The organism is Pseudomonas syringae group sp. J254-4 (assembly GCF_032586855.1).
In the GTDB taxonomy this organism is placed as follows: Bacteria; Pseudomonadota; Gammaproteobacteria; order Pseudomonadales; family Pseudomonadaceae; genus Aquipseudomonas; species Aquipseudomonas amygdali.
The window spans coordinates 134-57,804 of sequence record NZ_JAWHOO010000008.1; the positions used below are offsets into that span (position 1 = coordinate 134).

The 57,671-nt window shown below is 58.9% G+C and carries 48 protein-coding genes, 1 tRNA gene and 2 pseudogenes (1 of these 51 cut by a window edge); 18 read left to right on the plus strand and 33 right to left on the minus strand.

Annotated elements, in window-relative coordinates; translation table 11 throughout:
- Positions 1 to 285: 285 nt before the first annotated feature.
- From RYB09_RS11905 to RYB09_RS11945, 9 genes are all read right to left on the minus strand, one after another.
- Positions 286 to 1,686, minus strand: coding sequence for an LLM class flavin-dependent oxidoreductase (locus RYB09_RS11905; protein WP_004665253.1), 1,401 nt, complete (start codon positions 1,684 to 1,686; stop codon positions 286 to 288).
- Positions 1,687 to 1,690: 4 nt separating this feature from the next.
- Complete coding sequence (locus tag RYB09_RS11910; RefSeq protein WP_057452982.1) at positions 1,691 to 2,131, minus strand: acyl-CoA dehydrogenase family protein; 441 nt, start codon at positions 2,129 to 2,131, stop codon at positions 1,691 to 1,693.
- Between the two features lie 15 nt (positions 2,132 to 2,146).
- Positions 2,147 to 3,361, minus strand: a complete 1,215-nt coding sequence (locus RYB09_RS11915; RefSeq protein WP_193601284.1) for an SfnB family sulfur acquisition oxidoreductase — start codon at positions 3,359 to 3,361, stop codon at positions 2,147 to 2,149.
- A gap of 184 nt (positions 3,362 to 3,545) precedes the next feature.
- Positions 3,546 to 4,325, minus strand: coding sequence for an ABC transporter ATP-binding protein (locus tag RYB09_RS11920; protein WP_122280767.1), 780 nt, complete (start codon positions 4,323 to 4,325; stop codon positions 3,546 to 3,548).
- Between the two features lie 5 nt (positions 4,326 to 4,330).
- Positions 4,331 to 5,662: an ABC transporter substrate-binding protein gene (locus tag RYB09_RS11925; RefSeq protein WP_002553384.1), complete on the minus strand. Its 1,332-nt coding sequence runs from the start codon at positions 5,660 to 5,662 to the stop codon at positions 4,331 to 4,333.
- Positions 5,663 to 5,709: 47 nt separating this feature from the next.
- Complete coding sequence (locus RYB09_RS11930) at positions 5,710 to 6,777, minus strand: branched-chain amino acid ABC transporter permease (RefSeq protein ID WP_316888576.1); 1,068 nt, start codon at positions 6,775 to 6,777, stop codon at positions 5,710 to 5,712.
- 21 nt (positions 6,778 to 6,798) lie between these two features.
- Entirely contained in the window at positions 6,799 to 7,680 is an 882-nt protein-coding gene (locus RYB09_RS11935; protein ID WP_005733105.1) for a branched-chain amino acid ABC transporter permease, read from the minus strand.
- A 3-nt stretch (positions 7,681 to 7,683) separates the two neighbouring features.
- Positions 7,684 to 8,487: an ABC transporter ATP-binding protein gene (locus RYB09_RS11940; RefSeq protein WP_404944487.1), complete on the minus strand. Its 804-nt coding sequence runs from the start codon at positions 8,485 to 8,487 to the stop codon at positions 7,684 to 7,686.
- A complete protein-coding gene (locus tag RYB09_RS11945; protein WP_058408096.1) occupies positions 8,484 to 9,584 on the minus strand; it encodes an AMP-binding protein in 1,101 nt (366 codons plus the stop codon). Before RYB09_RS11945 ends, RYB09_RS11940 begins: the two co-directional genes overlap by 4 nt.
- Before the next feature lie 280 nt (positions 9,585 to 9,864).
- Here RYB09_RS11945 and RYB09_RS11950 point away from each other — a divergent pair, with 280 nt between their 5' ends.
- Entirely contained in the window at positions 9,865 to 11,103 is a 1,239-nt protein-coding gene (locus tag RYB09_RS11950; protein ID WP_058408097.1) for an acyl-CoA dehydrogenase family protein, read from the plus strand.
- A 9-nt stretch (positions 11,104 to 11,112) separates the two neighbouring features.
- Here the strand turns inward: RYB09_RS11950 and RYB09_RS11955 are convergent, their stop codons facing one another.
- The 5 genes and pseudogenes from RYB09_RS11955 to RYB09_RS11975 all read right to left on the minus strand — a co-directional run bounded on the left by RYB09_RS11955 (position 11,113) and on the right by RYB09_RS11975 (position 17,527).
- Positions 11,113 to 12,099: an ABC transporter permease gene (locus RYB09_RS11955; RefSeq protein ID WP_004665242.1), complete on the minus strand. Its 987-nt coding sequence runs from the start codon at positions 12,097 to 12,099 to the stop codon at positions 11,113 to 11,115.
- Positions 12,096 to 13,100, minus strand: coding sequence for an ABC transporter permease (locus RYB09_RS11960; protein WP_219169112.1), 1,005 nt, complete (start codon positions 13,098 to 13,100; stop codon positions 12,096 to 12,098). Before RYB09_RS11960 ends, RYB09_RS11955 begins: the two co-directional genes overlap by 4 nt.
- Positions 13,087 to 14,658, minus strand: a complete 1,572-nt coding sequence (locus RYB09_RS11965) for a sugar ABC transporter ATP-binding protein (RefSeq protein ID WP_316888582.1) — start codon at positions 14,656 to 14,658, stop codon at positions 13,087 to 13,089. The genes RYB09_RS11960 and RYB09_RS11965 overlap by 14 nt, the downstream gene beginning before the upstream one ends.
- 15 nt (positions 14,659 to 14,673) lie before the next feature.
- Positions 14,674 to 15,678: a sugar ABC transporter substrate-binding protein gene (locus tag RYB09_RS11970; protein WP_316888584.1), complete on the minus strand. Its 1,005-nt coding sequence runs from the start codon at positions 15,676 to 15,678 to the stop codon at positions 14,674 to 14,676.
- Between the two features lie 216 nt (positions 15,679 to 15,894).
- Positions 15,895 to 17,527: pseudogene (locus RYB09_RS11975) on the minus strand (methyl-accepting chemotaxis protein).
- Positions 17,528 to 17,735: 208 nt separating this feature from the next.
- Here RYB09_RS11975 and RYB09_RS11980 point away from each other — a divergent pair.
- Positions 17,736 to 18,164, plus strand: a complete 429-nt coding sequence (locus RYB09_RS11980; protein ID WP_058402348.1) for a VirK family protein — start codon at positions 17,736 to 17,738, stop codon at positions 18,162 to 18,164.
- A gap of 324 nt (positions 18,165 to 18,488) precedes the next feature.
- On the opposite strand, the gene RYB09_RS11985 is transcribed toward RYB09_RS11980, so the two are convergent.
- The gene (locus RYB09_RS11985) at positions 18,489 to 18,941 is read right to left on the minus strand and encodes a DUF3237 family protein (protein ID WP_316888586.1); all 453 of its coding nucleotides are present in this window, start codon (positions 18,939 to 18,941) and stop codon (positions 18,489 to 18,491) included.
- Between the two features lie 402 nt (positions 18,942 to 19,343).
- On the opposite strand from RYB09_RS11985, the gene RYB09_RS11990 reads away from it, so the two are divergent.
- Entirely contained in the window at positions 19,344 to 20,111 is a 768-nt protein-coding gene (locus RYB09_RS11990; protein WP_005746440.1) for a C1 family peptidase, read from the plus strand.
- Positions 20,112 to 20,116: 5 nt separating this feature from the next.
- Here the strand turns inward: RYB09_RS11990 and RYB09_RS11995 are convergent, their stop codons facing one another.
- The gene (locus tag RYB09_RS11995; RefSeq protein WP_316888587.1) at positions 20,117 to 21,316 is read right to left on the minus strand and encodes a XylR family transcriptional regulator; all 1,200 of its coding nucleotides are present in this window, start codon (positions 21,314 to 21,316) and stop codon (positions 20,117 to 20,119) included.
- A 182-nt stretch (positions 21,317 to 21,498) separates the two neighbouring features.
- Here RYB09_RS11995 and xylA point away from each other — a divergent pair, with 182 nt between their 5' ends.
- From xylA to RYB09_RS12015, 4 genes are all read left to right on the plus strand, one after another.
- Positions 21,499 to 22,815 (plus strand): xylose isomerase, encoded by a 1,317-nt coding sequence (xylA, locus tag RYB09_RS12000; protein WP_316888589.1) that lies wholly within the window; start codon positions 21,499 to 21,501, stop codon positions 22,813 to 22,815.
- A gap of 139 nt (positions 22,816 to 22,954) precedes the next feature.
- The gene (gene xylF / locus RYB09_RS12005) at positions 22,955 to 23,956 is read left to right on the plus strand and encodes a D-xylose ABC transporter substrate-binding protein (protein ID WP_054077933.1); all 1,002 of its coding nucleotides are present in this window, start codon (positions 22,955 to 22,957) and stop codon (positions 23,954 to 23,956) included.
- Between the two features lie 93 nt (positions 23,957 to 24,049).
- A complete protein-coding gene (gene xylG / locus RYB09_RS12010) occupies positions 24,050 to 25,606 on the plus strand; it encodes a D-xylose ABC transporter ATP-binding protein (protein ID WP_219169125.1) in 1,557 nt (518 codons plus the stop codon).
- Positions 25,607 to 26,743, plus strand: a complete 1,137-nt coding sequence (locus RYB09_RS12015) for a sugar ABC transporter permease (RefSeq protein WP_058408103.1) — start codon at positions 25,607 to 25,609, stop codon at positions 26,741 to 26,743.
- Between the two features lie 22 nt (positions 26,744 to 26,765).
- On the opposite strand, the gene RYB09_RS12020 is transcribed toward RYB09_RS12015, so the two are convergent.
- From RYB09_RS12020 to RYB09_RS12070, 11 genes are all read right to left on the minus strand, one after another.
- On the minus strand, positions 26,766 to 27,200 hold the full coding sequence (locus RYB09_RS12020; RefSeq protein ID WP_316888591.1) for a RidA family protein: 435 nt from the start codon (positions 27,198 to 27,200) through the stop codon (positions 26,766 to 26,768).
- 40 nt (positions 27,201 to 27,240) lie between these two features.
- On the minus strand, positions 27,241 to 28,824 hold the full coding sequence (locus tag RYB09_RS12025) for a flavin monoamine oxidase family protein (RefSeq protein ID WP_316888593.1): 1,584 nt from the start codon (positions 28,822 to 28,824) through the stop codon (positions 27,241 to 27,243).
- Between the two features lie 22 nt (positions 28,825 to 28,846).
- A complete protein-coding gene (locus RYB09_RS12030) occupies positions 28,847 to 29,776 on the minus strand; it encodes an ABC transporter substrate-binding protein (protein WP_005733125.1) in 930 nt (309 codons plus the stop codon).
- A gap of 28 nt (positions 29,777 to 29,804) precedes the next feature.
- Positions 29,805 to 30,590, minus strand: a complete 786-nt coding sequence (locus tag RYB09_RS12035) for an amino acid ABC transporter ATP-binding protein (protein ID WP_057401204.1) — start codon at positions 30,588 to 30,590, stop codon at positions 29,805 to 29,807.
- Complete coding sequence (locus RYB09_RS12040) at positions 30,583 to 31,557, minus strand: amino acid ABC transporter permease (RefSeq protein ID WP_316888596.1); 975 nt, start codon at positions 31,555 to 31,557, stop codon at positions 30,583 to 30,585. Before RYB09_RS12040 ends, RYB09_RS12035 begins: the two co-directional genes overlap by 8 nt.
- A gap of 41 nt (positions 31,558 to 31,598) precedes the next feature.
- Positions 31,599 to 34,049, minus strand: coding sequence for a TonB-dependent receptor (locus RYB09_RS12045; RefSeq protein WP_316888598.1), 2,451 nt, complete (start codon positions 34,047 to 34,049; stop codon positions 31,599 to 31,601).
- Between the two features lie 533 nt (positions 34,050 to 34,582).
- Positions 34,583 to 35,251, minus strand: coding sequence for a DUF3313 domain-containing protein (locus RYB09_RS12050; protein ID WP_316888600.1), 669 nt, complete (start codon positions 35,249 to 35,251; stop codon positions 34,583 to 34,585).
- Between the two features lie 431 nt (positions 35,252 to 35,682).
- Entirely contained in the window at positions 35,683 to 36,519 is an 837-nt protein-coding gene (locus RYB09_RS12055) for a sugar phosphate isomerase/epimerase (protein ID WP_316888602.1), read from the minus strand.
- A 1-nt stretch (position 36,520) separates the two neighbouring features.
- Complete coding sequence (locus tag RYB09_RS12060) at positions 36,521 to 37,753, minus strand: NAD(P)/FAD-dependent oxidoreductase (RefSeq protein WP_316888604.1); 1,233 nt, start codon at positions 37,751 to 37,753, stop codon at positions 36,521 to 36,523.
- Between the two features lie 18 nt (positions 37,754 to 37,771).
- Positions 37,772 to 38,092 carry a MocE family 2Fe-2S type ferredoxin gene (locus RYB09_RS12065; RefSeq protein ID WP_002553354.1) on the minus strand — a complete coding sequence of 107 codons (321 nt, stop codon included), beginning with the start codon at positions 38,090 to 38,092 and terminating at the stop codon, positions 37,772 to 37,774.
- Positions 38,093 to 38,128: 36 nt separating this feature from the next.
- Complete coding sequence (locus tag RYB09_RS12070; RefSeq protein WP_004667662.1) at positions 38,129 to 39,220, minus strand: fatty acid desaturase family protein; 1,092 nt, start codon at positions 39,218 to 39,220, stop codon at positions 38,129 to 38,131.
- 121 nt (positions 39,221 to 39,341) lie between these two features.
- On the opposite strand from RYB09_RS12070, the pseudogene RYB09_RS12075 reads away from it, so the two are divergent.
- Positions 39,342 to 40,432: pseudogene (locus RYB09_RS12075) on the plus strand (LacI family DNA-binding transcriptional regulator).
- A 6-nt stretch (positions 40,433 to 40,438) separates the two neighbouring features.
- Here RYB09_RS12075 and RYB09_RS12080 read toward each other — a convergent pair.
- Positions 40,439 to 42,433 (minus strand): sigma-54 interaction domain-containing protein, encoded by a 1,995-nt coding sequence (locus RYB09_RS12080; protein ID WP_316888607.1) that lies wholly within the window; start codon positions 42,431 to 42,433, stop codon positions 40,439 to 40,441.
- Positions 42,434 to 42,627: 194 nt separating this feature from the next.
- Between RYB09_RS12080 and RYB09_RS12085 the strand changes: the two genes are divergently transcribed.
- The 3 genes from RYB09_RS12085 to RYB09_RS12095 all read left to right on the plus strand — a co-directional run bounded on the left by RYB09_RS12085 (position 42,628) and on the right by RYB09_RS12095 (position 45,454).
- The gene (locus tag RYB09_RS12085) at positions 42,628 to 43,650 is read left to right on the plus strand and encodes a Gfo/Idh/MocA family oxidoreductase (RefSeq protein WP_316888609.1); all 1,023 of its coding nucleotides are present in this window, start codon (positions 42,628 to 42,630) and stop codon (positions 43,648 to 43,650) included.
- Positions 43,647 to 44,435 (plus strand): TIM barrel protein, encoded by a 789-nt coding sequence (locus RYB09_RS12090; protein WP_011168510.1) that lies wholly within the window; start codon positions 43,647 to 43,649, stop codon positions 44,433 to 44,435. Before RYB09_RS12085 ends, RYB09_RS12090 begins: the two co-directional genes overlap by 4 nt.
- Positions 44,436 to 44,527: 92 nt before the next feature.
- Positions 44,528 to 45,454: a sugar ABC transporter substrate-binding protein gene (locus RYB09_RS12095; RefSeq protein WP_316888613.1), complete on the plus strand. Its 927-nt coding sequence runs from the start codon at positions 44,528 to 44,530 to the stop codon at positions 45,452 to 45,454.
- A 484-nt stretch (positions 45,455 to 45,938) separates the two neighbouring features.
- Here the strand turns inward: RYB09_RS12095 and RYB09_RS12100 are convergent.
- The 5 genes from RYB09_RS12100 to RYB09_RS12120 form a co-directional block, all read right to left on the minus strand.
- Positions 45,939 to 46,014: transfer RNA gene (locus tag RYB09_RS12100), tRNA-Gly, on the minus strand.
- A 66-nt stretch (positions 46,015 to 46,080) separates the two neighbouring features.
- A complete protein-coding gene (gene pgsA / locus RYB09_RS12105; protein WP_002553346.1) occupies positions 46,081 to 46,641 on the minus strand; it encodes a CDP-diacylglycerol--glycerol-3-phosphate 3-phosphatidyltransferase in 561 nt (186 codons plus the stop codon).
- A 32-nt stretch (positions 46,642 to 46,673) separates the two neighbouring features.
- Entirely contained in the window at positions 46,674 to 48,497 is a 1,824-nt protein-coding gene (gene uvrC, locus RYB09_RS12110) for an excinuclease ABC subunit UvrC (RefSeq protein ID WP_005732030.1), read from the minus strand.
- Between the two features lie 2 nt (positions 48,498 to 48,499).
- Positions 48,500 to 49,144 carry a UvrY/SirA/GacA family response regulator transcription factor gene (gene uvrY / locus RYB09_RS12115; protein WP_002553344.1) on the minus strand — a complete coding sequence of 215 codons (645 nt, stop codon included), beginning with the start codon at positions 49,142 to 49,144 and terminating at the stop codon, positions 48,500 to 48,502.
- 178 nt (positions 49,145 to 49,322) lie between these two features.
- Positions 49,323 to 49,616: a helix-turn-helix domain-containing protein gene (locus RYB09_RS12120; RefSeq protein ID WP_005746418.1), complete on the minus strand. Its 294-nt coding sequence runs from the start codon at positions 49,614 to 49,616 to the stop codon at positions 49,323 to 49,325.
- A gap of 129 nt (positions 49,617 to 49,745) precedes the next feature.
- On the opposite strand from RYB09_RS12120, the gene RYB09_RS12125 reads away from it, so the two are divergent.
- From RYB09_RS12125 to RYB09_RS12155, 7 genes are all read left to right on the plus strand, one after another.
- A complete protein-coding gene (locus tag RYB09_RS12125) occupies positions 49,746 to 49,982 on the plus strand; it encodes a DNA-binding protein (RefSeq protein WP_002553342.1) in 237 nt (78 codons plus the stop codon).
- Positions 49,983 to 50,690: 708 nt separating this feature from the next.
- Positions 50,691 to 51,773 (plus strand): 3-deoxy-7-phosphoheptulonate synthase, encoded by a 1,083-nt coding sequence (locus tag RYB09_RS12130; RefSeq protein WP_122259994.1) that lies wholly within the window; start codon positions 50,691 to 50,693, stop codon positions 51,771 to 51,773.
- Between the two features lie 81 nt (positions 51,774 to 51,854).
- The gene (locus RYB09_RS12135) at positions 51,855 to 52,136 is read left to right on the plus strand and encodes a peptidylprolyl isomerase (RefSeq protein WP_002553340.1); all 282 of its coding nucleotides are present in this window, start codon (positions 51,855 to 51,857) and stop codon (positions 52,134 to 52,136) included.
- 235 nt (positions 52,137 to 52,371) lie between these two features.
- Positions 52,372 to 54,240 (plus strand): extracellular solute-binding protein, encoded by a 1,869-nt coding sequence (locus RYB09_RS12140; protein WP_316888618.1) that lies wholly within the window; start codon positions 52,372 to 52,374, stop codon positions 54,238 to 54,240.
- Positions 54,241 to 55,305, plus strand: a complete 1,065-nt coding sequence (locus tag RYB09_RS12145; RefSeq protein ID WP_316888620.1) for a microcin C ABC transporter permease YejB — start codon at positions 54,241 to 54,243, stop codon at positions 55,303 to 55,305.
- Positions 55,305 to 56,327, plus strand: coding sequence for an ABC transporter permease (locus RYB09_RS12150; RefSeq protein ID WP_122259996.1), 1,023 nt, complete (start codon positions 55,305 to 55,307; stop codon positions 56,325 to 56,327). The genes RYB09_RS12145 and RYB09_RS12150 overlap by 1 nt, the downstream gene beginning before the upstream one ends.
- Before the next feature lies 1 nt (position 56,328).
- Positions 56,329 to 57,671 carry the 5' portion of an ABC transporter ATP-binding protein gene (locus RYB09_RS12155; RefSeq protein ID WP_122259997.1) on the plus strand. It continues 235 nt past the right edge of the window, so 1,343 of the gene's 1,578 nt are visible here — the first part of the coding sequence; the start codon lies at positions 56,329 to 56,331; the stop codon falls past the right edge of the window.

Below are 57,671 nucleotides of genomic sequence, written 5' to 3' on the forward strand. Positions count from 1 at the left end.
AGAGCGTCCAGAACTGCATGCGACGCGGAGCGCCGCACGATAGTTGGGATTATCGTTCCGCACGCTCCAGCGTGGGAATGCCGTTCGTGACGCTACGCGTCACAGATCTGCACCGCGCCGCAACCTCAAGACCGGACGCAGAGCGTCCAGAACTGCATGCGACGCGGAGCGCCGCACGATAGTTGGGATTATCGTTCCGCACGCTCCAGCGTGGGAGTGCCGTTCGTGATGCTCCGCGTCACAGATTTGCGCCGCGCCACGTGGGCAACGACAGTCGTCAAACGTTTAGGCACTCTCCGTTTGGCGAGCGCGATTTAGTGCAGCGAGGTCGCGAAAGGCAGCGCCCGGGTGCCCCGCTTCCAGGCGCGGTCCTTCGCCGAACAGTTTCTCGCGCAGGGTGCCTTTGGCATATTCGGTCTTGTAGACGCCGCGTTTCTGAAGTTCCGGCACCAGCAGGTCCACCGCATCGATGAACGTTTCATGGGTCAGCGCGTAGGCCAGGTTGAAGCCGTCCACGTCGGTTTCTTCAACCCACTCCTGGAGCAGGTCGGCCACGGTTTCCGGGCTGCCTACAAATAGCGGGCCGAAACCGCCGATACCGACCCAGTCGGCCAGCGCCTGCGGCGTCCACACCGTATTCGGGTCAGCAGTGGAAAAGGTCTCGACTGCCGACTGAATGGCGTTGGTGTGTACATGCCGAAGCGGCTCATCAGGCTTGAACTGGCTGAAGTCGATGCCGGTCCAGCCGGAAATCAACGCCATCGCGCCTTCATAACTGACCCAGCTTTTGTATTCTTCAAACTTGGCCTTGGCCTTGGCGTCCGTTTCACCAAGGATCACCGTCTGCAAGTTGAAAATCAGCACACTGGAGGGGTCACGACCGGCCTCGGCGGTGCGGCGACGGATATCGGCCACGGTCTTTTTCAGCAGAACTTTGGAGGGTGCGGCCACAAAAACGCATTCGGCGTGCTCGGCGGCGAACTGCTTGCCGCGGCTTGAAGCCCCAGCCTGATAGAGAACCGGTGTACGTTGCGGCGACGGCTCGCACAGGTGAATACCCGGCACCTGGAAGTGTTTGCCGACATGGCGAATCTCGTGGATCTTGCCGGGGTCACTGAATACCCGACGCTCGCGATCACGCAGAATCGCGCCCTCCTCCCAACTGCCTTCCCAGAGTTTGTAACAAACCTCCAGATACTCCTCGGCATAGTCATAGCGCGCATCGTGTTCGGTAAGGGTTTTCTGCCCCAGGTTCTTCGCGCCGCTCTCCAGATACGACGTGACGATATTCCAGCCTGCGCGGCCCTTGGTCAGGTGATCGAGCGTCGACAGACGACGGGCAAACGGATAAGGATGTTCGAACGACAGCGACGCTGTCAGGCCGAAGCCCAGATGCTCGGTCACCAGCGCCATGGGCGGAATAAGCTGCAACGGATCATTGACCGGCACCTGCGTGGCCTGGCGAATGGCCGCCTCACCGTTACCCCGATAAACATCGTAAATGCCCAGCACATCGGCAATGAACAAACCATCGAACTTGCCGCGCTCAAGAATTCTGGCCAGATCGGTCCAGTATTCCAGGTCCTTGTACTGCCAGGAGCGATCACGAGGATGAGCCCAGAGGCCAGGCGACTGATGGCCGACGCAGTTCATGTCGAAGGCGTTGAGGCGAATCTGACGAGACATACACTTACTCCTGAAGCTGCGGCGGAACCACGCCGTTGAGGCGTTGATTGCCGATAACCTGGTAGTGCCAGCGCAGCGGTTCACGACCGGTCGGGGCGGGCAATGACGAGCGTTTGCCGGTCAATTCGTACTGAATATTGCCCACCGCCTGCAATGCATCAGCACTGGCGATGACCGCCTCACTGCTGGCGACAAGGCGCTGCTCGGACGAGCCATCCAGCCTCTGGGCGCGCTCAAGCAGCGCGGCAGCAACCTCCAGACGAATCTGCAGGTCTCCGACTTTGCTGATCACATAGGGGTCATCGACAATGCGTTGCAGGTCACTGAGCGGCCACGGCTGAGCGTGCTCACGCAGGTAATCGAGGGTGTCTTGCAAGCCTTCGCGCGCCTGACCAAGGTCTTCGGCGGCGACCTTCAGTTGTGCGGTAATAGCGGGATGCGTCATGGGCGTACTCCTTGATCAGTTCCAGGCATGGCGTGGCGGTGCAATGCCGTTGAGCACCTGATTGCCGATCAGGTGGTATTTCCAGCGCGCCGGGTCATGCAGCGTGTGGGTCCGCGCGTTGCGCCAGTAACGGTCCAGATTGAGTTTGCCCAGCACCGAGCGGGTGCCGGCCAGTTCGAACAGCTGGCTACTGGCGAGCAAAGCGATCTGTGTCGACAGCACCTTGGCCTGCGCGACGATTACCGAGGCCTGCGCGACGCTGGCTTCACTGGGTTCGGCCAAGGCATGGTCAATGGCCTGCCCGGCCTTGGCGAGAATCGCGTCGGTGCCATGCAGCCGCCACTGCAAGTCGCCGATGGTGGCGATGCTGAACGGGTCCTGCCAGCCGAAATCCTGCTTGCTGTCGATCCAGGGCCGCGCCAGCCGCGCGTGCTTGAGGGTTTCTTCGAATGCGCCATGCGCGATGCCGGTGTCCACCGCCGCCTGAATGATCTGCGAAATCGGCCCGTCGGCAGTCGGCTCATCGAATGCCCGGTGCGCAGGGATCACCGCGCTCGACGGCACGCGGACGGCGTTCAGGGTTGCCCCGCCGCTGGCGGTGGTGCGCTGGCCGAAGCCGTCCCAGTTGTCGATGATGGTCAGGCCCGGATTATCGCGCTCGACGAATGCAATGAAAGCCTGATTCTTCTCGTTGACCCCCGCCACTGGCACGATGTGCGCGAACAGCGCGCCGGTGCAGTAAAACTTTTCACCGTCCAGCACCGCGTGCTCGCCATCGAAGCGGATACGGGTCTGGAAGGCTCCGGCGTTCTTGCTTTTCGACTCGGAGAACGCATTGCCGAAGCGGTAACCGGCCAGTGCCTTGCCGAAATAGTGGCGCTTCTGCTCCTCGGTGCCGGTCTGCAGCAGGATATCGAGCACGCCCAGATGGTTCTGCGGGATCTGCCCGAGCGAAGAGTCGGCGGCAGAAATGATCTTGATCACTTGCGCAACAGTGACGTAGGAAACGCCTGCACCGCCATAGGCTTTGGGCACGGTAATGGCCCACAGTCCGCTGGCGGAAAACTCATCCAGCTCGGCGACCGGCAGACGGCGTTCGCGATCACGCAGCGACGCTTCCTCGGCAAACCGGCTGGCCAGTGCTGTGGCGACTTCGATGGCTTCGGCATCGGAAGCGATGACATGTGCTCTGGGCGGTGCTGCAGGTGGAATTGAGAGTGGGTTACTCATGGGCTGGCTCCTGCTCGTTGGCGACAGGTTGAAAACACTCAACACGCTTGACCTTGAACAGTGCACAGCCCGTGCCGTAAATTATTTTTCTTTTAAAACAGTCGCTTGCATTAGATTTAAGATTCTCGGCGGTGCCCCGCAGAACAAAATGTCCGAACACTGTTGCTGGGCGAACAGCGGGGATTCACGCTTGGGTCGCCGTGCCCAGATAGAAGTTCTGGATATCGTCACTCCCGGCCAGTTCCTGCGCAGTCCCTGAGCCCACCACCCGGCCGTTCTCCAGCACATAACCGAAGTGCGCGTATTCCAGGGTCAGATTGATATTCTGCTCGGCCACCAGCAGGCTCAGCCCCGCCTCGCGATTGAGCCGCGCCAGCGTGTCAAAAATTTCCTCGACTACCTGCGGAGCGAGGCCCATGGAAGGCTCGTCGAGCAGCAGTAAACGAGGCTGGGACATCAATGCCCGGCCGATGGCGACCATCTGCTGTTCACCGCCCGAGGTATAGCCGGTCAGCCGTTTACGCAGCAGGCGCAGCCTGGGGAAGTAGCTGTAGACCCTCTCCAGCCTGGCGTTGATTTCGGCCCGTGATGGTCGCGACACAAAAGCGCCGATCAGCAGGTTCTGCTCGACACTCAAGTGGGTGAAGCAGTGTCGACCTTCCAGCACCTGCGCCAGACCGTTTTTGACCAGTGCCGAAGGATCGGAATGGGTGATTGGCAGGCCCTGGTAGTGAATCCGGCCACTGACCACCTCGCCCCGCTCGGCACTCACCAGTCTGGAAATGGCCTTGAGCGTAGTGCTTTTGCCCGCGCCATTGGCCCCCAGCAAGGCCACGATCTGGCCCTGCCGAACCTGCAGACTGATCCCGCGCAACGCGAGGATGGATTGCTCGTAGAACACCTCGACCTGCTCCACCGACAGAATGGTTTCGGCAGCGGGCGCAGCATGCGGGATCAGGCTCATCGGGTTTACTGCTCCTTGCTGCAATCGCGCGGGGTAATGCCTTTTTCCTTGGCGTACTGCGCAGCCGATGCCTCGATGATGGGCCGCAACAAGGCACGATCAGCCTGTATCCAGTCGCTGATCAGGTTCCAGCGCTGGCCGTCCCATTGCTGAAAGCGCACCGCACCACCGCCTTCGTGGTCAGCGCACGACAGCTTCAATGGCTGTACCAGCCCTTTGGCACCCAGCGCCTGCAAGCGTGCGTCGTCAAGGTTCAAATGCTCAAACCCCCAGCGCACCTGCTCACCAGTCAGTGGCTTATTGCCGAATCGGGCCTGTGCAATGCGCAGCGCTTCGACATTGAGGATGCCGTTCACCACACCCAGGTTGTAATACACGGTGCCAAAACGTTTGGGGTCGGCCAGGTTGCCTTGGCCCTTGTCGAGCACCGCCGTCTTGATGCCTTGCAGCACCGGGAAGTCGGTCCCGGAGGGGTGCGTGGTGATAGAAATGAAGCCCTTGGCGGCTGCCCCTGCGGGAATCACGTCTTCCTCGGAATTGCTCCAGATGTTGCCAATGATGTGATCCACCGGAAAGCCAACCTTCTGCGCCGACTTCAGCGCCACCGGATTCATCACCCCCCAACCACGCAGGATCACCCAGTCGGGCTTGAGGCGACGAATGTTCAGCCATTGCGATTGCTGTTCGTTACCGGGGTGCGGCACTTCAAGGGTGGTCAGCTCGAAGCCGTAATTTTTTGCCAGGGTTTCCAGTACACCATTGGTTTCCTTGCCATACGGCGAGCCGTGATACAGCACAGCGATTTTCTTGCCCTTGAGCGACGCCAGGCCGCCTTCACGCTGACCGATGTAATTGACGATGGCCGACACTTCGGAGTACGGGTTCAACTGCAGCGGAAACACATAGGGAAAGACACTGCCGTCTGTGGAATCCGTGCGTCCGTGGTTGATGGTGATCAGCGGAAGTTTGTCGGCAGTAGAGCGCTCCAGCGTGGCGTAGGCGATGCCGACGGAAAGCGGATTGGTCGCCGCAGCCGGCGCACCGTTGAGCCCGCCTTTGAGACGCTCGTAGCACTCGACGCCCTTCTCCACCACGTATTCGGTTTCGCACTCCGACCAGGTCAACTTGACGCCATTGACCCCACCGTTGGCATTGACGTATTGCAGGTAGTCGATGAAACCACCGAAAAACCCGGTGCCGCCCGCAGCATAAGGGCCAACCCGGTAGCTCTGCAGCGGGAAATACTGCTCGTTGGCAGCCTGTGCCGTGGTAGCCAGACCACACCCCAGCAGGGCCATACCGAGGGCCAGACGCAACAGGGATTTTCGGTGTTTCATAGGCGCATTCCTTGAGGTACACGAGGTTTTTGTGGGTGAGTAACCAGTCAATAGCGCAGCGGCCAGACGCGTGCGCGCTGACGAAAGCGCAGCCAGAGACGCGCCAGCCCTTCGGGCTCCTTGATCAGAAAAGCGATGATCAAGGCACCGAAAAGCATCTTCTGAATGTTTTCCAGTTGCCCGGAGTCGATCAGGCCGACCGGCAACAAGGCGCTGAGGTTGCCGAGCAGAATCGGGAACAGCACGATGAACGCCGCCCCAAGGAAATTGCCTTGCACGCTGCCCAACCCGCCGATAATGATGATGAACAGAATCTGGAATGACCGGTTCAGGTCAAAACCATGCGGCTCGACCGTGCCCAGATAAGCGAACGCCCACAGCGAGCCAGCGACGCCCAGATAGAAACCGCTGATGGCGAATGCCAGAAGTTTGGCTTTGAACAGGCGGATGCCGATTACCGCAGCGGCGGTGTCCATATCGCGCACGGCCATCCAGTTGCGGCCCAGCTCCCCGCGAAGCAGATTTCTCGCCAGCCAGAAAAGCAGCACTACCAGCCCAAGCGTCAACAGGTAGCGGCCTTGCGGCGAGCTGAAATTCACCCCGGCGATGATCAGTGGCGGCGAGGTGATCACGCCCGACGCATTGTCGTTGGTGAACCAGCTGAAGCGGGTCAACACCCACTCGACCACAAACTGTGCGGCGAGTGTCGAAACCAGCAGGTAGAAGCCCTTGATCCGCAGGCTCGGCAGCCCGAACAGCAACGCCACCAGCGCAGACACCAGCCCACCCAGCGCGAAACCGAGCAGCAACGGCATGCCCGGCACGCGCAGTTGCAGGTTATAAGCAGCGAAAGCACCCACCGCCATGAACGCAGCCGAGCCCAGCGATAATTGCCCGGCGTAACCGGTCAACAGGTTCAGCCCCAGCCCCGCCAGCGACAGCACCAGAAACGGAATCAGGATCGCGCTGAACCAGTAATCGTTACCCAGCAACGGCATTGCGATAAAAGCGAATACCAACAGGCTCCACAGCCCGGTGCGGTCCTGGCGCAGACGAAACACCCGGCGTTCATCCGCGTAGCTACTCGCCAATTGTCCGGTTTCTCGATAAAGCATGGCATTGATCCTTGATGAAAGTCAGACGCGCTCTATCGCCCGCTCGCCGAACAGGCCGGCAGGACGAACCAGCAGAAACAACAGCGCCAGCACATACGGCACCCAGTTTTCGATACCGCTGCCGATGATCGGCCCCAGGTAAATCTCGGCCAGCTTCTCGGCTGCGCCGATGATCAGACCGCCGACAATCGCGCCGCCAATCGAGGAAAAACCGCCAATGATCAACACCGGCAGCGCCTTAAGCACCACCAGTGACAGGGAAAACTGCACCCCCAGCCGCGCCCCCCAGAGCAGCCCGGCCACCAGTCCGACAAACCCGGCCACGGCCCAGACCACCGCCCAGATGCGTGGCAAACGGATACCCACGGCCAGCGAAGCCAATGGGTCGTCCGCCACTGCACGCAACGACAGACCGATACGAGTACGGTTGAACAGCAACGACAGGGCAATCACCAGCGCCGCAGCCGTGCCCGCCGCGAACAGGTCGAACTGCGAGAGCAACATGCCGCGAATTTCCAGTGGCTCGTCAGGGATGCCCAGCTCCAGGCCGTGAACCTGCGCCCCCCACAGCGCCTGGGCCAGGCCTTCGATCATGTACGACAGGCCAAGGGTGGCCATGAACAGGATGATCGGTGGACGATTGACCAGTGGGCGCAGAACCATTCTTTCGATCAACAGCGCCAGCACCACCATGCTGGCCAGCGTTGCCAGAAACGCCCAGAAAAACGGCACACCCCGCTCCAGCAGGCTGACAAACGTCAGCGCCGCGAACAGCACCATCGCGCCCTGAGCGAAGTTGAACACCCCCGACGCCTTGTAGATCAGCACAAACCCAATCGCCACCAGCGAGTACATGACACCTGCCAACAGCCCGCCGATCAGCACTTCAAAGAAGAATTCCATGGTTTATGGTTTCCCGACCGAAGACGAACGACGCGTGCCGAGATACGCAGCGATTACCTGAGGGTTGGCGCGAACCTGCGCGGGTGTGCCGTCCCCGATCTTGCGACCGTAATCCAGCACCACCACATGGTCGCTGAGGCCCATCACCACACCGATGTCGTGCTCGATCAGCACCACAGTGACGCCCAGCTCACGATTGATATCGCGGATGAACTGACTCATCTCGTGCTTCTCTTCGGCATTCATTCCGGCCATCGGCTCGTCCAGCAACAGCAGACGCGGTTCCGCCGCCAGGGCGCGGGCCAGTTCGACACGTTTTTGCAGGCCATAGGAAAGTTTGCCCACCAGTGCATGGCGCCACGGGTGGATGCGCAGAAACTCAATCACCCGCTCGGCATGCCGGCGTTGTTCGTCGTCTTCGGCAGGTGCCCGACCGATGCGCAGCATCTGCTCAAGCCAGGTACTGCGCCGTTTGAGATTGCGCCCGGTCAACACGTTGTCCAGCACACTCATGCCCTTGAACAAGGCGATATTCTGAAAAGTACGGGCTATACCGCCCTCGGCCGCTTGGTGCGGACGCATCCGGCGGCGCGTCTGGCCGGCATAAGTGATGGAGCCGCTTTGCGCCTGATACACGCCATTGATGACGTTGAGCAGCGAACTCTTGCCCGCACCATTGGGGCCTATCAATGCGCAGATCTCGCCTGTAGCCACCGAGAAACTGATTGAGGTAACAGCTTTAACCCCTTTGAAAGATAAGGAAATATCTTCAAGTTCCAACAGCGTCACAGGCGCCAGCGCACTCAAGACGGCACACCCAGTAGTGCTGGCGCATGCGGCATATCATCTGCCGGTTCTTGCGACTGATTGGCCTGGCTCGCTGCCCCCAACCTGATTGGCCTGATACCCAGCGCCGTAAAAAACGCTTCGCTCTGTGGCGTCAGCGCATCGCCTGCCAGCAATGGTTTAGCCAGCCGACTCATGCCCAACACGTCCAGCAGCGGGCGGCGAATCAACCAATAACCCAGCCAGCGCCGCACGGCACCCGGAGCAGGAGCCATCGCCCATTGATAAAGCCGGTGGCTGATGCTGCCTGGTAGCGGCAAGCGCTCCCTGACCCAGAGTTCCAGACGTGCGTAGGACTCGCGAGTGCCCAGCACCAGGGTGGGCCCCAGTTCGCGACGGTCGTTGTCGCGAGTGCCAAGGGCCTCGGGAAAATTCAGGCAAAACCCGGCAACCAGCCAGGGTGCCAACAGATAGCGCGCCTGCCCGCTGGCGGCAAACACTCTGGCGGCCAATGCCTGATCCTGGCTGGAAAGCGCATGCCTTTGCGCCAATTGCCTTGCGTCCGAAAGCAGAACTGCATGACTCAACTGCAGGTCCGGCTGCCAGTCGACAGCGGGAAAGACAAAGGCCGCAGCCCGGCTCTGGAGCGGATCGGCAACGTCGCCAGCGGGTCCGTTCAACAGTCGGGCATAGTCGATCACCCCGCTGTCATCAGCCTCAGTCAGGCCGCGCTTGTCCAGCAACACGACGATGCCCGGTGAGGCGACGCGCACCTGGAGAAGCGCTTCCAGCCCGTCGACCACTGCAAACTCCGGCGACTGGCCTGCCAGCCATGCGCGGTTATCCAGCGCCGGGTCGAGCAAGCTGACGCTGCCCCCAAGCCAGTGCGCCGCCAGCGTCAACAACAACGCTTCGGCTCGCGCCTCGCTGATAATGAACAGCCTGTCGGCCGGGCCGAACCCGACGCACTTCAAGGCAGCAGCCAAGCTTCTGACGTCAATGGCCAGCTCGCCCCAGCTACGTTTCTGCCAGATACCGAATTGCTTGTAACGCAAGGCCGTCTGTTCAGGGCGGCTTTGAGCCTGCTGTAGCAGCGCCTGGGGCAATGAGTCGCACATGTTGCGCTTCCGTCGATAAAGAATCGATGAAGCCATAGCAGCGAGCGTGCCAGTCTAACAACCTTATTAATATCAATAAGTTGCAACGCCTGAATGAGTTTTATCACTGTGCGGTTTGCAGACAAGCTGTTGCGCGGCTGTTGCCCGGACAACAGATGAATCCGCCAATTAAAATAAAATCTATAAAAATCAGTTAGTTATATTCAGGCATAAAGCATGCAGAGATCTGCACGAACCCACCCGGCCCATGTGCCGATCTCTTCGCGTTCAGGAGTACCGCATGACTCAATCAACCGGCTCAAACCCTCTCTCGCTGGGCACCGATTACGAAACTCTGGCCAACCGGTTCCGGCCGATTTTCCGCGAGATCGGCGCTGGCAACGTCGAACGCGAGAAAGCCCGCGCCCTGCCCTATGAACCGATTGCCTGGCTGAAGAAAGCCGGTTTCGGCGCTGTGCGGGTGCCCATTGAATACGGCGGTGCGGGTGCTTCGGTCAGCCAGCTGTTTCAACTGCTGATAGAACTGGCCGAAGCCGACTCGAACATTCCGCAAGCCTTGCGAGCGCATTTCGCCTTTGTCGAAGACCGCTTGAATGCACCACCCGGCGCCGACCGGGACACATGGTTTGCACGCTTCGTGGCTGGGGATCTGGTCGGCAACGGCTGGACCGAGGTAGGGGCAGTGAAAATCGGCGATGTGATAACCAAAGTCAGCCCTCAAGGCGATGGCTTCGTGCTTAACGGCACCAAGTTTTACAGCACCGGCAGCATTTTCGCCGACTGGATCGACGTCTACGCCCAGCGCGCCGACACTGGAGCCGATGTGATTGCGGTGGTGGATGCCAGGCACGCAGGCGTGCGTCACAGTGACGACTGGGACGGGTTTGGCCAGCGCACCACCGGCAGTGGCACCTCGGTGTACGACAATGTGCCGCTGCCTGCCACACATGTCATTCCGTTCGAGCAGCGTTTTAAATACCAGACGGCGTTCTATCAGCTGGTGCTGCTGGCGGTGCTGGCAGGTATTGGCCGAGCCGTCGAACGCGACATCGCGCATGAAGTGCGCGACCGCAAGCGCATCTTCAGCCACGGCAATGCGGGCAGCGTCAGCCAGGACTCACAGGTGCAGCAAGTGGTTGGCCAGATCGCCGCCCAGGTCTACGCCGCAGAGGCGGCCACCCTGCGTTCTGCCGAGCCTTTGCAACGCGCTTATGTGGCACGCTTCGGCAATAATCCACAGCAGGAAAAAGACGCCAACATTGCCGCGGAAATCGAGACGGCCAAGGCGCAGGTCATTGTGTCGGAACTGGTGCTGCGCTCTGCCACCGAGCTGTTCAATGCGCTGGGCGCGTCAGGCGTCAGCGTCAACAAGGCGCTGGATCGCCACTGGCGTAATGCTCGCACAGCGGCATCGCACAATCCGCTGATCTACAAGGCGCGCATTGTCGGTGACTGGCGCATCAATGGTACCGAGCCGCCTTTTGTCTGGCAGATCGGCAGCGGTACCGGCAAAGCCTGAGGCGTAAGGTTACGCCGCGTTACGCAACAGGTGGCGACTGGCAAAGCTGAACGCCAGCACCAGAAAGATCAGCACCCCGGTCGCTACCTGCTGCCAATAGAAGTTCCAGCCGATCAACAACAAACCATTGGCGATGACGTTGATGAACAGCACGCCCAATAACGTCCCGACAATGTTGGCACGCCCATGGCGACTCAGCGTCGTGCCGATGAACACCGCGCCAATGGCGTTGATCAGGTAGGCATTGCCCGACATCGGCACGTAGGCGTTGACCGTGGAGCTGAGCAGGATACCGGCGACCGCGCAGGCCAGAGCGCTGGCGACAAACACCTGTACGGCAATGCGCCGGGTAGAAAGCCCTGAGTAATACGCCAACTGCGGCTGCGTCCCCAGCGCAAGCATTTCCCGCCCCAAACGGCCACGCGCCAGCACCAGCCCGTAAAACCCTGCCAGCACCCCGACCACCACCAGAGGCAATGGCACGCCCAGAATCAGTACACCGCTAATGCCCGGCAACGCGCCCTGAGCTATGTAGATAGGTTGACCACCGTCGGATAACAGCTGCTGCACGCTGGTGCCGATAAACAATGTACCCAGCGTCGCCAGAAACGGCGAAATACGCAGCCCGGCGATCAGCGTCGCATTAAACGCGCCCGCCGCGCCGCCTGCCAACAAGGCCACCGCGATGGCCGCGCCCAGACCGTGGCCGCCATTAAGCGTGACGACAAAGCCGAGGCTGGCAAAGTCCAGCGCCGTTCCCACCGACAGATCGATGCCGCCGGCAGCAACTGCCCAGGTCATACCGACGGCCACAATGGCCAGCAACACAAAATTATTCAGCACCAGGCTCGACAGGTTGCCCCAGCTCAGAAATCCCGGTGCATTGATGGCGAAAAACAGCAGGATGATCAGCACCAACAGCGGCAGGACCGCAGGCAAAAGGCGCGGCAGGAATTTCACCAGTGTTGAAGAAGTGTTCAGGGTCAGCGTATTCATTGTTCACCCTCCCGGCGGCCCAGCGCCCCGGAAAATGCCACCACCAGCAGGATCAGCACGCCTTGAACGCCATTGACCCAGAAATTGGAAATGTTCAGCAATTGAAAGCCATTGATCAGAAAACCCAGCAGCAACGTCGCCAGCAAGGTGCCAGGAATGTTGGCGGTCAGGCGCCGCGAGAACACCACGCCGAGAAAGGCAATCGCCACCACTGACAGCAGCATGTCGCCGGAGCCGGTGGTGCTGCCACTGAAAAATGCAGCAGAGCAGAACGCCGCAATGGCGGCGCAGCCACCGGCAATCAGGTAGCTGGCGAACACATGGCCCTGCAGATTCAGGCCGGCAGCAGTTGCCGCTTGCGGGTATTCACCGATGGCATACAGGCGCAGGCCAAACGCGCTGTGCTGAATCAGCAGCCACAACAGCGCTGCAACACTCAGCAACACCCACGCCAGCGCCGGAATGCCCAGCCAGGCGCCGGAAGCCAGACTGTCCAGCAGCGCGGAATCGGTAGCCAGTACGGTGTTCTGGGTCAGCACCAGCTCCAGACCTGCAATCAAATTCATGCTCGCAAGCGTCGCCAGCAACGGCGGCAAGCGTAATAACACCACTGCCAGACCATTGAACGCGCCAACCAGCAGACCACAGGCGAGCGTCAAACCAATCGCTTGCCAGGCTTCGAAACCGGCGTTGTTCAGACTGCTGTAAACGGCTGCGCACAGACCGAGATTGGCCGCCAGCGAGAGGTCCAGCCCGCCGCTGACAACATTGGAGCCGCCACCGATAACCACACATGTCAGGCCCAGCGCCAATATGCCCAGCACGGCTGACTGGGCGAACACGTTGCTGATGTTGCCGATGCTGAGAAAGTTGGGCGCGCTGACCGCAAAGCCCAGCAGTATCGCCAGAAATACCAGTAACGAACCGCGCTGTGCCAGCCGTACCAGCCAGCGTTGCGAGGGATCGCCGACCTGAATGACTGATGTTTCAAGCGTGGACATGGCGGGTCTCCTGGAGAGTATTTTTACCGTCATGACGGCTTTCGCTGGCACCGGTGGCGCAGGCCAGCAACTGGTCACTGTCGGTGCTCGACGAATCGAATTCGCCCGCAATATGCCCCCTGTGCAGCACCACAATGCGCTGGGTGATGCCGATCAGTTCCGGCAGGTCCGACGACAGCACCAGCACTGCTGCACCGCCTTCAGCCAGCCGGGCAATCAGCCGGTAGATTTCCACCTTGGCACCAATGTCGACACCCACACTGGGCTCATCCAGCAGGTACAACGTCGAGTGTCGACTCAGCCATTTGGCCAGGGCGACCTTTTGCTGGTTGCCACCACTGAGCAATTGAACCGCCGCATCATGGTCTGAGGTCTTGATCGCCAGTTCACCGATCAGGCGCTGACTTTCCCTTGACTGCGCAGCACCGTCGAGCAATCCCCAGCGGCTGAAGCGCCCGAGGCTGGCCAGGGTAATGTTCTCCAGCACCGAAAGCGCTGGCGCTACGCCATGCGTGCGGCGCTCTTCGGGGACCAGCGCTATACCGTTGCGCACCGCATCACGAGGGGATTTCAGGCGCAACGGCTGACCATTCAACAGCACGTCGCCACGATCCGGCTTGAGCAGCCCGAACAGGCTCTTGAGCAGTTCCTTGGCACCCGAGCCGACCAGCCCGGTCAGGCCCACCACCTCGCCACTTCGCACGCTCAGGTCAACGCCGTTGTAAAAGCGCCCTGCTCCCAGCCCGTTCAATTGAAGCACTGGCGGGCCGGGCTGCGTCTGCGCCCGGAAATATTGCTCACCCACGTCACGATTGACCATCAACCGGGCGATCTGCGCGGTGCTGACATGCGCGGGATCAACCACCGCCACATCGCGTCCATTGCGCAGCACGGTGACCTGATCACATAACGATTCGATTTCCTGCAGGTAGTGAGAGATGTACACAATGGTCAGCCCGTCGTCGCGCAAGCGCCGGACAATGGCCAGCAACCGGTCCACCTCCTGTTTCACCAGTGACACACTCGGCTCGTCGAACACCAGCACCTGCGGTTTGGCCAGCAGTGCGCGAGTGATCTGCAATATCTGTCGCTGCGCGCTGTCCAGATCGCGCACCAGCGCCCCGCTCGGCAGGCGCATGGCAAAATAATCATCCAGCAACCGGGCCGCTTCGCGCTCCTGAGCGCGTCGGTCGACAAACAGACCGCGTTTGATTTCCTGCCCGAAAAACAACGCCTCACCGACGCTGAAGCTGCCCGGCAGCAAGCGCTCCTGATGAATGAAATGCACGCCCGCGGCTTCAATCTGGCGCGGAGTAAAGCTGTCGAACTGCTGGCCATGAATGCTCAAGCTGCCCGCATCGGCGCGATGAATACCGGCGAGGACCTTGATCAGGGTTGACTTGCCTGCGCCGTTTTCGCCAACCAGCCCATGAATGGTTCCGGCCTCGACCCGCAGGTTGACACCATCCAGTGCCTGAGTGGCGCCAAAGCGCTTACTGATGCCCTGCAAGTACAAGGCCGCCGTTGCCCTCGTAACGTCTGCAATCGCTGCTCTCATGGTCGATCTCCTGCGTCAGTTATCACCCCTGAGTTCCTGCACTTGCGGCAGGTTGGCGGCCGTGGTCAGCAAGGTCGGCACCTGAGTCTCTTTGGGCAGATCGCGTTGCCCGGCCAGGTAGCGAGCGACGTTCTGCACCGCGGTCTTGCCGATCAGGGCCGGCTGCTGCGCAACCACGGCACCAATCGGTGAGTTCTCACGGCGCATCAGTTCAAGCACTTCCGGGGTGCCGTCAACGCCATAGGTCTTGATTTCAGTTCTTCCGGCGTCGATCAGTGCCTTGCTGGCACCCAGCTGGGGAATGTCCCAGGCCGCCCAGATCGCCGAAACACTGCCTTTGGGGTACTTGTTAAGCAGTGCCGAGACTTGCGAGTAAGCGTCTTGAACCGTGTTGGGAATGACGTCACGCAACTCCGGCTCGATGATTTTCAGTTCCGGATGATCCTTGAGCGCCAACTTGAGCTGGTCGTAACGAATGGCACACACCGGCACACCATAAAAGCCGTTGAATACCAGCACGTTGCCCTTGCCACCCGCGTCTTTGATCAGTTGCCCGGCCAGTGCCTTGCCGGTGGCAATATTGTCCGAGGTGGTGTTGTTGAGGCTGTATTGCGATGGCGCATCAATGGTGAACAGCGGAATCCCCGCCTTGCTGATGCGCTTGAGCCAAGGGTCGATAACACTGAGGGTGCCGAGAGTCTGGATCACTGCATCCGGCTTTTGCGTAACCACGGTCTGCAGTTGATTGACCAGGTTCTTGTCGTTGCGACCTGCATCAAGCGTTATAGGCGTGCCGCCCAGGCGCTTGACCTCATCCACCTGCGCCTGAAACGTCTTGATATCGAAGTAGTGACTGGTACCGGTCATGCTGATCGCGATGCGCTTGCCCGCCAGCGAAGGTACATCGCTGTCATCGGCATATGCCGTCGCGACAAGGCTGGTGGCCAACAGGGTCAGCGCCAGGGCGCGCCCTATTGCATGCAGACGGGTTGGCTTATAAATCGGGACGGCATCAGGCATTCGGGTGGCTCCGCTGGCTCAGGAAAACAATCCTGATCAGCAGTGCACAGGTCATGCCCAAAGCCCTGCGGTTACGCTGGCAACGGCGCAGAGCCTGGCTTGCAGGCTATTGCGCCGAATTGCGTCTAGGCTGATAGCCGACGCTTCAGGCCCAAGGCGGCGAACACATTGTCGATTCGCTGTTGTCCGGGCAACAGCAAGGTCATGCCTGACTGCTTAGCCAAGCTTGAACTGCCTAAGGGTAGTAGTCAGATCACTCGCCAGTTCGGCCAGCGACTGACTGGCACTGCCGGTCTGGCCGGTGCGCACTGCCGACTGCGCCGACAAGTCACGGATTCGAACCAGGTTGCGATCCACTTCGCGCGCGACCAGCGCCTGCTCCTCAGAAGCGCTGGCGATCACCGTATTTCGCTCATCGATGACCATGACCGAACTGGCGATACTGGCCAGCACGGCGTTGGCCGACTCGGCCTGCTGTTTGGTACGTTGGGCCTGCTCGGTACTGACTTCAAGCGCCACCAGCGTGCTCTTGGTGCCCTGCTGGATGTGCCCGATCATGGTCTCGATCTCACGGGTCGACTCGCTGGTGCGATGAGCCAGCGCGCGAACTTCGTCCGCAACTACGGCAAAACCCCGCCCTGCATCGCCAGCCCGTGCCGCCTCGATGGCGGCATTGAGGGCCAGCAGGTTAGTTTGCTCGGAGACTGCGCGAATAACATCCAGGACCTTGGTGATATCCAGCGTGCGGGTTGCCAGCGCCTGCGCCTCGACCGACGCGGTGCCGACATTGCGCGTCAGTTCAAGGATCGACTGAACGGTTTGATTGAGCTCTTCCTGACCTTCGCGGGCCGACACCGAAGAGGCTTTGGATTCTTCCGAGGTGGCCACCGCATTTCGCGCTACTTCGTCGACCGCCTGGCTCATCTCGGTAACGGCGGTGGCGGCCATTTCTATCTCGCTGTTCTGCACCACAAGATCAGCGTTGCTGTTGACCATCAGCACACTCATTTGCTCTGTGGCCGAGGCCAATTGGTGAGCGGCATCGCCCACCTGGGTCAGGGTCTGGCTCAGATTGCCGCGCATGCGCTCCATCGATTGCAGCAAAAGGGCCGCTTCATCAGTGCCCTCACGGTTGATTGGGCTGGGGCGCAGGTCGCCCGCAGCAATGGTTTCCGAGCTGTGCAGCGCCTGACTGATCGGCACTGCCAGACTTTTGGTCAGGCGCCAGGCGAGCAATACGGTCAGCAACACCGTCAGAAACATAACCCCCTGAGTGACGATCAGGGCGTTTTCATACACCGACGTCGCTGCAGCGCTGGATTCGGCTTCGGAGTCATCATTGATCTTTTCCAGCTTGCCAAGGGCGGCTTCGATACTTTCCGCCATGGCCTTCATCTCGCCCCAGACGAGCGCCCTTCCGGCCTCTGCCTGATTCTCGTTGATCAGCGTATAGACCTTTTCGCCACGCTCGATGTAGCCCTGATAAGTGCTCTTCAGACCCTCTACGAGCGCGCGCTCTTCATCATCGGTGATCAGCGGGTCGTAGGCCTCTACGGCCTTTTGAAAACCGGCCTTCCTTTCAAGGAACTCGTTGTGAGCCTGAGCTACCTGCCTGCGCAAGATCATGCGTGGCAAGCATTTTGGCCACGGTGGTGCGGGTTTTCTCGACCGCAAGGGCAATATCGTCACCCAGCGCAATCCCTGGAAGCGCGTCGTTTTCGATTTCAAGCGATTGCTCACGAATACCGTGCAATTGCTGAATGCTAAAAATACCAAGCCCGAACACCAGCACCACCATCAACGCAAAGCAGGCGGAGGTCCGCGCGGCTATTTTCAGCTGTCTCAGCATGTTCAATCCCCTTCCCGTGGCTGACGAATAAATTAGCACCGTCATTTCTATCGGCTGATCGAGAAAAAGAATGAAGAACGTCGAATCAGAGCCGTGCCACTGCTATTCAGGGCCCACTTCAAGGAAACCTTATGGTAGGTTTCGCGACGCTCGATAACCACGAGATGACGGGTCTTTTCAACCTTCAGACTGACTTACTGGAGTTGCCATGAAACATTATTACGCTGCCGCATTACTTGCCCTTGCACTGCCCGGTGCTGCTCACGCTGGCGACGCGCTGGTCAGCTACCCCGCTATCATCCAGGCGTTGAACACCGGAGAGTCGGTAGCTGTGGCGATTGATCTTGGGCAATGCAAGTCCTCGGTCGCGGGTGCCGAGCCGTCCAAAACCAAAGGCGGCAAACGCATTGATGCCTACCGCATCACTCCCGACGGCACCCTCGCGTTCTCGGACAGCCACTTCACCCTCGATCGCGATAACAAGCCCATCGAGCAGTTCATTCGCTACCAGATACGCTCTAATGGCAGTGCCGTATTCAGCATGACGACGCTGAGTGTTCCCGGCTACCAGCAGGTCGGCAATCCGGTGAGTTATGAATGCGCGATCGGCAAAGGACTAAGCTTTTTTGCCAGCTAGTAACGGTCACGCCACAACCAAATGAACCAGACATATATCCGGCGTGGGCGACAGACCGTCCTCACGCCCATGGAAGTAACGCTTGAATTGCTTATTGGTGGACAATTTCGAGCACTTCAAAGCCGACTGATAAACTGAGAATGGTTGAACCCAGCCTGCACGCAAGCCGCCCTGTCAGACTGACCAGTCTCTGGTTATATACATAACCAGCAAAAATGATTTAAACGCCATCACGCCGACCCGCCAAGTGTCAGCGACAAGGTTTATACCTTGATAACACACTTGACACTTGCTTTCACACCCACGCGCTTCTTTGAAGGCTCTCTATATCTCGTTAACCTGATAAATACTGACACGCAGGCGGTCATCCCCGGCTTTTATATTTAATCTGCCGACGTACAGGTTTTTCTGCAGGTAATCATGAGCGCCGGAAGGAACGCTGAACTGTTTGCTGCACGTGCACCGACAGCGCGATTCGGCGAATGACGCGCGGTCCGTTTCATCGAAGGCCACGAGCCCTTCTCCGACGACATCTATCTTTATTCCGTCGTCAGTCAGCAAGGTGTAGTACAGGCTGAATCGTGCAAGGTTGTCATCCTGGGGCACGAGAAAAAGGCTGCCTCCCGGAAGAACCTGCCCCTGCAATCGATCGCCGTTGAATTCGCCTCCCAGTACCTCACCGCTGCTACGCTGCCCCCGCTGAGGATTGCAAAGCGCTTGCGGCGTATCGATACGCAGGTGAGCAGTCATTATTTCATGCAGTTGCATCGTATCCATCCCTCTACCCCTCATCTTGCATGTGGCGATTTGCGCTTCGACCATAACTGTACCGAGGTGTATCTTTTAGCCCGTACATCGCATGCTGTCAATTTAAATGTACCGACCGGTACGCTTATAGGATTAGGATAAGCGTCTATAAAGCAGTATCGTTTTGCCACTTTCGATAAGGCGCTTTGGCTCGTATCAAGCGCAAAAAAAAGCAGTAATTCTATTCCGCAGGCCCATTTAACAAACTGGTTAATATGGCCCGCTGCTCAACTAACAGTACTGGCCAAATGAATCCACCCGGCCAACTCATAGTTCACTACTTACTAAACGAAGTTTAATCCGCGCCTGCCAAAAACCTGTTTACATGAGCGCTGTCAAATTTTCTGACAGTGTCTTACAAGGAGATACGAAATGACCTATACCGTAAAACAGTATGGATGGATTCGCGATCTGCCTGATCATCGCGATCATCTTTATGCGGCGCCGACAACGGCGCTGGCGGCGCTTCCACACATGGTTGATCTGCGCCACCATTGCCCGCCCGTATACGACCAGGGCCAACTGGGCAGTTGTACCGCGAACGGTATTGCCGGAGCGATTCAGTTTGATCGCATGAAGCAAAAGCTGACGCCGGCGTTCGAGCCCTCGCGGTTGTTTATCTATTACAACGAACGGGTCATTGAGCATACCGTCGATTCGGACAGCGGCGCGATGATACGCCACGGAATTAAAAGTGTAGCGGAGCAAGGTGATTGCCCTGAAAAAGAGTGGCCTTATGACATTGAAAAGTTCGCTGTCAAACCTCCGGCTGCCTGCTACAAAGACGCAAGAAAATACAAAGCGGTGTCCTACCAGAAAGTTGCGCAAAACCTCAACCAGATGAAAGGCTGCCTGGCGGCAGGTTATCCGTTTGTCATTGGTTTTTCCGTCTACGAGAGCTTTGAAAGCAAGAAGGTCGCCCAGACCGGGCATGCCCCGATGCCGGGCCCTCACGAAAAGATGCTCGGAGGGCACTGCGTGTTGGCAGTGGGTTACAACGATGCCCATCAGCATTTCATCTTGCGCAACTCATGGGGTACTGGCTGGGGCATGGAAGGCTACTTCACCCTGCCCTACAGCTATCTGCTGGATGAAAATCTGTCCACCGACTTCTGGACGATAAGGGTCGTGGCTGCCTGACCTTCTCAGGCACCTGGGCATTGCACTGCCGCATTGACACATTGCAGGTACTCTCGCGGCGTGCAACCAAATTCCCGGCGAAATACCGTGTGCAGGTATTGCGCCGACCGGAAACCACAATCGCGGGCGATGTCGGCAATTGCGCAGTCAGTGTTTTGCAGCCCGTGTGCGGCAGCGGCCAGTTTGAAACGCAGGATCTCGTCATGCACGCTGCAGCCCCGCACCCGGCGAAAGTGCGCCTCCAGCGACGAGCGCGAAACGCCCACATAAGCCGCTACCTGCGCGGTCTTGATACCCTGGCACGCGTACTGCCGGATAAACAGCAACGCCTGCATCACATAGGGGTCCCCCAACGGTTGATGCAGACTCGAAGCCTGTACGTTGACAGCGTCCGGCGGTATCAGAATGTGGGTGCCCGAAGACGGCATGCCGTGCAGCATCTGGTGCAGCAGGCGCGCGGCGGTTCGGCCCATGGTGTCGGTGCCTTGAACCACCGAGCTCAACGGCACCCGCGTGAGGGTTCTGGTCAACGGATCGTTGTCGATGCCGATCAGCGCCACTTGTTCGGGCACAGCAATTCCGGCAGTCAGGCAGGCCTGTAGCAACTGACGGGCGCGGGCGTCGGTCACCGCGATGATGCCGATCGGCTTGGGCAGGCTTTGCAGCCAGGCGATCTGCTGTTCTACAGCGCTGTCCCAGAGCGGTGCACTGGTGCCTAAGCCGCGATAGACCTCGGCGTGCAGGCCGTCGCGCTGCAGCAGTCGACGAAAGGCCTGCTCGCGCTCCTGCGCCCAGCGATTGGCCTGAGCCTCAGGCAGACTGAAGCAGGCAAAGCGGGTCAGCCCGGCCACTATCAAATGCTCGTAGGCGGCCTTGATCAAGGCGTGGTTGTCGGTCGCGACATAGGGGATTCCCTTCGGGTAGGCGCGCTCATCCTGGTAGGAACCGCCTACCGCCACCACCGGCAGCCTGATGCCGGCCAATGCCTCACCAATCAGCGGGTCGTCGAAGTCGGCAATGATCCCGTCACCCTGCCAGCGCTCGATGCCTTTCAGGCGACAGAGAAAATCTTCCTCCAGGAACAGATCCCAGGACACCCGGGTACTGCTGAGGTAGTTACCGATGCCGCTGATGATGCCGCGGTCATAGATCTTGCTGCCGTTGAACAACAGTGCAATGCGGTGAACGGGGGGTACGGTTTTCATTATTTTTATGCCGGATTTTTATATCGATTCGATAAGCACTACGTCGCTCAACACAGACTAGGCCCGTAAAGGACCAAGCTCAATACTCAAAATCGCACTGTGCGTTGACGATTTTCATAATCAGCAGGCCCAAGGCCGTTGCTAGTATCGAGGCATCGCCAAGAACAATAAGGAAAACGCAGATGCCGTACTTCCCCGCCGTCGACAAGGTTCGCTATGAAGGCCCTGACAGCGACTCGCCCCTTGCCTTTCGCCACTACGATGTCGACAAACTGATTCTCGGCAAACCCATGCGCGAGCATTTGCGCATGGCGGCCTGTTACTGGCACACGTTCGTCTGGCCGGGTGCCGACATGTTTGGTGTCGGCACCTTCAAGCGCCCATGGCAAGGTTCCGGTGACCCGATGGAGCTGGCTATCGGCAAGGCCGAGGCAGCGTTTGAGTTCTTTTCCAAGCTGGGCATTGATTACTACAGTTTCCACGACACCGACGTGGCGCCGGAAGGCAGCTCGCTCAAGGAGTATCGCAACAACTTCGCGCAAATGATTGATCAGCTGGAGCGTCATCAGGAGCAAACCGGGATCAAGCTGCTGTGGGGCACCGCTAACTGTTTCAGCAACCCGCGCTTTGCCGCAGGGGCCGCCAGCAACCCGGACCCTGAAGTATTTGCCTACGCCGCGACTCAGGTGTTCAGTGCCATGAACGCCACCCAGCGACTCAAAGGGGCCAACTACGTCCTGTGGGGCGGTCGTGAAGGCTACGAAACCCTGCTCAATACGGACCTCAAGCAGGAGCGCGAGCAGTTGGGCCGCTTCATGCGCATGGTGGTCGAGCACAAACACAAGATCGGCTTCAAAGGTGACTTACTGATCGAGCCCAAGCCACAGGAGCCCACCAAGCATCAGTACGATTACGACAGCGCCACGGTGTTCGGTTTTCTGCAGCAGTACGGCCTGGAAAAAGAGATCAAGGTCAACATCGAAGCCAACCATGCGACCCTGGCCGGGCACAGCTTCCACCACGAAATTGCCACAGCAGTCTCGCTGGGGATCTTTGGCAGCATCGATGCCAACCGCGGCGACCCGCAGAACGGCTGGGACACTGACCAGTTCCCCAACAGCGTCGAGGAGATGACCCTCGCCACCTACGAGATTCTCAAGGCCGGTGGTTTCACCAATGGCGGCTACAATTTCGATTCCAAGGTCCGTCGTCAGAGCCTCGACGAAGTCGACCTGTTTCACGGCCACGTCGCCGCCATGGATGTGCTCGCCCTGGCGCTGGAGCGCGCAGCGGCCATGGTGCAAAACGATAAGCTTCAGCAGTTCAAGGACCAGCGCTACGCAGGCTGGCAGCAGCCTTTCGGAAAGTCGTTGCTGGCGGGTGAATTCAGCCTCGAGTCGCTTGCAAACCATGCATTCGACAACGAACTGAACCCACAAGCCGTCAGCGGTCGGCAGGAATTGCTGGAAGGTGTGGTCAACCGCTTTATCTACTCCTGAAACCAGGCAGAACGGACGCCGCATTGACATTATTACGACAAATCTGTGCCCGCGGCGTCCGACAACGTTCTACAGTTGCACCGGCATTACACTGCACATCATGAAGTGTCTTTCGAACAACAATAAAAGGACGCACCCTATGAACACCCTGAAACGCACGCTGCTTGCCAGCGCTCTGGCCTTGCTGTCCCTGCCGGTCATGGCCGACTCCGCCCACCCGAAAATCGGTTTTTCCATCGATGACCTGCGTCTGGAACGCTGGTCACGCGACCGTGATTACTTCGTTGCGGCAGCGGAGAAACTGGACGCCAAGGTCTACGTACAGTCGGCGGATGCTAACGAGCAGAAACAGATATCGCAGATCGAAAACCTCATCTCTCGCGGCGTCGATGTGCTTGTCATCGTGCCGTTCAACGCCACCGTGCTGACCAACGCCGTTGCCGAAGCCAAGAAGGCCGGAATAAAAGTGGTGTCTTATGACCGGCTGATCCTCAACGCCGACATCGACGCTTACATCTCCTTCGATAACGAAAAGGTCGGCGAAATGCAGGCCGGCGGCGTACTGAAAGCAGCGCCCAAGGGCAACTACTTTTTGCTGGGCGGAGCCCCCACTGACAACAACGCCAAGATTCTGCGCGAAGGTCAGATGAAGGTGCTGCAGCCAGCCATCGACAAGGGCGATATCAAAATCGTCGGCCAACAGTGGGTGAAGGAATGGAACCCCACGGAAGCCCTGAGCATTGTTGAAAATGCCCTGACCCGAAATAACAACAAGATCGATGGCATCGTTGCTTCCAACGACGCCACCGCCGGGGGCGCGATTCAGGCGCTGGCCGCACAGAAACTGGCCGGCAAAGTGCCTATCTCGGGGCAGGATGCGGACCTGGCGGCGGTCAAGCGGGTCATTGATGGCACCCAGACCATGACCGTCTACAAGCCACTGAAGCTGATTGCCAGCGAAGCCGCCAAACTGTCGGTGCAACTGGTGCGCAACGAGAAGCCTGCCTTTACCGCGCAGTACGACAATGGCAGCAAGAAAGTCGACACCATCCTGCTAACCCCGACACCGTTGACCAAGGACAACATCGACCTGCTGGAGAAAGACGGGTTCTACACCAAGGCGCAGATGGGCGGCCAGTGAGCTATCGATAATTAGTCGATAGAAAGCCTGGGCCTGTGCAGCACGGCTGCGCAGGCTCAGGCACGCCCATGAATCCCCGTGTGAGCCCGTGCCATGTCCGACTACCTGTTGCAAATGAACGGCATCGTCAAAACCTTTGACGGCGTCAAAGCCTTGAACGGCATTGACATCAAGGTCCGGCCCGGTGAGTGCGTCGGCCTGTGCGGCGAAAACGGCGCGGGCAAGTCCACGCTGATGAAGGTGCTGTCGGCGGTTTACCCCTACGGCACCTGGGAAGGCGAGATTCTCTGGGACGGCCAGCCGCTCAAGGCGCAGTCCATCAGCGAAACGGAAGCAGCCGGGATCGTCATCATTCATCAGGAACTCACGCTGGTGCCTGACCTGTCGGTGGCCGAAAACATCTTCATGGGTCATGAACTGACGCTCCCCGGTGGGCGCATGAACTACCCGGCCATGATCCACCGCGCCGAAGTGTTGATGCGCGAGCTCAAAGTGCCAGACATGAACGTGGCTCTGCCGGTTTCCCAGTACGGCGGCGGTTATCAGCAACTGGTGGAAATCGCCAAGGCACTGAACAAAAAGGCGCGCCTGTTGATCCTCGACGAGCCGTCCTCGGCCCTGACACGCTCGGAAATCGAGGTGCTGCTGGACATCATTCGTGACCTGAAAGCCAAGGGCGTTGCGTGCGTGTACATTTCGCACAAACTCGATGAAGTGGCGGCCGTGTGCGACACCATTTCGGTGATCCGCGATGGCAAGCATATCGCCACCACCGCCATGTCGGACATGGACATCCCGAAGATCATCACCCAGATGGTCGGTCGCGAAATGAGCAACCTTTACCCTACCGAACCCCACGAGATCGGCGAGGTGATTTTCGAGGCGCGAAACATTACCTGTTACGACGTCGATAACCCCGGACGCAAACGGGTCGACGACATTTCGTTTGCTCTCAAGCGCGGGGAAATTCTCGGCATTGCCGGGCTGGTCGGCGCAGGTCGCACCGAACTGGTGTCCGCGCTGTTCGGTGCCTACCCGGGCCGATATACCGGTGAAGTGTGGCTGGATGGCCAACCTGTCGACACACGCACGCCGCTCAAATCAATCCGCGCGGGCTTGTGCATGGTTCCTGAAGACCGCAAGCGTCAGGGCATTATTCCGGACCTGGGCGTTGGTCAGAATATCACCCTCGCGGTCCTCGACAGCTACTCGAAAATGACCCGCATCGACGCCGAAGCCGAGCTGGGCAGCATCGACCGGGAAATCTCGCGCATGCACCTCAAGACAGCCAGCCCGTTCCTGCCGATCACCAGCCTGTCCGGTGGCAATCAGCAGAAAGCCGTGCTGGCGAAGATGCTGCTGACCCGCCCGCGCGTTCTGATTCTCGACGAGCCCACCCGCGGCGTCGATGTGGGTGCCAAGTACGAGATCTACAAGCTGATGGGCGCGCTGGCGGCCGAAGGTGTATCGATCATCATGGTCTCCTCGGAGCTGGCCGAAGTGCTGGGCGTGTCCGACCGTGTGCTGGTGATTGGCGAAGGCCAGTTGCGCGGCGACTTCATCAACCATGAACTGACTCAGGAACAGGTACTCGCCGCAGCCCTCAGCCACCCCGATGCCCCTGACAATAATGCCCGGAAGACCGCATAGATGAACCAGGTCAAACAGTTCTTCACCCGCTACAAAATGCTTGCGCTGGTGATTGCCATCGCGGTGATCTGGCTGTTCTTCAGTTGGCAGACCGACGGCGGGTTTCTGACCCCGCGCAACCTTTCCAACCTGCTGCGGCAGATGTCCATTACCGGCATTCTGGCGTGTGGCATGGTACTGGTGATCATCAGTGGCGAGATCGACCTGTCGGTGGGTTCATTGCTGGGCCTGCTCGGTGGCCTGGCGGCGATTCTCGATGTGGTCTACCACGTGCCGCTGCTGGCAAACCTGAGCGTGGTTGCGCTATGCGGGCTGATGATTGGCCTGGCCAACGGCTACATGACGGCCTACCTGCGCATTCCCTCCTTTATTGTCGGGCTGGGCGGTATGTTGGCCTTTCGAGGCATTCTGCTGGGGATCACCGGTGGTACGACCATCGCCCCGGTATCGCCTTCGCTGGTTTACGTTGGCCAAGGGTATTTACCGCACTCTGTCGGCACAGGGCTTGGCGTACTGTTGTTGGCGCTGACGTTGTTTCTGACCTGGAAACAACGGCGCAACAGAGCACTGCACGGGCTGGCGGCACACTCGATGATTCGTGATGTGTTACGCGTGGTATTGATCGGCGCTGTGTTGGGCGGGTTTGTCTATGTGCTCAACAGCTACGACGGAATCCCCGTTCCGGTGTTGCTGTTGCTGGTCCTGCTCGGTGTGTTCAGTTATGTCACCAGCCAGACGGTTTTCGGACGTCGCGTCTATGCGGTGGGCAGCAACATGGAAGCCACGCGGTTATCCGGCATCAACGTACAGGCCGTAAAACTGTGGATCTTCGGCATCATGGGCGTCATGTGTGCCTTCGCCGGGCTGGTCAATACCGCACGCCTTGCTGCAGGCTCGCCCTCGGCCGGCAACATGGGCGAACTGGACGCCATTGCCGCCTGCTTTATCGGCGGCACGTCCATGCGCGGCGGCTCGGGCACTGTCTACGGTGCCCTGCTTGGCGCGCTGGTCATCACCAGTCTCGATAACGGCATGTCCATGCTCGACGTCGACAGTTACTGGCAGATGATCGTCAAGGGCGGCATCCTGGTGCTGGCGGTGTGGGTGGACGTCAGTACCCGGGCCGCACGGCGATAGTCGAGCAACTGACGGCACTGAATCAAGCGGGTCTGGCCGCGATGGCTTCGACCTCGATCAGCGCACCGGGCAATGGCAGCGCCACTACCTGCGAAGCGGTGCGCGCAGGTTTCAAGGGTTGCTCGGGGGTGCCGAAAAACTGCGTGTAACCGGCCTGCAGTCCCGCAAAATCAAGCTTGCCGCCGGTTTCCTCGGCCCCCACCAGAAACACTCGTAACTGCACGATATCGCCCAGGTCAAGATCCTGTTGCCGGAGGATATTGCGCAGTTTGTTGAACACCGAAACGCTTTGCACTTCAGTGTTGCCATAGGCGGCAGGCGTGTCCGCGGGAGCGTGTGGGTCGGCAAGGTCGGGTAAAGTGCCGCTGATGAACACCAGGCTGGCCGAGGCAGGCACGGTCACGGTTTGCGAGATTGGAAAATCGCCGACGCTGGTGCGTTGAATGCTGTCGCTCATGGTGTCTCTCCCCAATGGATGTTGATGCTGCGATAAAGGCTCACGACGCCGCGAGGGCCGCCGTCTGCCGTTGCTGGATGACCCGCTCGGCCAGTTGACCGACCACATGGCGCGCCGAATTGGCGGCTGATTCCTGCCAGATACCCACGCCGCTCTGCACCAGCCCGTCGCCAGCGAAGTAAACCCGGCCATGAGGTTCATCCAGCAAGGCGCTGGCGTCGGCCGGGAAATGTTCGCGTTGCAGCCACGGGCCTTCGCTGTAAGGAATCTGCTCCCAGGACACGGCCAAGGGGTTACGCAAGTGATGCGAGTAACCGGGATGCAGCAGTTCGACCGCCTCTCTGGAGGCTGCGTATTGCGCCTCGAACGGTTTCGCGCCGAACACGTCGGCACCCTCCCCGGTCACGTAACCGGCGACGAGCAGGCCATCGCGGGTGTTCAAGTCATTGCTCGGGTACCACAGCAGGCGCGCCGGATGGTCGATCCAGGACAACCCGCCATAGGTGCGGTAATCGGTTTCCCAGAAGCGCGGGGATTGCCACGCCACCTTGGTCGCCTGATCGTTGCGGGTGCTCAGCAAAGCGGCCTTTACCGGATTACTGAAGTCGGTATCCAGCCTGGCCAGCAACGGCAACGGCAGGGTCGACACCAGATAATCGGCGCGTACTACCTGTTCACGGCCACTGTGTCTGTCGTGATAGGTGACCGCCACACCGTCTTCCAGTTGACGAATCTGGCGCACCTGCGCGCCCAGTTGCACCTGTTCGGTGAGGCGCTGGTAAAAGGCGTCGGTGATGCGGTCCATACCGCCGACCGGCTGAAACATGGTCGCCGAGAACTCGGGAAACTCAGTGTGCAGCAGCGCGCCCCACAGCTCGGGATGTAGCAGGCGCTCCAGCCCTACCGGCTGCGCACTGGTCGGCAATGCCCCCGGATGCGAGAGCGACTCCTGATGTCCGGAACGCAGGCTGCCCTCATAAGCCAGTTCCTGCGAGAGGTCGCCATACACCTGCAAAAACGCTAACAGGCGCTGACGCTCTTCGCCGCTCAACACATCGTCCAGAGCATCGCGCTGCACCGCCGTGGCCAGTAGACCCGAGAGGTGGCCGCGGGCATCGTTGATAGCCTGGCCGACAGTGAACGCGGGCTGTTGCAGGTCCGGGCGGACCTGAGCGCCATGGCTGCTGTTGACCAGCACTTCAAGCGGCACCCCCAGCTCGCTGCAATAGTCGAGCAGCGTGCGGTGCTGGCTGGGAATCCGCGCTGGCCCGGCATTGAAATACAGCCCGGGATCAAAGCCCACGGTCTGCGTGCGACCGTCCTTGTAGTCCACCTGATCGCCGCTGCGCAACGTCCAGTTGCGGCCGCCCACTCGATCACGGGCCTCCAGCACTTGCACAGTAAACCCTGCCCGCGTCAATTCCAGCGCAGTCACCAGCCCGGCGATTCCGGCACCCAGCACCAGTACGCGAGTGCCCTGCCCCAGCCCGTTTCCGAGTTTCAGAGGTTTTGGCCGCCGGTGTGATGAAGGCCCCAGCCCCAGTACCGCAAGCGCGTCCTTGACGGCTTTTTCGCCACCTACCGCAGCAATGCTGGAAAGTGCTTCACGTCGTGTCAGTCCCATATCATTTGCTCCCTTGAAGGCCTCAATCCGGTAAGCCGGGCGGGTTGATCAGCGACTTGTCGACGCGCTCCACATCCAGGCCCCAGCGCTGCAACACTTGCTCGTACTGCCCGCCGGCAATCGCGCCTTCAAGGGCGGTATGAATCGGTTTGACCAGACCGTTGTCCTTGCGCGTGGTCACTGCGATATCAGCCTGCAATGGCCAGCCGCCGTTAACCGTGCCGACCCGCTTGATGCCTCCGGTGATGGCGGCCGAGTAGGCATACACCGAATTGGGCCCGAACAGCGCATCACTGCGCCCCGACTGAATGGCAAGCTGCGCAGCCGCCTGATCATCGAAATACTGCAACAGCGCAGGCTTGATACCTGCCTTTTCGTTAGCCTCGTTCCACGCCAACAGGACCTTTTCCTGATTGGTGCCGGAGCCGACGATGATCTTCAGCCCCGCGATGTCCGACGCCTGTTTTATCTCACTGATTTTGCTGTTGGTCTTGACATAGAAGCCCAGGACATCCTGGCGGTAGGTGGCGAAATCGAAGCGTTTCTTGCGCGCTTCGGTCACGGTGACGTTACTGATGACTGCGTCGTATTTGCCCGAACTGACGCCCAGTGGCCAGTCCTCCCAACTGGTCTGCACCACGTTCAATTGCAGGCCCAGGCTGTCCGCCACCAGTTGCGCGGTGTCGGCCTCGCTGCCGATGGTGGTCTTGTCATCATTGGCCAGCAGCGCCAGGGGCGGCCCCGCCACACCGGAGACGGCCACGGTGAACTTGCCTGGCTGGGCAAACTTGAAGCCCGCCGGGATCTGCGCAATGGCCGCTTCGTTACGCGGTACATGAATGCGTTGTCGGTCAGGACTGAGGTCGACCGGTTGCGCGGTGGAAGCAAAAGCACTTTGCGCCACGCTGACGGCTATCGTCAGCAGGGCTACGCGGGCGGTATTCACTAGCATCAGCAATCACTCCTTGAAAGCGGGAAATTCACAGCACCTTGCCGAGAAAGGCAGCGGTGCGAGGGTGTCGGGGATGGTGGAAAACCTGTTCCGGCGGCCCTTGCTCAATCAACTGGCCCTCGCACAGAAACACCACGTGATCCGCCACTTCCCGGGCAAAGCCGATCTCGTGGGTCACTACCACCAGCGTGACACCCAGTTGCGTGAGCCCTTTGATGACATCCAGCACCTCGCCGACCAGCTCGGGGTCGAGGGCTGAGGTAGGTTCATCAAACAGCAGCACCTTGGGGTCCAGCGCCAACGCACGCGCAATGGCGACGCGCTGTTGCTGGCCTCCGGAAAGCTGGCGTGGGTAAGCGTCCACTTTGTCTGCCAGGCCAACCCTGGCCAGCAGTTCACCTGCTCTTGCCTGCGCCTCGGCCTTGCTCCAGCGTTTATGGGCCAACGGTGCTTCAGCAATGTTTTCCCAGGCAGTGAGGTGCGGGAACAGGTTGAAATTCTGAAATACGAAGCCGACCTCGATGCGCCGCTTGAGGATTTCGCGCTCCTTGAGCTCATAGAGCAGATCACCCTTACGCCGATAACCAACGTAGTCGCCGTCGATGGTGATGTAACCGCTGTCGATCTTTTCCAGGTGGTTGATGGTGCGCAACAGCGTGGACTTGCCCGAGCCGGACGGCCCGAGAATCACCGTGACCTTGCCCGGCTCAATGCTCAGGTCAATGTCCTTGAGCACCTGCTGGCTGCCAAAGCGTTTGCCCACGCCCTGGATCTGAATGCGCCCTGCGCGCACGGGTGCAGAGGCTTCACTCATGATGCTTCTCCTTCAACCAGCCGCGCACTCGCTGCAAGGGCGTGGGCGGCAAAACACGCGCCGTGCCACGAGCAAAGTGTCGCTCGACGTAGTACTGCGCGCTGGTCAACAGCGTGGTGATGATCAGGTACCAGACGGTGGCAACAATCAGCAGCGGAATCACCGCCTGGGTACGGTTGTAGATGACCTGCACGGTGTAAAACAGCTCTGGCAAGGCCAGCACGTAAACAATGGAAGTGCCTTTGACCAGGCCGATGATTTCGTTGAAGCCCGAAGGCAGGATCGAGCGCAGTGCCTGGGGCAGAATGATGCGGAAAACCCGACGCGAAGCCGGCAAGCCAAGGGCTGCAGCGGCTTCATGCTGGCCAGCATCGACACCGATCAGCCCGCCACGAATGATTTCTGCGGTATACGCCGCCTGCATCAGGCTCAAGCCCAGGACCGCCACGGTGAATTGACTGAGCACGTCGACCGTTGACCATTCGGCGAAGACCAGATCGGTAAACGGCACACCCAGTACGATGTGGTCGTACAGGTAGGCGAAATTGTAGAGAATGATCAACACCAGCAGCGCCGGCATCGAGCGGAAAAACCAGATGTAGCCCCAGGCCAGCGCCGCCAGCAGCGGTGAGCCCGACAGGCGTGCCAGCGCCAGCGCCGTGCCGAGAATGATGCCAAACACGGTGCTGAGCAGTGTCAGCAGCAACGTCTGGGCCAGGCCGCGCAGCACTGACGGCGAGAAGAACCATTGCCCGAACACGCCCCACTCCCAGCGCGGATTGGTCGCCAGCGAATGCACGATGGCGACCAGCACCAGTGCAGCGAATATCGACCCCACCCAGCGACCGGGATGCCGGGCGGGTACTACTTGCAACGCCTTGATCGGTGGTTGTGCTACCCGGCTCTGGCGCAGCGGGTACCGGCTGGGCTCGTCGATGAAGTCATAGGGTTTGGCGACAGTGGGCATGCTTGTTCCTCGCACTCAATGGGGGGTTTCAGGTGCTGGCCTTAAAAGGCGTAAGTCAGCCGGGTGTAGTAGTAACCGCCGGTAAAACCGTAGGGCGAATAGGTGCCGTAACTGCTGACCATGGTGCTGCTGGGAACCCCCTGTTTCCTTGGATAGATGTCGAACAGGTTCTTTGCGCCGATGGCAACGTTGAGGTTTTTGCTGAGGTTGTAGCCGAGGTCCAGATCGGTGATCCACTTGGCGCTGTACACCCGATCCAGATCGCGATTGGCTGAGGAATTGACCTCTTTGTAGGAACCGTAACGGGTCAGCGCCAGGTTCAGGTTGAAGCGCTCGATGCTCCAGTCGCCGCCCAGAATCAGTTTGGTACGCGGCTGCACGCCAGTAATCAGATTGCGGGCCTCGCGGTCCATCAGCTCATAGGACGTACCGAGGATAGAGGTGGATTCCTTGTAGCTAAGGATCTTTGTCTGGTTCCAGTTGAACGCCGCTGTCCACTTCACTGACCCGTACTGCCCAAGGTCCTGACGGTAGTTGCTGACCAGATCCAGCCCCTTGGTGCGGGTGTCGGCACCGTTGATGAAATACTGGCCGCCCGACGTCGAATCGATGCCGTTGTTGAGCAGCACCTGAGTGACCTCATCACCCAGCAGGGTGCCGGTCAGAGTGATGCGGTCACGCAGATTGATCACGTAGGCATCGGCGGTCAGGGTCAACTGATCGGTAGGCGTCAGGGTGAAACCGAGGCTGAAATTGGTGGAGCGCTCCGGCTTGAGGTCCTCGGCACCCAACGCTCTGGCGGCACCCGAGCCGGTCGGCAGTACGCCGTAATTGATCGACTGATACACGCCGTCCACCACGCCGTAAGTGGTCGAACGTGCACTGAACAGACTGTTGGCCAGGGATGGCGCACGAAAGCCATTGCTGACGGTGGCGCGAACGGCGAACTGCGGGGTGAAGTCGTAGCGTGTGGTCAACTTGCCGCTGCGGGTCGCGCCCACACCTTGGTTGTAATGTTCATAGCGCAGTGCGCTGCCGACATACCAGTCAGGCACAGGGTTGAAGCCTACGTCGACATAACTGGCGACACTGTTGCGCGAGGCGCTGCTTTCTTCATCCGGCGAAATGCCGTTGGTGACCTGCGCACCTGACGATGCACAGTTGCCCGGTGCGACGCAGTAACCACCGTTGGCATAGGATTCATAGTCGCCCGCCTGCACCTCATACGTGTCGCGTCGATGTTCAAGGCCGTAGGACACGTCGAGGGGCTTTTGCAGGCCGATGTCAAAGCCGCGCTTGAAGTCCAGATTGGTGGTCAGCTCGGTGGAAATCCACGTTCCTGATGTGAAGCTGTTGGGCGTGGCCTCACCCAGCGACGGGTTCTGGTTATGCGTGGTGCCCTGCTCCGCCTCGTTGCGCCCGTAAGTGCTGGACAGATCCCAGTCCCATTCACCAAGCGTGCCTTTGCCACCAAACGCAGCCTGAAAATCGTCTTCGTCGATGTACCAGGTCGGTGTGTATCCCGCCGGATAACCATTGGGCCCGGTGGTGATCGTATTGGTAATGGTCGGCAGGCGAAAATTCTGCCCCTGCTCGGCCTTGCGACGCGAATAGGTGGTGAAGGAATACAGACTGAAACTGTCATCGATCGGCAGCTCGGCGTTGTAACCCAGGGTCAGCAGATTGGTTTTCGGCGTGCCGTAACCGCCATACGTGGACTTGCCCGCCAGGTCGTAGGCTTGTTCGTAGCTGTAGCCATTGGCGCTGGCCTTGTTGTCGTCATTCTGGCTGCGGGCATCCAGCGCCAGTTGCACGATACCGCCGTCGCCAATCTCGAAGCCTTTATTGAGGCTTTGCTGCACGGTCTGCTTCTTGCCGTCATAACCGAGCCCGGCGTTGGTCACCGAGGTGCCGCTGGTGTCGGCCTTGAGGATGACGTTAATCACCCCGGCAATGGCATCGGAGCCATATTGAGCCGCCGCGCCATCGCGTAACACTTCGACATGATCAATGGCGCTGATCGGGATCAGATCGAGGTCTGCCGGCGCAGCGCCGGTGTTGATGCCGTTGATATTAAGAGTCGCGCTGGTATGGCGGCGTTTGCCATTGACCAACACCAGCACCTCGGCGGCACTCAAACCACGCAAGTTGGGCGCACGGGCAATGCCGCTGGCGTCCCAACCGGTTTTTTCCGGCAGTGTCAGAGATGGGATGACCGCGCTCAATGCCTCCATCAGGCCGGGCTTGCCAGTACTCTGTAATTGTTTGGCACTGACCACATCGATCGGCACCGGGCTGCTGGTCACGGTGCGCTGCTCGGCACCGCGATTACCGGTAACTACCACGGTGGACAAGGTGCGACGCTCATCCTCGGAGGTTTTTTCCTCGGCCTGAATCGTCCCTGACAGCAAAACGCTCCCTATCGCCAACGCCAGCGGGCAGTAGCCCAGCACGGCAGTCGAGGCTCGGGCACGGTGTAAAGCTTGCTTCATATTCACTCCAGACATGGCCGTCATTGAAGCCATGCATGCAAATCGCAAAGTCGGGCGTTCCTGCTGTCGTAGGGACAGCGCGGTACGCACGTTTCAGGCTGTGCAGGTAAAACCTGCGCGATGAGCTAGCGGTGGGGTGAGAAGCCGGTTGGCGGCAGAAGTGACGCGCAGCGCCTGTCAACAGCAGGGCGAGAGGAATAAAGCCAGTGGCAGGATTGAACAGGCAACATACGTTGAACTCCCTTCCAACGATTCTGCTTGAGGGGACTGGTTTATCCCTCGGTCATGGCGCACTCGACGGCGGCCTGATGCGCAGAATCCTGATAACGATTGGTACCATCCGAGGTAAGGGGTAGGCTGTTGAAACCAAACATAACGGAATCAATTTCGAAAATATAATTCTATTTGGTCATAAGCTAATATTATTATTTTTGATTTATATTTATTTTATTATTCAAAAATAGCATTTTCACTTCTCAGGTGTCTGACTGACAGGAAGACCCGATTATCAGGCCGGGCTTCCCAAGGCTGCTTTACTTTGAGAGCAACAACTCAATCAGCTCATCCGCGCCTCTGGAAATACCCGCCTGCGCCGCCGACAAACGCCCGAAGGTCGAGCTTATGTCATAAACCTTTGGATATTGCCGAGTGACATAGGACTCCAGCAGCCGCGAAGTGGACGCATCGTAGATCTCGACGGCATAGCTGACGGCCCCCGTAAACATACCTTCACGGTCTCTGGAGGCCTGAACGAGGTTATATGACCCCATGCCGATATCGAATCGGGAGAATGTAGACAGCCCGGTAACAGTGGTCTCGGCCCCGGTCAGGGTGAGGCGAATGCGCATTGTCCCGCGTGAAGGTGTGTCGGTGAACCGGAAATGCTTGCCCAGGGCTTCAGAGAACCTGACTGTCATGTCGTTGGCCAGGACGGTCTTTTCGTTGCGCTCCAGGTCTGAAAATTGCGCATCCGCTCCCGAGTAGATCACCACAGGTTCAAGCATTACTTTATCGTATTGGTTCCAGTTGACTGACGTCGAGTACTTGAAGGGAATACGACCCGAGCTGTCCTGTTTGTTGGGCCGCATTTCAAGTGATGACTCGATTCCTGAATAAGGCGACGGCTCGTGACTGGCACACCCCGTGACCAGAAAAACCAATAACAACAGCCCGGCCAACTTCATGTTTTTAACGTAGTGCATGCAGAACTCTCCAGCGTGATCAGGTTATTGAAATTCAAGCACTCACCATCAATCCCCGAGCCCGACTACTATCAGGCACGCACCGTCAAGGGCAGTACCTTTGAAGGGCACTGGTAATATCCCGGGACTGTTTATCCAGAAGCACGTTTTCCAGGGGCACTGTATCTCGGAGCACTCTCTTGCCTGATGCAGGGCCATCCATGATCGCGACGTACCGCGTTGCACGGCATTTAATCGATCATCATCAGACTGCTCTGCGAGGCGCTGCCGGACTGTTCTGGATATGTGTCAGTCTGCAATGAACTGCGAGACCACCAAAACTGTACCGACGTGTATAGTTTTAAACCGTTGGCGATGGGTCGTCAACCTAAAATGTACACATCGGTATGCTTTTGAAGAGTTCACCATTCGCATCAAGCGGGCTGAACCCGTCAGACCCTTGAACGGCAATCATTCCAGATTCCGCGAATCAGATCCTTGAGTAACAGTGCCTCGCTCCAGCGATCTGAAATTTCGCGCCCGTCACTCCCTGTGATTGCATACGGGGGTGGGCCCAGCTCGCACGTGAAAGACAGGCTGGCTGGTTTATTCGGTCGAGCCAGCCAATCTTCAATACCGTAACGCCACCAGGCTGAAAACCGCTCAAGCCAGGGGCGGTGTTGTGCAAAGCTCAAAGGCACCTGCACTTGTTCACTATTGGCTATACGGCCGTGAAAGCCCCAACTATGGCGCAAGATGCTGTGAATGTGCTCGTCGTCCTCGGCCGTCGCCGACTCGGGCAACTCCCGACCTACCACGTAGTGAGACAAATCAGCCAACAGTTTGAGGTCCGGCATCTGCTCCAGCACGTCGAGGGTAAACAACAGATCACTGGTAAGGCGGTAACGGTGAGTTTCCAGCAGAACCGGAAAGTCCACCTGCTCGGCCAGACGCTGCCAGCCCTCGATCAACGTGATCGCCTGGGCCAGCGTCCGCGGACGTGCATCGGCCTGCAGAGTCAGGTGGTGACAACCGTAGCGGCAAGCAACTTCAAGCGCCCTGTCCAGATCGGCTACTGTCTGTGGGAATAGCTGACCTTCAATCTGTAAGCCACGGGCCTCTGCGGCGGCATGCAGCCGCATGACATCGGGGGCATGCCAGTAATGGTCGGTGAACCCGTCAAAGCCGGCGGCGGCAATTCTGTCCAGTTGCACCTCGATGGGAAGGTCACACTGGCCACGATGGTCCTGCATGGCCCATAGCGACTGAAATACCAGAAATGTGTCCATGTCAGAGCCTCAGCAGTTGTTTGAGCGAACACTTGGGGTCGTTGAGCATGGTGACGCTCAGCGGAGTTCTGGCAACGATCAGGCGCTCACACAGCTTGATATCTTTGGCAACGCTGTTGCCCAGCGCCAGGCCACAGGCACCCTGCAGTCGTTGTTGCGCATCCAGGTAGAACAGCAACCGCCCACCGCAGGCCAATGCGCGGCTGGCTGAAGGCAGGGGCTGCGTGGTTACACCGACTGTCTGCACGCTCCAGTCGTACTGATCGGACCAGAAGCCGGGCACCTCCTGGAACGGAAGATCGTACCCCAGCATATTCAATGCGCTGTGGCGCCCCTGCGCTTCGGCGTTGCGCCAGGTCTCCTGCCGCTGATATACCCCCTCCGGGTGCAGGCGATACTCACACACATCACCGGCGGCGAAGATGTCCGGGGCGCTGGTGCGCAGTCGATCGTCGACACGAATCCCTTGCCCCACGGCAAGGCCAGCCGCTACTGCAAGCTCGATGTTCGGCTGCATGCCAACGCCGACAACCACTGCGTCACAAAGCACACTCCGGCCGTCGACCAGCAGCACTGACTCGGCGCGCTCATTGCCTTGCACGCCTTCAAGCACGACATTGAGTTGTACATCGACGCCGTGCTGCCGATGCAAATCCAGCAATGCCCGGGACACTTCTTCAGGCAAGACGCGCCCGGCCAGACGAGGGCCTGCTTCGAGCAACGTCACCTGGCAGCCTAGAGCCCGCGCCGTCGCCGCAACTTCAAGGCCAATGAACCCGGCACCGATGATCACCAGGCGTGAACCGTGGATCAAGGCACCCCGCAACGCCAATGCTTCATCGTGGGTGCGCAGGTAGAAAACATTGCTCAGGTGCCTGGGGATCTGTGCCAGGCAACGCGCCCTGCCCCCGGTCGCCAACAGCAATCGGCTGTAAGGCAACTCATCGCCGTCAGCCAACTGCAGGCGATGACCCTGCGGGTCGAGGCTCTTTACCGGATTGTCGGTCAGATGCTCGATACCCAGCTCAGTGAGGCGCGTGTCCGCACACAGGCTGCAACCGGCCAGGTCCACGGAGCCTCGCAGCACGCCCTTGGACAAAGGTGGACGCTCATACGGCACGTGCGGCTCGGCGCCGATCAGTATCAGTCGGCCGGCGTAACCCTGATCGCGCAAGGTCAGCGCTGCACGGCCACCTGCATGACCCGCGCCAACGATAATCAATGGAGCATTCATGGCATGCACTCCTGATTTTCAGTCACTGACCGCAAGCAAAACCCGCCCGGCTTCGACCCGTACGGCAAAGGTCTTGAGATTGACGCACACGGGTGCTCCCAGGGCTTTGCCATTGCGATAGTCGAAGCGGCCGTTATGTTTAGGGCATTCGATGACGTGATCTATTACCAACCCGTCGGCGAGGTGAATCTTTTCGTGGGTGCACAGGCCCGCCGTGGCGAAAAATTCGTTGTCGGCGGAACGGTATACGGCATAGGTATGCGGGCCGTGATCGAAGCGCATGACGTCTTCTTCATCAATTTCGCCCACGGCGCATACATCAATCCATTGATTGTTCATGGTTTTTCTCTCTCGTTCGGGAACAACCGGAAAGTGTCAGCCGGAGGTCGCTTCAGGCTGGGGACGTGCGGCGGTGGCAGGCGCTGAAGCATGTGACACCTGGCGCTTGATGAAGTAGGTCGGGTCGCGGCGCTGCCTCAGGAGGGTTGGAATAATTTCCTTGAAGGCTTCGCCGAGGCTGGCATAAGGCGGCGGACAGTCGTGGCGGATCTCTTCATGAAGTTGCGCCAACGCGTGATACGGCACCATCGGGTACATATGGTGCTCAAGGTGATAGTTCATGTTCATGTACAGAAAGCGCAGCACGCGGTTCATGTAGATAGTGCGGCAGTTGCTGCGATGATCGAGCACGTCTTCAGCCAGCCCCACATGTTGAGTAAGGCCGAACAGGTAAGACAGCCAGCCGCCATAAAGCATGGGCAAACCGACGTACATGAGGGGTAACCAGCTTTGCAGATACAGTGCCGCAGCAACCACTCCGGCATAAATGGCGAGCCAGATACGCGCGGCCAGAAACACTCTGGGCCATTCGGACACCGGGATGAAATCCTTCTCTTGCTCGCTCATGTGCGCAAAAGCATGTCGGCACACGCCGCCCATTGTTTTGATCAGCAAGGGAATCTGAAACAGGCTCAGGAACATCATCACAAGGCTCGGCGGCCGTGGCTCGACAATTTCCGGGTCGCGGCCTACCACGATAGTGTCGGTATGGTGCCGCGCATGGCTCCAGCGCCATACATGTGGCTCGAACATGCACATGAAACTGGCCACCTGGTACAACCCGTCATTCATCCACCGGGTTTTGAACGCGGTGCCGTGGCCAGTCTCGTGCCAGCGCGGGTTGGAGGCTGTTGCGTAAAGAACGCCGTAAGCCAGGAAGAACGGCACACATGCCCAGGAACCCCAGAACCAGTAGCCGCCAAAACCGCTGACCAGCAGCGCCAGCAACCAGATTGCAGTGTCGAGCAAGGCCGGGCCGTCGCGGCGCTGCATCAATTGTTTCATGCGTTGACGAGAGATGGGCGACTGGTACCACTCGGCAGATACCAGGCCTTTTTCCGCTGCACGGGCAGCTTCGGGGCCGGTCAGGCTATAGTCGCGCTGACAGGCTGCAGTGTCTTGAGGCATTGTTATTATTCTCCGCAAGTGTGAGGTTTCAGGAACTTTGCGTAAGAAAATATAGAGAGCACCCACCCCCCTCTCAAGGCCTTGAATACATTCACTATCAAGCTATCATCGAGCATCTGCGGTGCTTGATAGTTTTCTATCAAGCCGCTTCAAGGGCATGTCATGAATAACAATAAGCGCCCCACCATCGCGACTGTTGCCGCGCAGGCAGGCTTGAGTGTCGCGACTGTCGATCGCGTGCTCAACGCCCGCGCTCCGGTAAACCCCGCTACCGCCGAGCAGGTGCTGAAGGCCGCGGAAGCAGTGGGTTATTTCGCCGCACGGCTGATTGCGCAGCGCATTGTCGAGCAACGTCCCACTTACCGTTTCGGCATTCTGTTGCTGAACACCGCCCAGGCGTTCTATGCCAACCTCGCTCAGGCCATTGGCCAGGCCGCGCAACGTCGTATCGGGGCCAATCTGACCTGCCAGTTCGAATACGTGACTGATCGCAGCCCGGCCGCCATCGTTGCCCAACTCGAACAACTGGCAGTGCAATGTGACGGCCTGGCGGTGGTCAGCTTCGCCCACCCGTTGATCAACGCTGCTCTCGAACAGATTCGCCAGGCTGGCGTCCCGGTGATAGCGCTGCTTTCAGACATTCATGAGAAGGCCGATGAGCCTTATGTCGGTCAGAACAATTATCAGGTCGGACGCACCATGGGCTGGCTGCTGGCCCGTACCTGCGGTGCTCGCAAAGGCAGCATCGGCATTTTGCTTGGCGGCCATCGCTTTCTTGGCCATCAGGCGCGGGTTGAAGGGCTACACAGTTACCTGGCAGAACATGCGCCGGGGTTACGTCCTCTGGTGCCGCTGATCAACCTCGACAACTGTGATATCACCGAAGAGGCGAGCCTGGAATTGCTGGGCAATCATGACGATCTGCGCGGGCTGTGCGTGGTGGGCGGTGGTGGCGACGGCATCATCAGTGCCCTCGCGCAACTGCCCAGACGTCCAGCGCTGTGCTGCATTTTGCAGGAGTCCACCAAACTGTCGCGCCTCGCACTCGCGAACGGGCTGGTTGACGTGGTGATCGACTCCCAGCCTCTTCAAATTGCCGAGGCACTGGTAAATCTGCTGATCGAGTTGCAGACCGTCAACAGCTTCGATCCGCTCAGGCACCGGGTGTATGTACCGCTACAGATCGTGACCTCGGAGAATACCGACGCCTGATCGGCGTCAGAGCCCTCGAAAATCGGCGGCATTCAAGCCGAATCGACTCATTTTGTTGTACAGCCCGCCGCGGGAAACGTTCAGCTGTCGAGCAGCGAGGCGAATGTTGCCTCGGGTGCTTTCGAGCGCCGCAATAATCGCGTGCATTTCGTGGGTGCCAAGGTCATGGGCCGCCAAAGGCACTGGCAGCCGGCCCGGCACCGCGGGGCCGCTGCGCTGCCTGATTTCAAGGGGCAGATCGGCGGGCTGGACGAGCTCACCCGTGGCCAGATTGGTCGCGCGCTCAATGCTGTTTTCCAGCTCTCGCACGTTGCCCGGCCAGCTATAAGCCACCAGCAATTCCAGAGCTTGCGCAGAAAGCCCCAGCACTGACTTGCGCAATGAACGGGCACAACGATCAAGAAAATGTTGCGCCAGCAAGGCAATGTCTTCCCGACGCATACGCAGCGGCGGTACGGTCAGGTTGAGCACGTTGAGTCGGTAATACAGATCTTCACGAAAGGCGCCTTCGGCCACTGCCTGACTCAAGTTACGGTGAGTGGCGGCAATGATGCGTACATCCACTGGTCGCGAGCTTTTCGCCCCGACCCGGGTTACTTCGCCCTCTTGCAACACCCGTAACAGGCTGACCTGCGCGTCGAAGGACATGTCGCCGATCTCATCAAGAAAGATCGTGCCGCCATCGGCCAGTTCGAACTTGCCCGCCGACCCGCCTTTAGCCGAACCCGTGAATGCGCCCTCGACATGGCCGAACAGCTCGCTTTGCACCAGGTCCCGGGGAATCGCGCCACAGTTGACCGCTACAAAAGGCCCGCTATTGCGGTCACTCGCATTATGGATCGCCTGGGCGAACAACTCCTTGCCGGTGCCGCTTTCGCCAAGAATCAAGGTGGTGGAATCGCTGCGACTGGCGATCCGCCCGAAATGCACGGCATCTGCAATCGCCCGTGAACGGCCCTGAATGGTCTCGAACGTGTAACGGGCCTGAGTGCCGATAATTCGCCGGGTGATCTCCCGAATGCGCCGATTTTCTCGCAGCGACACCACGCGCCCGCCCTGCTCCAGTGGGCATACCGAAACCAGACAGGACAACTGGCTGAAATCATGCAGTTCAAAGGTGCAGTCCAGGTCCCGCAGCCCTTCACCGATACGCGCCAGAATCTGCTCGTTCAAATCACTGCGCCCCAGACGCTGGAACGGGCTGCCCAGCAAATCCAGGCCGACCCGAAAAAGCTGCCGGGCATAGCGATTGAGCGCTTTTATACAGCCTCGTTCGTCCAGTACCACCAAACCTTCGTTGAGCACTTCGAGAACGGTTTGCTGTTCTTCCAGCAGCGCCTGCAAGGCCATTTGCCGCGAGACGGCCTCGGCCGCCGCCTGGACAGTGCCGAGCGTATGAAAATGGAACCAGCCAGGTTCTGCGGTCAGGGTCAGCATCGCCAGGGTCTTGCCTTGGGCATTGCGAATGGGCGCCGCAGCGCAATGCATCCGCCGCTGACGAAGGCCTGTACCGAAGTTTTCCTCTGCCAGTACATACACCAGGGAATCTTCAGCCAGGGCCAGCCCGGTGCAGTTGGTGCCCTGCACCGACTCCAGCAAGCGCGTACCTACCGGCGTCAGATCCAGCCCGCAAAAATACAGTGTGGTGCCCTCAGCATCGGTGAGGTTGATATGGCCTCTCGGGTTATAGGCAAGCAAGCCGCGCATCACTTGAGCTGCTGCGGCAATCAAAACCCGATTGGCCGTCAGAGTAGCCGCAAGGTGTTGAGGGTCGACAAACCGGTAGTCGCTGTCTTCCGGGTTCACGCCGCCTGCGATGCTGCGTCCCCAGGAATCCCAAATAACCTTCCTGACCGTCGCCGGGCGCTCGTCAACGCCACTCAGGCGCGCCCGCCAGGCCTGTTCCAGTTCAGGTATGGGACCGCTGTTGAGTGCAACCGTACCCAATGCTGTGAGGTAACCGAGGTCTTGCACGCTAAAGGTCGCAGACTGTGAGGGCATTGATGTATCCATGTTCATATAGTCGACATGTCAGTATAGACATGTCATTAAAATGAACATTGTTTGGCTAAAAATTATTAATAACACTTTAAAATCAATAGCTTAATTTGTGGCATAGCCTTTGCTCTTCCCCCTTTTACCCGGCGCGCTTACAGCCGGGAAATAATCGAACAACAATTAAAAAGGGTTATTTCATGAGCAAAAAAATTCTCCGCCTTGGTCTGATCGGTGCCGGTCGCATGGGCAGCTTCCACGGCCAGACCGCTGCCTACCACATTCCCGGTGCCTGCCTTGCAGCCATCGCCGACCCCACTCCCGGCCAAGCGTCGCGTCTGGCCGCAGAGTTAGGGGTAGATCGGGTCTACACCGACCCGCAGCAATTGCTGGACGACCCAGACCTGGATGGCGTGCTGATCGCTGCCCCCGCGCGCAGCCACGCAGAATTGGTCATCAGCGCGGCGCGGGCCGGCAAGGGCGTTTTTTGCGAGAAACCCATGGCGATCACTCTCGAGGAAGCCGACCGCGCTATCGCTGCGGCCGCCGATGCCGGCGTGCCCTTGCAAGTCGGTTTCAACCGTCGCTTCGCCAAAAGCTTTCGTACGGCTCATCTGAACGTGGTTGAGGGGCGTATAGGTACACCGCAACTGTTGCGCTCGTTAACCCGAGATCCTGCGCTGAACAATCCGGCAGCCTCGCCGCAATGGGTGATCTTTCTTGAAACGCTGATTCATGACTTCGATACCCTGCGCTACCTGAACCCCGGTGCCGAGGCAGTCAGCGTGTTCGTCATCGCTGATGCGCTGATTGCACCGGATTACAAGAACAATGGGTTTCTGGACACAGCGGTGGTGATGATCCGTTTCGACAACGGTGCCATTGCCACCGCTGAAGCCAGCTTTCAGGCGGTCTACGGTTACGACGTCCGGGGCGAGGTCTTCGGCAGTGCCGGCATGTTGACTATGGGCAACGTCAGTGAATCTGATCTGACCCGTTATCTGGCCAATGGCATACAGGCCGACTCCCAACGACTGGACACCGACCTGCTGCGTGACGCCTACATCGCCGAACTCAATCATTTTGCCGACTGCCTGCGTACCGGGGCCAAACCCCTGGCCAGTGGCGAAGATGCCCGAGCGGCGCTGGCCATTGCCCGCGCCTGCATCGAGTCGTTCCAGCAAGGCCGGCCGGTGGCGGTGTCACGAGGAGTCTGCGCATGAGCTCCATACCATTCACATTAGCGGTCAGCGCCGAGATGGTGTTCCTGGATTTACCCTTCACCGAGCGTGTCAGGCGTATTCACGAGCTGGGCTTCAGCGCCGAAATATGGAGCTGGGCCAATAAGGACATCGCGGCGCTGGCTGCCACAGGGGCGAATTTCACCTCCATGACTGGCTACACCCACGGCAATCTGACCGACGCAGACGCAATCCAGCACCTGCTGGACAGCGCACGCGAATCCCTCGCGGTTGCAGCCCGGCTCAATTGCCCGAGCCTGAACCTGCATGGCACGGGCCTTGACGACAAAGGTCTGCCCGTCAATCCGGTGGCTCATGTCAATGGACGCATGTGGCTGAGTGCCTGCAAAACGCTGGAAAAACTCGCTCGCCTTGGCGAAGAGGCAGGCCGGGTATTCTTGCTGGAAAACCTGAATACCGAGGTCGACCACCCCGGCACCCCGTTCGCTCGCGCTGAAGACACATTGGCCCTGATCGAGGCCGTGGGCAGCCCGCACCTGAAAATGAACCTGGACCTTTATCACGCGCAAATCGGCGAAGGAAACCTGATCGAACTCATCCAGCGCTCAGGCAGCGCCATAGGAGAAATCCAGGTCGCCGACGTTCCCGGTCGCCAAGAGCCTGGTACGGGTGAAATTCATTATCCCGCCATTGCCAGAGCGTTGTTCGATATGGGCTACACGGGTGTCGTCGGGCTTGAAGGCTGGGCCAGTGGCAACAGCGAAGCAGCACTGGAACGCTTCAAAAAAGCCTTCACCCTGACTTGAGGAACACCTTGGCAAGCTCTCGTGAAAAGCGCTGGAAACGTTCATGACAGGTCTTGGTGAACGTCACACATAACAACAAAAGGAAACGTCTCATGCCCTTCTGCAAACTGTTTATCGCCGTGCTGTTACTGGTTTCCAGCCAATGGGCTGCTGCGAGTTACCGAATTGGCGTCACGATCGCCAGAGTCGACGATAACTTCATGACCTATGTGCGCAGCGGCCTGGAAGAAGCTGCCCGAAAAGAGAATGTGCAGCTCCAGTTCGAGGACGCTCAAGGCGATGTGGTTCGCCAGATCAATCAGGTTCAGGGCTTTCTCAGCCAGAAAGTGGATGCGGTTATCGTCTTGCCGGTGGACACCGCCGCCACGGCAAATATGACCCGCGCAGCGGTCGAGGCAAAGATGCCGCTTGTCTACGTCAACCGTCACCCGGATGAGCGCGTCTTGCCCAAGGGCGTTACCACCGTGGCGTCCAACGACATTGAGGCAGGACAATTGCAGATGCGCTATCTGGCAGAAAAGATGGGAGGCAAAGGTACTATCGCGCTCATCATGGGTGACCTTGCGCAGAACTCGACACACGACCGCAGCGAAGGCGTCAAACAGGTGCTCAAGGACTATCCGGGCATAACGATCGTCGAGCAGCAAACAGCGGAATGGCAACGTAACAAAGGTATGGACCTGACCAGTAACTGGCTACTGGCGGGCAGAACCGTTGATGCCATCGTGGCCAATAACGACGAGATGGCCATCGGCGCCGCCATGGCGTTACAACAGGCTGGCAAAGCGAAGGGGGAAGTTGCAATTGTAGGCATTGACGGCTTGCCTGATGGCCTGGCGGCAATCAAACGTGGAATGCTGGCAGCCTCGGTGTTTCAAGACCCGAAGGCCCAAGCGACCACAGCTCTGCAATCGGCCATAAAAATGATCAAAGGCGAGCCGGTCGACGCCGAGGTCTGGGTGCCCTTTCAACTCATTACACCGGAGCAGGTAGCGGTGTTCGAGCAACATTATAAATAGTAGTCGGGAAGGCGAGTATCGAATGGTGGGATGGACGCCCTGACCAGATGAGTTTCGAAGTTCAGAGGCAACGCATGGCATGGGCTACCAAGCCGGGTATCGACACTGGCGTAGAAGGTGTGCGCTGGGTACAGCGCTGCCAATAACGATACCGCCTGGGTGAACTATTAAAGCGCTGACTGCCGGGTTTCTTACCCGGCAGGATGGCTGCCCTGCCGACGATTCAACCGACAGTGGCTTCCTTGACGAAGTCTTCGTAGGTGCGCAGCGGGTACCCGATAATGGCCTCCAGCCGGTCTACTGTTCCTTCGACTGCTTGAGGTAGCGACGGCTATATGGCTTCGGACGCCAAAACTGCTTCAGACAAGCAGAAGTACATCACAAGAAAGTAAACCCGGGATATTTATCGCAAAAACGAAAAAAGACGCCTAAGCGTCTTTTTTGTTAATCCCATATGCCTTTTGGGCATACATGGATTTAGATTTGGAGCGGGAAACGAGACTCGAACTCGCGACCCCGACCTTGGCAAGGTCGTGCTCTACCAACTGAGCTATTCCCGCATTGTCTTGATGACGGGCGCTATTCTAGCGTTTCAGAAAGCTGCGTCAAGCCCTTGATTCAAAAACTTATTTTTTTTCTGCCGTAGTCTTGAGGTGCGGCCATGCGGCTCTGAGGTATTGCACCATCGACCACAGGGTCAGCCCCGCTGCAACGAGCAGCAATGCGTAGCCGAGAATCACCCAGATCGTGATCGCAGGCGGGTTACCCAGCAGAATAACCAGCGCGAGCATTTGCGCCGCGGTTTTCCATTTGCCCATATTGGAAACGGCAACCTGCGCACGCGCGCCGATTTCCGCCATCCACTCGCGGAGTGCAGAAATCACGATTTCGCGACCGATGATCACCGCTGCGGGCAGCGTCAGCCACAGATTGGCATGCGCCTGAACCAGCAGCACCAATGCCACGGCCACCATCAGTTTGTCTGCTACCGGGTCGAGAAAGGCGCCAAAAGGCGTACTTTGTTCAAGACGGCGGGCCAGATACCCGTCGAGCCAGTCGGTCGCCGCAGCGAACGCAAAGACTGCACTGGCGGCCATGTAGCTCCAGTGATAAGGCATGTAGAACAGCAAAATGAAGATCGGAATCAATAAAACGCGTAGTACGGTGATCAGATTAGGGATATTCATCGGCACAACTGGCTACGAGGTGAGCGGGCATTCTACTCGCTGTGCAGGTTTGCATAAATCGACTCTGCCAGCTTTTTACTGATTCCGGGTGCTTTTGCGATTTCATCGATGCTGGCACGGGACAATTCCTGTAATCCGCCGAAATGTTTGAGCAGGTCACGACGCCGGGTCGGCCCGACGCCTGCAACGCCTTCAAGGGTCGAGGTGCGCCGGGTCTTGCCGCGCCGCGCGCGGTGACCGGTGATTGCGAAGCGGTGAGCCTCGTCGCGAATCTGCTGAATAAGGTGCAACGCCGGAGAATCGCCGGGCAGCGTGAATTCATGTGCTGCGTCGTTCAAGTAAAGGGTTTCAAAGCCCGCCTTGCGCGTGGTGCCCTTGGCGACACCGAGCAGAATCAGATCAGGCACCTGCAATTCATTGAGCACATCACGGGCCATGGACATCTGGCCCTTGCCGCCGTCCACCAGCAGCACATCCGGCAACTTGCCCTCCCCGGCCTTGATGCGGCTGTAACGTCGGGTCAAGGCCTGGTGCATGGCGGCATAGTCGTCGCCCGCCGTCACGCCTTCGATATTGAAACGCCGGTAATCGGACTTGATCGGGCCTTCCGGACCGAACACCACACAGGACGCTACGGTCGCCTCACCACTGGAGTGGCTGATGTCGTAGCATTCGAGGCGCATTGGCGGATCTTCAAGCCCCAGCACCTTGGCCAGCGCTTCGAACCGCGACGCAACATGCTGACGGTTGGCCAGCCGCGCAGTCAGTGCCTGCTCGGCATTGGTGACCGCCATTTGCTGCCAGCGCGCCCGGGTGCCGCGCACGCGATGACTGATAACCATCTCGACGCCGCGCAGTTCTTCGACGGCGTCGACGAACGCAGGGAAATCGTCGTTGATGACATTGACGATGACTTCGCCGGGCAGCTCACGGTCGATGCCGCCGAGGAAATACTGAGCCAGGAATGCCGACATCACTTCGCCGACCTCCTCTTCTATGCCGACCTGCGGGAAGAAGTTCTTGCTGCCCAGCACCCGCCCGCCCCGCACGCTGATCAGGTGCACGCAGGCACCGCCAGGGTTGACGAACGCGGCGACCACATCGACATCGCCGGTACCGCCGTCCATGCTTTGCTGATCTTGGACGCGGCGCAACAAGGCGACCTGATCGCGCAACTCGGCTGCGCGTTCGAAGTCGAGCGCCATCGCGGCTTTTTCCATGGAGGCGTTCAGTTCGTCACTCAGGGCATTGCTGCGTCCCTCGAGAAACATCACCGAGTGACGTACGTCCTCGGCATACACCTCAGGCTCGACCAGCCCGACACACGGCCCTTTGCAACGTTTGATCTGGTATTGCAGGCAAGGACGTGTGCGGTTCTTGAAGTAGCTGTCCTCGCACTGCCGCACCTGAAAGGTCTTCTGCAGCAGGCTAAGGCTCTCGCGAATCGCGCCGGCACTCGGGTAAGGCCCGAAATAACGGCCCTTGGCCTTTTTGGCTCCCCGATGAATACTCAGTCGCGGGTAGTTACCATCGGACAGAAACACATAGGGATAGGACTTATCGTCACGCAGCAGAATGTTGTAGGGCGGCCGCCACTCCTTGATGAGGGTCTGCTCCAGCAACAGCGCTTCAGTTTCGTTGCCCGTGATGGTCGTTTCAATCTGGGCGATGCGCGACACCAGCGCTCCGGTCTTTGGCGCGTGTCCGGTCTTGCGAAAATAGCTGGCAAGACGCTTCTTGAGGTTCTTGGCCTTGCCGACGTAAAGCAGTGTGGCTTCGGCGTCGAACATACGGTAGACGCCGGGACGACCGCTACAGGTCGCGAGAAATGCACTTGGATCGAAAGTCTGGGTCATGTTCAGGCGCTGGCATCAACCATGCCGTGACGTACAGCGAGCAAAGCCAGTTCAACATCACTGCTGATCGAGAGCTTTTCAAAGATACGGTATCGGTAGGTATTAACGGTTTTCGGTGACAGGCACAGCTTGTCCGAGATGGTCTGGACTTTCTGGCAGCCGACAATCATCAGGGCAATCTGGATTTCACGCTCGGAAAGCAGATCGAACGGCGAATTGTTGACCTGCGGCTGAAACGACTTCAAGGCCAGCTGCTGGGCAATCTGCGGGCTGATGTAACGCTGACCGGCAAACACCAAGCGAATGGCCTGGACCATTTCGGCAAGCCCCGCACCCTTGGTCATGTAGCCGGCAGCACCTGCCTGCAGCAAACGGGTCGGAAACGGGTCTTCTTCACAGACAGTGACTGCGACGACCTTGATATCAGGGTGGCTGCGCAGCATCTTGCGCGTCGCCTCCAGCCCACCGATGCCCGGCATCTTGACGTCCATGAGTACAACATCAGGCTTGAGCTCGCGCGCCTTCTTCAGTGATTCCTCGCCGGAATCAGCCTGCCCGACAACCTGCAGACCGTCTATGTCGGCCAGCATGCGTGTGATGCCTGTCCGGACAAGATCATGGTCATCGACAACTAGCACCTTAATCAAGCAGACACCTCGCGCAACGGTCATAACGAATGCCAATCACCATAACAAAAACAATGAGTCAGACCTAGCACTGCTAACTCAGACTCTCGACAACTTGACGGTGGGTGCTTCGAGAACGACAAAAAAAACCCGCAGGCCGCAGGAAAGCAGGCTGCATGTCCGCCTCGCAATGCTTACCCTAAGGAAGCTTTTCAGGAGCGGAAAGCTCGGCAATGGTCGTCGTCAAACGCCTGATCGCATCCTGATCATCCTTGGCCAACACCCGGTAATTACCCAGAATCTTTTCTTCGATCACACTGAGGTTGTCAATCGGCACCGGCGTGCGCGCTCCCGTCAGCACATAGAGCACATCCACACCTTTGGCCGCCACCGCAGCCAGGTAATCGGCCTTGGGCGCGCGATCACCATTTTCATACTTTCCCTGGGCGTTAGCCTCAACTCCCCCTATTTCACCGAAGGTACGCTGAGACATGCTCAGACGCTCTCGTTCTTTTCTCAGCCGACAACCGATTCCACTCATTTGAATCTATGATCCTGTTAAAGCCATCCTAACGAATGTTAGAATCCCGCGGAATTGAATAGATTTGAACGGTTTTGAACTATGCCCGGAATACGCACCGCCGCACAAGCCAAGGCCTGGCTCGAACAACAGGGAAAATCTGTTCAGGAATTCGCTCGGGAAAACAGCATTGATCCGGCGACCACTTACCAGGTGCTGGCAGGCCGCAAGAAAGGCAGGCGCGGTGAAGCGCATAAGGTAGCCGTATTGCTGGGCATGAAGATCGGGACGATCCCGAACATGCAAACCCCGCAGGAAGAAGTAATGGGTGAAGAGTAGCTGATCCTGCCGGAGACTGCAGGCGCAATATCAATATGTAGAAGCCTGGCCGCACCATAGCCTGCCGCCAGGTAACTGTCATCAGCCGTTGAGCGGTTTACCCCTCGCCCTCTGGACCACCACGTCAATGCTCGTAGCCATTGATAATCCTGGTGATTGAATTTTCCAATTGAATGCGCCGCCGCTCCTGAAGTAAGCTTCGGAGCAATCAACGGAGACCCACCATGCTGCAATCCACTTCATCACTGCTTAAAGCGGCCACCGGCATTTCCTGCCGTGCATGCGCTGTGGCTGTGCGGGTTGCCTCGGTGAATGCTCCTGTTCAGCTCAACTCTTATTATGGGTATTGGTTTAGCCACTGGCGCGCCTGATACCCATCCGGCGCCCACTTCAAGGGGACGCCAACCAGAGAATTCTCTACCCCCGGTCGGCTTCCCGACCGGGGGTTTTGTTTTTTCAGGGTCAGGTATTTTCAACCCTTCCTAAATATCACGCTGCACATTGAGGATCACGACATGAACTATGCCACTTATTACCGCAACGACATCGACTTCGCTTGGCGATTTAGCCATCTCCGTTCGGGACAGCCTGCCGCCTCCGTTCGGTCACTGCCAGGTGGCAACCACAAACGCCCGGCCAATAAGGCCCTTTGTCGAACACCCCAGTAGGTCTGCGCGGGACTGCCCCGCCAGCCCAGGAAGCCAGAATATGAATTCGTCCGTTGCCGTAAAACCGTCCGACCTGTCCAGCCATGCCGTTGCTCTGGCAGACAACAGCCCCGCCTCGAAACGCCTGCCCGGCACGATTGAACTGAAAATGCGCCTGCCACTGAATGCAGCGCTGACCGAACAGGTTGCTGCCCATCGCCGCGCCGTACGCGCCATCCTTGAAGGTGAAGACTCGCGACTGCTCGTTATCGTGGGCCCCTGCTCGATCCATGACCCACAATCTGCTCGTGAATATGCCGAGCGACTGGCCGGCCTTGCGGCGCAAGTCAGTGACCAGATGCTGCTGGTCATGCGCGCCTACGTCGAAAAGCCGCGCACGACAGTGGGCTGGAAAGGCCTGGCGTACGATCCCCATCTGGACGGCAGTGACGATATGGCTGAAGGCCTTGCGCTGTCGCGACAACTGATGTGTGACATGCTGGGCATGGGCCTGCCGATTGCCACCGAGATACTGCAACCCATGGCCGCGGGCTATTTCGATGACCTGCTCAGTTGGGTCGCGATCGGCGCACGTACCACCGAGTCGCAAATCCATCGGGAAATGGCCAGCGGGCTGCCCATGGCAGTCGGCTTCAAGAATGGCACTGACGGTGGCGTCGCGGTGGCCAGCGATGCAATGCGTTCAGCGGCGCATCCGCATCGCCACTTCGGCATGGACGGTCACGGTCATCCGGCAATCATCCAGACGCAGGGCAATCCGGACACTCACATTGTGCTGCGCGGCGGCCACAGCGGCCCCAACTACGATGGCCAGAGTGTCGCTCGGGTGCAGGCCAGCCTGACCAAAAACAATATCGCATCGCGAATCATGGTCGATTGCAGCCACGCCAACAGTGGCAAGGACCCGTCACGCCAGCCCCACGTCTTTAACGATGTTCTTGAACAGCGCCTGGCCGGCAATACCTCACTGATCGGCATGATGATCGAGAGCCACCTGTTCGACGGCTGCCAGGCATTGGGCGGGACGCTGCAGTACGGCGTTTCGGTCACCGATGGCTGCCTTGGCTGGGAAGGCACCGAACAGCTATTGCGTCGCGCGGTTGACCGTCTGCGTTACAGATAAACAGAGCGAAGGAACTTTGTCGGGAAATACCGCACTGAATCCGGTAGGCTGTTTCTTTTTTTTCACAGGAGATTATTCCCCATGGCTAAAGCCACTGCCCGCCACATCCTTGTTTCGAGCGAAGAAAAATGCAACGAACTCAAGGCTCAGATCGAAGGCGGCGCTGATTTCGCTGAAATCGCCAAGGCCAACTCCAGCTGCCCATCGAGCCGTCAGGGCGGTGACCTGGGTTCGTTCGGTCCAGGCCAGATGGTCAAGGAATTCGACACTGTCGTATTCAGTGCTCCGGTGAACACCGTTCAGGGTCCGGTAAAGACTCAGTTCGGCTACCACCTGCTGGAAGTGACCAGCCGCCAGGACTGATCCTGCTGCGCCGCATGCCAGACGGCTCATCTTCGGATGGGCCGTTTTTGTATGTGGTCGTTTTCAACAGCGCAGTGGCCCAGCCTGCGCGCAGTGGCTTGGCGAAGCGGCCATTTGTCTGTAGAAGATAGCGCGATGCAGAGGCATGAGCGCTGCCGGGATTTTCGCCATACCTTTACAGTTAGTCGCCTTTAACCCTGACATTCGCTTGCGAACGTCAGTCAGGATTCGAGTCATGCGTTTTGTTTTTTCATCGTTGCTCGCCTTGACGCTGACCTTCGTTGGCGTTGTTCAATCGCTGTCCGCAGCCCCGCAACACGCCCTGACCGTTTACGGCGAAGCACCACGCTATCCAGCCGACTTCAAGCACTTCGATTACGTGAACCCGGACGCGCCCAAAGGCGGCAGCATGCGACGCTCGGCCATCGAAATCGGCCAGTTCGACCACCTGATGCCCTTCACCGACAAGGGTATGGGCGTTTCGCAGATTAATGGCATGCTTTACTCCCCATTGGCTACGCGCTCGATGGATGAGCCCTACACCGTCTACGGACTTGTCGCCGAGAAAATGGAGCGTGGCGCGGACGGCCTCTCCCTGCGCTTTTACCTGAACCCCAAGGCACGTTTCGCGGACGGCACACCGATTACCGCCAGTGACGTGAAGTACACCTACGAGCTGCTGATGACGCAGGGCAACCTGCAATACCGAACCCAGTTTGAAGCGGTCCAGGGCCTGGAGGTCGAATCGCCTTCGCAAATCCGCTTCGACTTCAAGAACAGCGATAACCGCACCCTGCCCCTTGACCTGGCTTCGCTGCCGGTATTCCCCGAGCACTGGTGGAAATCCCGAGACTTCGCCAGTGGCGCGGGGTTTGAAGTTCCTCCGGGCAGCGGGCCTTACACCATCAGCCATGTCGACCCGGGGCGCACCATCACGTTTCAACGCGACCCAGGCTGGTGGGGCAAAGACCTGCCGGTCAGCAAAGGCCTGTACAACTTCGACACCTTCAGCATCGAGTATTTCGGCGACATCGATGTAGCACGCACCGTACTCAAGGGCGGAGCCTACGATTACAATCGCGAGTTTTCCGCGACTGGCTATGCAATCCGCTATGACGGCACGGCAATCAGTGACGGTCGCTTGCAGAAGGCCCAACTGGCCAAGGGTGCGGTGCAAAGCTCGCAGGGTTTCGTATTCAACCTGAGCCGACCGATGTTCCAGGACCGCCGCGTGCGCCAGGCGCTGTCGTTGCTCTGGGACTTTGAATGGACCAACCGGCAGATGATGCGCAACATGTACATTCGCCAGGACAGCTTCTTCTCCAACTCGGAGTTGGCTGCCAGCGAGCTGCCGACTCCCGCTGAACTGAAAATCCTTGAGCCGCTGCGTGGCAGGGTCCCTGACCAGGTGTTCGACAGCGTATTCAAGGCGCCAAAAACCGATGGCACAGGCTTCATTCGCGACAAGCAACTGCAAGCACTGGCGCTGATGAAAGAGGCTGGCTGGACGCCGCAGGGCGACCAACTGGTTAATGCTCAGGGCGAACCCTTCAGCTTTACGTTTCTCAACGCACAGAACGGTTTCGAGCGGATGCTGCTGCCGTATAAACGCACGCTGACGCAGATCGGCATTCATTTTGATATTCGTCGCATCGATTCCGCGCAATACCTCAACCGGGTAATGGCCCGCGATTACGACATGATTGTCACCGGCTACCCGGTTTCTACCTCGCCGGGGGCCGAGTTGTACAACAGCTTTGGCTCGAAAGTAGCGATGGACCCAGGTTCCAGCAATTACATGGCACTTCAGGACCCCGCCGTAGACACCCTGATTGCAGGGCTGCTCAAGGCCGACAACAAGCAGACCATGACCGACTATGCACATTGCCTGGACCGGGTACTGCAATGGAATTACTACTGGATTCCCAATTATTACCCGCCCGGCTCTTCCACCGTCTGGTGGAACCGTTTCGGCATTCCGAAAATTCAGGCCAGCAACAATGAAGCCATCGAAACATGGTGGGAAATCAGCCCGACGCCATTGACCAACGAGCAGTTCGCTGAAAAACGCGGTGCTTCAGCCATCGTTTCGGAGATGCACTGAATGCTCGGCTATATTTTGCGTCGCCTGCTGCTGATCATCCCTACCCTGCTGTGTATTTTGCTGGTCAACTTTTTCATCGTGCAGGCCGCGCCGGGCGGCCCTGTCGAACAGGCCATTGCACGCTTGCAGGGAATTGGCGGTGCGACCGTGGGCGCGAGTGCGACCGAGTCGGCCGGTGCCGGTCACTCTCGAGCGTCCCGAGGACTGGACCCGGTATTGATCAAGCAGATCGAACGTCAATATGGTTTCGACAAACCCTTGCATGAGCGGCTCTGGCTGATGCTGAAGAGTTACGCCCGACTGGATTTCGGCAACAGCTTCTTTCGCGGCGCCACGGTGACCGACCTTATTCTGCAAAAAATGCCGGTCTCCATATCATTGGGCCTCTGGGCAACGTTGCTGACGTACCTGGTATCCATCCCGCTGGGTATTCGCAAAGCGGTCAAACATGGCAGTCAGTTCGATATCTGGAGCAGCACCGCGATCATCATCGGTTACGCCACGCCAGCCTTCCTGTTCGCCATGCTGCTGGTGGTAGTGTTCTGCGGTGGCACGTCGCTGAACTGGTTTCCGGTGCGCGGGCTGGTCTCGGACAACTTCGAGCAACTGAGCACCGTCGGCAAGATCGCTGACTATTTCTGGCATTTGGTGCTGCCTGTTTCAGCGCTGGTGATTGGCGGTTTTGCCACACTGACCCTGCTGACCAAACATTCCTTTCTCAACGAAATAACCCGTCAGTATGTGACTACCGCCCGCGCCAAGGGCATGAGCGAGCGGCGCGTGCTCTATGGCCATGTGTTCCGCAATGCCATGTTGCTGGTCGTGTCGGGTATTCCGCAGGCGTTCATCAGCGTGTTCTTTGCCGGTTCGCTGCTGATCGAAGTGATCTTCTCGCTGGATGGCCTGGGCCGCATGAGCTATGAAGCGGCCGTTTCGCGGGATTATCCGGTGGTGTTCGGCTCGCTGTTCATCTTTACCGTTTTCGGCCTACTGATAAAACTGATTGGCGATGTCTGCTACACGCTGGTTGACCCCCGAATCGACTTCAGCGCGAGGAATGCATGATGCGTAGCCTCTCGCCGCTGGCCCGCCGCCGTCTGGAGCGATTTCGCAGCAATCGCCGGGGCTGGTGGTCGCTGTGGCTGTTCTGCGCACTGTTTGCCCTGACTCTGGGCGGTGAGCTGATCGCCAATGACAAACCACTGATGGTCAGTTACCAGCACTCGCTCTACTTTCCGGTGTTCAAGCGCTACACCGAGCAACAATTTGGCGGCGAACTGCCCTTCCAGCCGGATTACCGCAGCGACTACGTACGTCAGCTGATTACCAAGGGCGACGGCTGGATGCTGTTTCCGCCAGTCCCGTTCAGTGACGACACGCCCAATTATGAACTGACGACACCAGCGCCTAGCCCACCCTCTGCAAGCAACTGGCTGGGTACAGACGATCAGGCGCGCGATGTAATGGCCAGGGTGATTTTCGGTGCGCGCATTTCAATTCTGTTTGCCTTGGTGCTGACCTTCATCAGCGCGCTGATTGGCATCACCGCTGGCGCGTTGCAAGGCTATTACGGCGGCTGGGTAGACTTGCTCGGCCAACGTCTGCTGGAGGTCTGGTCCGGCTTGCCTGTGCTGTACCTGCTGATCATCCTGTCAGGCTTCGTCGAACCCGATTTCTGGTGGCTGCTGGGTATCATGGCGCTGTTTTCATGGTTGACGCTGGTCGACGTCGTGCGCGCCGAGTTCCTCCGTGGGCGCAACCTGGAGTACGTCAAGGCAGCGCGTGCACTGGGCCTGGGGGACCGGACGATAATCATGCGTCACATCCTGCCCAACGCGATGACTGCGACGCTGAGCTATCTGCCATTCATCCTGACCGGTGCCATTTCGACCCTGACCGCGCTGGATTTCCTGGGTTTCGGCATGCCGGCGGGCAGCGCGTCACTGGGCGAGCTGATCGCCCAGGGCAAGCAGAACCTGCAGGCACCCTGGCTGGGCCTGACAGCGTTCTTCTCCCTCGCGTTGATCCTGACGCTGCTGGTATTCATAGGCGAGGCGCTGCGTGATGCCTTCGACCCGAGGTCCTGACATGTCGGAAAACCTGATCGAAATCCGCGACCTGAGCGTCGCCTTCAACGGGCAGAAAGTGGTCAGCAACCTGAGCCTGGACGTGCGCCGCGGTGAATGCCTGGCATTGGTGGGTGAATCTGGCTCCGGCAAGTCCGTTACTGCCCATTCGATCCTGCAACTGCTGCCGTGCAACGGCACGCTGACCACCGGCAGCATCACCTACCGGGGTCAACAACTGGTGGGTGCCGACCAGCGCACCCTGCGCGAGCTGCGTGGCAACCGCATTGCGATGATTTTCCAGGAACCGATGACCTCGCTGAACCCGCTGCACAGCGTGGCCCGGCAGATAGGCGAGACGCTGCTGCTGCATCGCGGCATCAGTGGCCGTGAAGCGCAGAAACGCATTGTCGAGCTGCTGGAGCTGGTAGGCATTCAACAGCCGGAAAAACGCCTGAAAGCCTACCCGCACGAACTGTCCGGAGGCCAACGCCAGCGGGTGATGATAGCCATGGCACTGGCCTGCGAACCGGAACTGCTGATTGCCGACGAACCGACCACTGCGCTGGACGTCACCGTGCAACGTAAGATCCTCGTGCTGCTCAAGGAGCTGCAGCAGCGCCTGGACATGTCGCTGCTGTTGATCAGTCATGATCTCAATCTGGTTCATAGTGTGGCGCAGCGCGTCTGCGTGATGCGTGCCGGCGAGATCGTCGAGCAGTCCGATTGCAAGTCGCTGTTCAAATCGCCACAGCATCCTTACAGCCGTCTGCTGCTCGACGCCGAACCTGCGGGCGAGCCGCTGCCACGCGACACTCGGGAAACGGTTCTGCAGGTCGACAACCTGAAAGTCTGGTTCTCCCTGACCGGCGGCATTCTGCGGCGGCACAAGGAGTACCTCAAGGCGGTGGATGACATCAGCCTGAGTATCGAGCGCGGCAAGACCCTCGGTATCGTTGGTGAGTCGGGTTCCGGCAAGTCGACACTGGGCCAGGCGATCCTGCGTCTGCTGGAGTCACGCGGCAGTATCCGCTTTCGCGGGCAGGCGCTGGACGGCCTGAGCCAGAAACAGATGCGCCCGTGGCGTAAAGAGATGCAAGTGGTCTTTCAGGACCCTTACGGCAGCCTCAGCCCGCGCATGTCAGTGGCGCAGATCATCAGTGAGGGCCTGGAGGTACACAGCCAGTACAACCCGGCGAAATGCGATGCAGAGGTCATTCGGGCACTGGAAGAAGTCGGCATCGATCCGCAGAGCCGGCATCGCTACCCCCATGAGTTTTCCGGCGGTCAACGTCAGCGTATCGCCATTGCGCGGGCGCTGGTGCTGAAACCCGCGCTGATTCTGCTCGACGAGCCTACCTCGGC

Excerpts from the sequence above, each read along its gene's own strand:
- RYB09_RS11905 (WP_004665253.1), bottom strand. The coding sequence starts at position 1,686 with ATGTCTCGTCAGATTCGCCTCAACGCCTTCGACATGAACTGCGTCGGC.
- RYB09_RS11910 (WP_057452982.1), bottom strand. The coding sequence starts at position 2,131 with ATGACGCATCCCGCTATTACCGCACAACTGAAGGTCGCCGCCGAAGAC.
- RYB09_RS11915 (WP_193601284.1), bottom strand. The coding sequence starts at position 3,361 with ATGAGTAACCCACTCTCAATTCCACCTGCAGCACCGCCCAGAGCACAT.
- RYB09_RS11920 (WP_122280767.1), bottom strand. The coding sequence starts at position 4,325 with ATGAGCCTGATCCCGCATGCTGCGCCCGCTGCCGAAACCATTCTGTCG.
- RYB09_RS11925 (WP_002553384.1), bottom strand. The coding sequence starts at position 5,662 with ATGAAACACCGAAAATCCCTGTTGCGTCTGGCCCTCGGTATGGCCCTG.
- RYB09_RS11930 (WP_316888576.1), bottom strand. The coding sequence starts at position 6,777 with ATGCTTTATCGAGAAACCGGACAATTGGCGAGTAGCTACGCGGATGAA.
- RYB09_RS11935 (WP_005733105.1), bottom strand. The coding sequence starts at position 7,680 with ATGGAATTCTTCTTTGAAGTGCTGATCGGCGGGCTGTTGGCAGGTGTC.
- RYB09_RS11945 (WP_058408096.1), bottom strand. The coding sequence starts at position 9,584 with ATGTGCGACTCATTGCCCCAGGCGCTGCTACAGCAGGCTCAAAGCCGC.
- RYB09_RS11950 (WP_058408097.1), top strand. The coding sequence starts at position 9,865 with ATGACTCAATCAACCGGCTCAAACCCTCTCTCGCTGGGCACCGATTAC.
- RYB09_RS11955 (WP_004665242.1), bottom strand. The coding sequence starts at position 12,099 with ATGAATACGCTGACCCTGAACACTTCTTCAACACTGGTGAAATTCCTG.
- RYB09_RS11960 (WP_219169112.1), bottom strand. The coding sequence starts at position 13,100 with ATGTCCACGCTTGAAACATCAGTCATTCAGGTCGGCGATCCCTCGCAA.
- RYB09_RS11965 (WP_316888582.1), bottom strand. The coding sequence starts at position 14,658 with ATGAGAGCAGCGATTGCAGACGTTACGAGGGCAACGGCGGCCTTGTAC.
- RYB09_RS11970 (WP_316888584.1), bottom strand. The coding sequence starts at position 15,678 with ATGCCTGATGCCGTCCCGATTTATAAGCCAACCCGTCTGCATGCAATA.
- RYB09_RS11980 (WP_058402348.1), top strand. The coding sequence starts at position 17,736 with ATGAAACATTATTACGCTGCCGCATTACTTGCCCTTGCACTGCCCGGT.
- RYB09_RS11985 (WP_316888586.1), bottom strand. The coding sequence starts at position 18,941 with ATGGATACGATGCAACTGCATGAAATAATGACTGCTCACCTGCGTATC.
- RYB09_RS11990 (WP_005746440.1), top strand. The coding sequence starts at position 19,344 with ATGACCTATACCGTAAAACAGTATGGATGGATTCGCGATCTGCCTGAT.
- RYB09_RS11995 (WP_316888587.1), bottom strand. The coding sequence starts at position 21,316 with ATGAAAACCGTACCCCCCGTTCACCGCATTGCACTGTTGTTCAACGGC.
- xylA (WP_316888589.1), top strand. The coding sequence starts at position 21,499 with ATGCCGTACTTCCCCGCCGTCGACAAGGTTCGCTATGAAGGCCCTGAC.
- xylF (WP_054077933.1), top strand. The coding sequence starts at position 22,955 with ATGAACACCCTGAAACGCACGCTGCTTGCCAGCGCTCTGGCCTTGCTG.
- xylG (WP_219169125.1), top strand. The coding sequence starts at position 24,050 with ATGTCCGACTACCTGTTGCAAATGAACGGCATCGTCAAAACCTTTGAC.
- RYB09_RS12015 (WP_058408103.1), top strand. The coding sequence starts at position 25,607 with ATGAACCAGGTCAAACAGTTCTTCACCCGCTACAAAATGCTTGCGCTG.
- RYB09_RS12020 (WP_316888591.1), bottom strand. The coding sequence starts at position 27,200 with ATGAGCGACAGCATTCAACGCACCAGCGTCGGCGATTTTCCAATCTCG.
- RYB09_RS12025 (WP_316888593.1), bottom strand. The coding sequence starts at position 28,824 with ATGGGACTGACACGACGTGAAGCACTTTCCAGCATTGCTGCGGTAGGT.
- RYB09_RS12030 (WP_005733125.1), bottom strand. The coding sequence starts at position 29,776 with ATGCTAGTGAATACCGCCCGCGTAGCCCTGCTGACGATAGCCGTCAGC.
- RYB09_RS12035 (WP_057401204.1), bottom strand. The coding sequence starts at position 30,590 with ATGAGTGAAGCCTCTGCACCCGTGCGCGCAGGGCGCATTCAGATCCAG.
- RYB09_RS12040 (WP_316888596.1), bottom strand. The coding sequence starts at position 31,557 with ATGCCCACTGTCGCCAAACCCTATGACTTCATCGACGAGCCCAGCCGG.
- RYB09_RS12045 (WP_316888598.1), bottom strand. The coding sequence starts at position 34,049 with ATGAAGCAAGCTTTACACCGTGCCCGAGCCTCGACTGCCGTGCTGGGC.
- RYB09_RS12050 (WP_316888600.1), bottom strand. The coding sequence starts at position 35,251 with ATGCACTACGTTAAAAACATGAAGTTGGCCGGGCTGTTGTTATTGGTT.
- RYB09_RS12055 (WP_316888602.1), bottom strand. The coding sequence starts at position 36,519 with ATGGACACATTTCTGGTATTTCAGTCGCTATGGGCCATGCAGGACCAT.
- RYB09_RS12060 (WP_316888604.1), bottom strand. The coding sequence starts at position 37,753 with ATGAATGCTCCATTGATTATCGTTGGCGCGGGTCATGCAGGTGGCCGT.
- RYB09_RS12065 (WP_002553354.1), bottom strand. The coding sequence starts at position 38,092 with ATGAACAATCAATGGATTGATGTATGCGCCGTGGGCGAAATTGATGAA.
- RYB09_RS12070 (WP_004667662.1), bottom strand. The coding sequence starts at position 39,220 with ATGCCTCAAGACACTGCAGCCTGTCAGCGCGACTATAGCCTGACCGGC.
- RYB09_RS12080 (WP_316888607.1), bottom strand. The coding sequence starts at position 42,433 with ATGCCCTCACAGTCTGCGACCTTTAGCGTGCAAGACCTCGGTTACCTC.
- RYB09_RS12085 (WP_316888609.1), top strand. The coding sequence starts at position 42,628 with ATGAGCAAAAAAATTCTCCGCCTTGGTCTGATCGGTGCCGGTCGCATG.
- RYB09_RS12090 (WP_011168510.1), top strand. The coding sequence starts at position 43,647 with ATGAGCTCCATACCATTCACATTAGCGGTCAGCGCCGAGATGGTGTTC.
- RYB09_RS12095 (WP_316888613.1), top strand. The coding sequence starts at position 44,528 with ATGCCCTTCTGCAAACTGTTTATCGCCGTGCTGTTACTGGTTTCCAGC.
- pgsA (WP_002553346.1), bottom strand. The coding sequence starts at position 46,641 with ATGAATATCCCTAATCTGATCACCGTACTACGCGTTTTATTGATTCCG.
- uvrC (WP_005732030.1), bottom strand. The coding sequence starts at position 48,497 with ATGACCCAGACTTTCGATCCAAGTGCATTTCTCGCGACCTGTAGCGGT.
- RYB09_RS12120 (WP_005746418.1), bottom strand. The coding sequence starts at position 49,616 with ATGTCTCAGCGTACCTTCGGTGAAATAGGGGGAGTTGAGGCTAACGCC.
- RYB09_RS12125 (WP_002553342.1), top strand. The coding sequence starts at position 49,746 with ATGCCCGGAATACGCACCGCCGCACAAGCCAAGGCCTGGCTCGAACAA.
- RYB09_RS12130 (WP_122259994.1), top strand. The coding sequence starts at position 50,691 with ATGAATTCGTCCGTTGCCGTAAAACCGTCCGACCTGTCCAGCCATGCC.
- RYB09_RS12135 (WP_002553340.1), top strand. The coding sequence starts at position 51,855 with ATGGCTAAAGCCACTGCCCGCCACATCCTTGTTTCGAGCGAAGAAAAA.
- RYB09_RS12140 (WP_316888618.1), top strand. The coding sequence starts at position 52,372 with ATGCGTTTTGTTTTTTCATCGTTGCTCGCCTTGACGCTGACCTTCGTT.
- RYB09_RS12145 (WP_316888620.1), top strand. The coding sequence starts at position 54,241 with ATGCTCGGCTATATTTTGCGTCGCCTGCTGCTGATCATCCCTACCCTG.
- RYB09_RS12150 (WP_122259996.1), top strand. The coding sequence starts at position 55,305 with ATGCGTAGCCTCTCGCCGCTGGCCCGCCGCCGTCTGGAGCGATTTCGC.